The following is a 54,867-nucleotide window of genomic DNA, read 5'->3' as shown; positions in this document are numbered from 1 at the left end:
AGGGCCTGCTCGAACTGCCCAGCATGCAGCATGAAAGCACTCAACCACACCACCGGGTCCGCCCCGTGAGCACGGAGCGGACCCGGTGGGTGACGCGGGGTTCGGCTCAGAAGGAGGGGAGCACGGACCCGGAGTAGTTGTCCTCGATGAACTTCTTGACCTCGGGCGAGGTGAGGAGCTTGGCGAGCTTCTTCACCCGCGGGTCGTCCTCCTGGCCCTCCTTGACGACGAGGAGGTTGACGTTCGGGTTGTTCTCGGCGGACTCCAGGACGAGGGCGTCCTTGGCCGGCTTGAGGTCGGCCTCCAGGGCGTAGTTGCCGTTGATGACCGCCGCGTCGACGTCGTTCAGGGCGCGGGGGGTCTGCGCCGCCTCCAGCTCCTTGAACTCGAGGTTCTTCGGGTTCTTGGTGATGTCGGCGGTCGTGGCCGAGTTGCCGGCGCCGTCCTTGAGGGTGAGCAGGCCCTCCGAGGCGAGGAGCTGCAGGGCGCGGGCCTCGGTGACGGTGTCGTTGGGCAGGGCGACGGTCGCGCCGTTCTTCAGGTCACCGACATTGTCGGCCTTCTTGGAGTAGAGGCCGAGCGGTTCCAGGTGCACCGAGGCGACGGACTTCAGGTGGGTGCCGTTCTTCTTGTTGAAGTCCGCGAGGTAGGGCTCGGTCTGGAAGTAGTTGGCGCCCACCGAGCCGTCCTCGGTCGCCGTGTTCGGCGTGACGTAGTCGGTGAACTCCTTGACCTCCAGGTCGAGGCCCTCCTTCTTCGCCAGGTTGTCCTTGACGTAGTTGAGGATCTCGGCGTGCGGGACGGGCGTCGCGGCGACGACCAGCGGGCCGGAGGTGTCGGAGGCGGAGTCCTTGTCCGAGCCGCAGGCGGTGAGCCCGAGGGTGAGGGCTCCGGCAGCGAGGACGGCGGTGGTGATCTTGGCGGTGTTACGCACGAAAAGTGCCTTTCCTGAGGTGGTGCGGCCCCGTCTTGGGTGGGTACGGGGAGTCTTGGAAGAGCGGGTCACGCGACCTTGCCGACGTCGGCCGCCGCGGGCTCCTTGGCCTTGAGCAGCCGGAGCCTGGGCGCCGCTGGGCCGCGTCCGCCGCGGCGGTGCAGGGTGCGGGCCGCGTAGTCCCCGGCGAACTGGATGAGCGAGATCGCGACGGCGAGGAGCGCGACGGTGATCCACATGAAGCCGGGTTCGAAGCGCTGGTAGCCGTAGCGGACGGCGAGGTCGCCGAGGCCGCCGCCGCCGACGGTGCCGGCCATGGCCGAGTAGCCGATGAGGGCGATGACCGTGGTGGTGGTGCTGGCGATCAGGGAGGGCAGCGCCTCGGGGACCAGGACCTTGCGGACGATGGTCCAGGTGTTGCCGCCCATGGACTGGACGGCCTCGACGAGCCCTCCGTCGACCTCGCGCACGGCGGTCTCGACGAGCCGGGCGAAGAAGGGGATGCCGCCGATGGCGAGCGGCACGATCGCGGCCTCGCTGCCGATGGTGGTGCCGGTGACCCAGCGGGTGAAGCTCATCAGCGCGACCATGAGGATGATGAACGGCATCGAGCGGCCGATGTTCACGATCTGCCCGATGACCTTGTTGACCAGGACGTTCTGCAGCAGGCCGCCGCGGTCGGTGAGGACGAGGAGCACGCCGAGCGGGAGCCCGAGGACGACGGCGATCAGGGTGGACCAGCCGACCATGATCAGGGTCTCCCAGGAGGCCTGCTCCAGCAGGGGCTGCATCTGCGACCAGGTCACTTGGCACCTTCCTTGACCAGCGAAGCCGGCGTGGCCGGCGAAGCCGACGCGACCGACGCGGTCGGCGCGGTCGCCGCGTCCGGCGTCTCGTTCACCACGTCGATCTGCAGTCCCTGTTCGCGCAGGAAGCCGACGGGGACGACGTTGTCCTCGTAGCGGCCGGGCAGTTCGATGCGCATCCGGCCGACCTGGAGGCCGCCGACGGTGTCGATGGCGGCGCCGAGGATCGATATGTCGATGTTGTAGGTGCGCGAGAGCTGGGAGATGACGGGCTGGGTGGCGGCCTCGCCGTGGAAGGTCACGTCGAGGACGGTGCGGTCGTCGCCGGAGGCGTCGCCGCCGACCGGGAAGAGCGCGGCGGCCAGTTCGGAGCCCGGGGTGGCGAGGAGTTCACCGACCGTGCCGGACTCGACGATGCGGCCCCGGTCCATGAGGGCGGCCGAGTCGCAGATGCTCTTGACGACGTCCATCTCGTGGGTGATGAGCAGGACGGTCAGCCCGAGCTGCCGGTTCAGGTCGCGCAGCAGCTGGAGGATGGAGCGGGTGGTCTCCGGGTCGAGGGCGCTGGTGGCCTCGTCGGAGAGCAGGACCTTGGGGTCGCCGGCCAGGGCGCGGGCGATGCCGACGCGCTGCTTCTGACCACCGGAGAGCTGGGCGGGGTAGGCCTTCGCCTTGTCGGCGAGACCGACGAGGTCGAGCAGCTCCAGCGCCTTGCGGGAACGTTCCTTCCCGGACCTGCCGAGGATCTCCAGCGGCAGTTCGACGTTGTCCTGCACGGTCCGGGAGGAGACCAGGTTGAAGTGCTGGAAGACCATGCCGATACGGCTGCGCGCCTGGCGCAGTTCCCGGCCCGCGCGGGGGCCGCGTCCGGCCAGCGCGGTGAGCTCCTGGCCGGCGACGGTGACCGTGCCGGCGGTGGGGCGCTCCAGGAGGTTGACGCAGCGGATGAGCGAGGACTTGCCGGCGCCGGACTGGCCGATGACGCCGTACACCTCGCCCTCGCGGACGTGCAGGTCGACGCCGTCCAGGGCGGTGACCTCACGGCCGCGTGAACGATAGACCTTGGTGAGGCCCGATGTGGTGATCACGTGGGTTTCCGTCACTGTCGAGTGCACGGCGCGGTGGTGTGCGCCGGGCACGGGGCGTTGTTCTTCGGGTTCCTCGGGGCCCTTCGGAACGCGGCACGGTTCTCGCGGTGGCGGTGCGCCATGGCGGTGGGACCGGGGAGAAACGTGTGCGCGGGGCGTGGCTCTGCCGCGTGCGCGTCGGGCGCGGGCGGACATGAGCGGGCGCTCGCTTCGGGGCGCGAGGCTCAGGCGGTGCGGGGGCCCTCTAGAAGGCGCACATTCGGCGGCACATACAACGAGCACCGGGCGTGGTCGTCGCCTCGGTCGCAGGGGTGCGGTCGCTCGTGGTGCTCATGCGGATCAGTAAAGCAGATGTACGCCCCTGGCCGGAGACCGCTGTCCGGATACTGGACAGCGGTGGACGGTGGGCGGTCGCGGGCGCGGGGCTCAGCCCCGGACGGTGATGTCGATTCCGCCCTCGGTGACCAGTGCCGACAAGGCCGACAGGTCGGCGACCACCAGGTCGGCGTCGAGTTCGTCGGCCCGGTGGGTTGTGGCCAACGCCACGGTCCGCATTCCGGCGGCGCGGCCGGCCTGGAGCCCGGCGGGGGCGTCCTCGAAGACGACGCAGGCGGCCGGGTCGACGCCCAGGGCGCGGGCGCCGAGCAGGTAGGGCTCGGGGTCGGGCTTGCCGCGGGTGACGTCGTCGGCGACGACGAGGGTCTTGGGGAGGATGCCGACGGCGTCGAGCCGGGCCTCGGCGAGGCGCCGGGTGGCGGAGGTGACGACGGCCCATCGATCGGCGGGCAGTGCGTCGAGGAAGTCGCGGGTGCCGGGCAGCAGGTGCACGCCCCCGCCCGGCACGTCCTCGACCTCCAGGTGCTCGATGCGTGCGACGGCCTCGGCGACCACGTCCGCGGGCAGCAGGTCGGCGGCTACCTCGGCGGCCGTCCGTCCGTGCAGTTCCACCCGTCCGAACTGCTCGGCGGTGATCCCGTACTCGACGGCCCAGCGCGTCCAGCAGCGGCGCACGGATTCGAGGGAGGAGACGAGGGTGCCGTCGTTGTCGAACAGGAGGGCTTGTGCGTGGAGCTTCATGTCCCCGACCCTACGGGGCCGGGGACCGCGGCCCTTTTCGGCCGTAATAGGCTCGCTGCCATGCTTGACGTCCTGACGCTGGTGACCGGCGTCGCCGCGCTGCTGCTCGCCGCCTGGTGCGGCTGGGCCGCCTACCGTGACCAGCCGACGAAGGACTGGCACTTCATCGGCATGGCCGTGGTCTCGGCGCTGGCGCTGATCCAGCTGGTGGTCGGGATCGTGCAGCTGGCGCGGGGCGAGGAACCGGAGCAGGGCACGACGATCTTCGTCGCGTATCTGCTGGGCGCCTTCGCCTGCGTTCCGGCGGCGGGGTTCATGTCGCTGGCCGAGCGCACCCGCTGGGGCTCGGTGACGGTCGCCGCCGGCGGTGTCGTCCTCGCCGTCCTCGAGGTCCGGCTGTATGACATCTGGGGAGGCTGACATGGTGGCCACGGAGGAGAAGCAGACCCGGCAGCGCCTGATCAGCGGGCCCGGCATCCTGCTGGTGTGGCTGTACGGCGTGATGGTCGTCGGCGCCGTGTCGCGGTCCGTGTACCAGATCGCGACCGAGCTGGACCGGGCGCCGCTCGCCTACTCGCTGTCGGCCGTCGCGGGCGTCGTCTACGGGTTCATCACGTACACCCTGGTGCGCGGCGGCGAGACGGCCCGCAGGGCGGCGCTGGTGTGCTGCGCCGCCGAGCTGGTGGGCGTCCTGACGGTCGGCACCTGGACGCTGGTGGAGCCGTCCGCCTTCCCCGACGCGACCGTCTGGTCGGACTACGGGATGGGGTACCTCTTCATTCCGGTGCTGCTGCCGCTGTCGGCCCTGTACTGGCTGCGCCGGGCCCGCACCGCGTAGGACGGGTCCCAACGGCGCCCGGTCCGGCGGCCGTCGGGCTCCGGCCCTCAGGCCGTGGTCGCGTACGTACCGGCCGGCTTCTCCAGGACGATCATGGGTACGCCGTCGGCGCCCTCGGCGGTCCCCACCGTCTCGTAGCCGACCCGGCGGTACAGCCGCAGGTTGTTCTCGCTGCGGTGCCCGGTGTGCAGCCGGAAGCGCTTGGCGCCCCGCTCCTCGACCAGGCTGGCCTCGGCGGCCCGCAGCAGCCGGGCCCCGATGCCGTGCCCCTGGAGGCGGGGGTGGACGCAGAGCTTGCCGATGGACGCCGCCCCGTCCTCGGTCACCCGCCCCCGTACCGAGCCGACGACCTCGTCGCCGAGCCGCGCCACGAAGACGCAGTCGGCGGCGACCTCCTCGCGCACGGAGTCCAGGGTCTGGACGAGCGGGTCGATGCGGTAGTTGGCGTACAGCGCCGCCTCGCTCTGGAAGCAGAGGTACTGCAGCCGGAAGATCTGCTCGGCATCCTGTGCGGTCGCCGCCGAGATGGTCACGCTCATGCCCATGTGCGCATGCCTCCCGCTCACCTGATCACCTGTGGTCCCCCACTCCTATCCCCGTCCTCAGCCGGCCGCAACCTCCGGCGTCAGCAATCGACGCAGACATCCCAGACATCGGGAGCGTTCCGGACCAAGACTGCCCTGTGAGATACCCAACTCCCCCGCGATTTCCCGGTATGTGAGGTCCTTGGGCGACAACAGCGCCTCCAGCAGCCGGGGACAGCGGCCCGGCAGCCGGCGCACGGCGTCGCGCAGGGCACGGTGCCGGGCCGCGTCGAGCGCGAGCCGCTCGGGCTCGTACGCGTACGCGGCGACACCGGCGGGTTCGGTCCCGTACGGCCGCTCGTGACGGGCCCTGCGGCGGGTGCGGCGGGCCTCGGTGCGCACGGCGCCGCGCAGCCAGCGGTGCGGGTCGGGGGGCGGGCCCTCGGCCTCCAGGCGTTCCAGCAGGCGCAGCCAGACCGCCTGTTCCAGGTCGCCGGGCTCGGCTCCGGAGGCATATGCCTCGGCCGAGGCCTCGGCGGTGAGGAGGGGGCGCAGGGAGGTGACCAGGTCGTGCGTCATATGCACGTCGACGCGGCCGCCCGGGCGGCGGGTTGCCCGGACGGCCGAAGCTCACCCCAACCGGGGGTGTTCGCTCAGCTGTTGACGAAGTCCTCGCGGGCCAGCACGCCCGTGTCCGGGTTGTCGGTGAAAACGCCGTCGATGCCGGTGGCGAAGTAGGCCCGGAACGCGCCGAAGGCGTCGCCGTAGGCGTCGGGGTCGCCGCCCTTGCGGAACTCCGCGGGCAGGAAGGGGTTCTCGTTTCGCATGGTGTACGGGTGCAGGATCAGACCCGCACGGTGCGCGTCGCGGACGAGCGTCGTCGGCTCGGTGAGGCGGCCGGCGGAGTCCTTCGGGACGACCAGGTCCAGGGTCGGGCCGATGCCCTGCGCGTAGGAGGCGATCTCCTTCAGCCCCTTCGGCGTGACCAGGTCGGCCGTGGTGCGCGGGTCACCGGTCTCGACGAAGTCCCAGGGGCGGCTGCCGGCGCCGGACAGCAGGACGGCGAGGGGGTTGCCGACCAGCTTGTTCATCCGCTGGATGCTGGTGGGCTCGAAGGACTGGATGATGACGGGCGAGTTCTTCCGGTCCTTGCCGTACTTGCGCAGCAGCCGTGCCAGGCGCTCCTCCGTACCCAGGCCCAGTTTGCGGAAGTAGGTGGGGTGCTTGAGCTCGGGGTAGATCCACACCTGCTTGCCGCGCTTGCGGGTCTGCTCGTTCTGCCAGCGGAGCACCTCCTCGAAGGTGGGGATCTCCCAGCGGCCGTCGTAGAGGGTGTTGTGCGGCCGGTTGGCCGGGATGCGCTCGGTGGCGCGGAGCGTCTTGAGCTCGGCGAGCGTGAAGTCCTCGGTGAACCAGCCGGTGGTGGAGACCCCGTCGAGCAGCTTGGTGCGCTTGCGGTCGGCGAACTCGGGGTGGTCGGCGACGTCCGTGGTGCCGCCGATCTCCGGCTCGTGCCGGCAGACGAGGTGACCGTCCTTCGTGGGGACCAGGTCACCGGCCTCCACGATGTCGGCGCCCATGTCGAGGGCCAGCTCGTAGGAGCCGAAGGTGTGCTCGGGGCGGTAGCCGCTGGCGCCGCGGTGACCGATGACGGTGGGGACGGGCAGGCTCTTCACCCCGCCGCCGTGGCCGCCGCCGTGCCGGGTGTCGGCCGCTCTCGCCGTGCCGGGCAGGCCCAGTACGGCCCCGCCCGCGCCGAGCACCGCCGCGCCGAGGAGCGCCCGCCGTCCGGTGCCGCCGCCCGCCCGCTCGTCCGACTCCTGCGTTCCCATGGGACCCTCCTGCCGTTGACCGTCCGGTGCGGGCCGATCGTAGGGGCGCGTACATGACGAGCGGGAGACCGCCGCCGGAACACGCGGGTGCGCGGGGATGTCGTATCGCGGGTGCGCGGGATGCCGTAGGGACGGACGGCGTGCCGTCGGCTTGGGGGCGGCGTGGCGGGGTAGCCGACAGGCACAGGCCCGGCGGTGTCACCCGGGCGGCGCGCCTCACGCGGTCCGCGTGTCGTGTGTGCTTCGATCCGGGCCGTGTCCGCACCATGGGACCGTTGCTCCGGTCCCCGCGGGCGCGACCTGCCTCACATCCGTGTGGGGGCGCAGCCGCCGCGCGGCATCCCGGTTCCGCAGGTGAACGCGCGTCAACACCGTGTAAGACCCGGGTGACCCGAGGTGCGTGACCCCCCGGGCCGCGAGTAATGTCCTCACCTGCACAGACTCATACCGCATCCCCGACACCGGAGGACCCGTTGTCCCGCTTCGTGTTCATCAAGGCAGTGCTCGGTCCGATCATGCGCCTGATGTTCCGCACACGGGTGGAGGGTGTGGAGAACATCCCGGGCGACGGTCCGGTGATCCTGGCCGGCAACCACCTCACCTTCATCGACTCGGTGATCATGCCCCTGACCTGCGACCGGCAGGTCTTCTTCATCGGCAAGGACGAGTACGTCACCGGCAAGGGCCTCAAGGGCCGGCTGATGGCCTGGTTCTTCACCGGCGTCGGCATGGTCCCGGTCGACCGGGACGGCGGCCGGGGCGGGGTCGCGGCGCTGATGACCGGCCGCCGCATCCTGGAGCAGGGCAACGTCTTCGGCATCTATCCGGAGGGCACCCGCTCCCCCGACGGCCGCCTCTACCGCGGCCGGACGGGCATCGCGCGGCTCACGCTGATGACCGGCGCCCCCGTTGTCCCGTTCGCGGTGATCGGCACCGACAAGCTCCAGCCGGGCGGCGCGGGCCTGCCGCGGCCGGGCAAGGTCACGGTCCGCTTCGGCGAGGCCATGGAGTTCTCCCGCTACGAGGGCATGGACCGCGACCGCTACGTCCTGCGCGCGGTGACCGACTCCGTGATGACCGAGGTCATGCGGCTGTCCGGCCAGGAGTACGTGGACATGTACGCGAGCAAGGCGAAGGCGGCGTAGTTCCGCACACCGCACGAGAACGGCGGGCCGCTCGGTGAGCGTCCCGCCGTTCCGCGTTCCCGCGCCGTACGGCTACGGGTGTTCCGCCCCGTCCTCCAGGCGCCGGCCCCGCAGCAGGAACCAGGATGCCGCGGCGGCGGCCAGGAGTACGGCGGCGCCGACGCCCGCCGCGAGGGTCAGGCCGTCGACGAACGCCTGACGGGCGGAGTCCAGCAGTTCCTCGGCGGTGGGGGCGGGGAGCCCGGCGGCGGCCTCCACCGCGCCGCCCAGTGACTCGTGGGCCGCGGCAGGGGTGCCCGCGGGGCCGGTGAAGTCGCGGTAGACGCCGGTCACGATGGAACCGAGCACCGCGATACCGAGGGCGGCGCCGAGTTCGTACGCCGTCTCGGAGACCGCGGAGGCGGCACCCGCCTGTTCCCCGGGCACACTGGAGAGGATCACGTCGGCGGTGACGGTGAACGCGAAGCCCGCGCCGAGGCCGACGACCAGCAGGGCCGCGCCGAGCAGCGGATAGCCGGTGTGCTGTCCGATGACGGTCAGCGCGGCGAGCGCGATGCCCACGGCGGCGAGTCCGCCGGAGACCACGGCACGGACCGTAAAGCGCCGGGCCGCGCGGCCGGCGATCAGACCGGCCACCACCGCGCCGACGGCGGCGGGCAGTTCGGCCAGGCCCGCCTCGAAGGGCCGCCTGCCCTGGACGAGTTGCAGGTACTGGGAGAGGAAGAACACCAGTCCCGACAGGCCCAGGATGGTCAGCAGGTCGGCCAGGACCGCGCCGCTGAAGCCGCGGTTGCGGAACAGCCGCATGTCGAGCAGCGGGACCGGCATGGTCAGCTGGCGGCGGACGAACCCGTAGAGCGCGGCGGCTCCCAGCAGACCCGCGGCGAGCGTGGCCCACGCGAACCCGTGGGCGGCGGTCTCCTTGACGGCGTACACGACGCCGACCATGCCGACCAGGGAGAGCGTGACGCTGAGCAGGTCCCAGGGGCCCGGGTTCGGGTTGCGGGACTCGGGCAGGAGCTTGACGCCGACGACGACCAGGACGGCCATCACGGGCAGGTTGATGAGGAAGACCGAGCCCCACCAGAAGTGCTCCAGCAGGAACCCGCCCACGATCGGGCCGACCGCTGTGCCGGCGGAGGCGGTGGCGCCCCAGATGCCGACGGCGAGGCTGCGTTCGCGCGGGTCGTGGAAGAGGTTGCGGATCAGGGCGAGGGTGGCGGGCATCAGGGTGGCGCCCGCGACGCCGAGCAGGGCCCGGGCGAGGATCATCACCTCGGGCGTGTGCGCGTAGGCGTTGAGGACGGAGACCGCGCCGAACGCCGTGGCGCCGACGAGCAGGATCCGCTTGCGGCCGATGCGGTCGCCGAGGCTGCCCATGGAGACCAGCAGGCCGGCGATGACGAAGGAGTAGACGTCGCCGATCCAGAGCAGCTGGGTGCCGGAGGGCGCGAGGTCCTCGCTGATGTAGGGGGTCGCGAGACCGAGGACGGTCGCGTCGACGGCCACCAGCAGCACGGCCAGTACCAGGACGGACAGCGCCAGCCAGCGGCCGGGGCGCTTCACCGCCTCGGCCGGGTGGGCCGGCTGCAGGGTGCGGTTCATGGTTCCTCTCTCCGGAGCGCGCCGCCGAGCAGCAGCTCGACGATCATGTGGGTGAAGTCGTTGCGGGCCACGCGGCCCTCGGTCACGGCCCAGGCGCCGGAGGCGAGCAGGCCGTACAGCGCCTCCGTGAGCCAGGCGGGCGTGAGGTCGATGCGGAACTCGCCGCTCTCCTGGCCTCTGCGGAAGAGCTCGGTGAGCCCGGCGTCGATGCGGGCCCAGCCCTCGTTCTGCTCCTCGCCCTCGAAGAGCTGGTTCTCGGTGTAGAGGAAGGCGAGCAGCGCGGCGGAGGGTTCGATCGCGCGGACCAGCCGGCGCACCGCGTCGGCCGCCGGTCCCTCCTCGGTGCGGGCCGCCTCCAGGGCGGCCTCGCACTCGGCGATGCCCAGCGACTCCAGCGCCCGGACGAGGGCGTCGCGCCCGGCGAAGTGCCGGTGCAGTGTGGCCCGGCTGATCCCGGCGGCCCTGGCGACCTCGTCCATGGTCGCGGTGGATTTCCGGGTCAGCAGGGCCGCGGCGCTGCGCAGTACCTGTTCACGATCGAGGGCCATGAGACAACGATAACCCACATGAGACATTCATGTCTCACGCAGGGCGTGCGTGACTCACCTCGCGGGTCAGTCACGGATTCAGGAGTTCAGTGCCAGGGCAGCTGACTGCGCCGCTCCCAGTAGGCGTTCGGGGTCTCGACGAGGGTGCCGAGGCGGGCCACCTGGTCGCCGTCGAGGTCGATGACGGCCGCGTGCAGATTGGAGCCGAGCTGGGTCACGGTCGCGGCGCCGGACAGCACGACACCGGCCCACGGCTGGCGCAGGATCAGCGCGAGGGCGACCGCGTCGCAGCCCAGCGCCGTCTCCTCCGCGACGGCCTTGAGGACGTCGGGCGCGTGCCGGTCCGCGAGGCGGCCGTTGGCCATGCCCTCCTTGACGATCACGGTGAGCCCGGCCTCGTGCGCCTCGGTGAGCGCGGGTCCGGCGGAGGTCTCCAGCGCGTTGTACGTCGACTGGACGGTACGGAAGAGGGGCTCGCCGTCGACCGTCACGGCGAGCGCGGCGCGGATGGCGTCGGCCTGGGAGGGACCGCTGGTGGAGAAGCCGATGGTGCTGCCCTGCGCGGCGGCCTCGGCCAGCCTGGCGTGCAGGTCCTTGTCGGTGAGGGCCGGGCTGTCCGGGGTGAGCGAGTGGATCTGGTACAGGTCGAGCCGGTCGCCGAGCAGGGCGTCGGTCTCGGCGCGCTGGCGGTCGTACGTGGCGACGCCGTGGTCCTTGACCTCGTGCCGTTCGGCGTCGGCCGACCAGTCGGCGGTGTAGGTGTAGCCCCACTTGCTGCCGACGACCACGTCGTCGACGTCGGGCCGCTCCCTGAGCCAGTCGGCGAGGAACTCCTCGGAGCGTCCGTAGGAACGGGCCGCGTCGAAGTAGCGCACGCCCTGCGCGTAGGCGGCGTCGAGGAGGTCGTGCGTGCGTTCGCGCAGCGCCTCGACGGTGCGGTCCTCTCCGAGGTCACGGTCGCGGTCGAGGTTGATGTAGCCGGGGCGGCCGACGGCGGCGAGACCCAGTCCGATGTGACAGGTGGGGGTGGTCGCCGCGGCCAGGCGGGCGAAGGGCATCGCGGGCTCCGTTCGGTCGACTGCTGAGGCTCTGAAGCTGTTGAGGCTCTTGAACTGCTGAAGCTGTTGACCAACGTAACCGCGATGCCCCTCGGGCACACCGGCTGCTGCTTCCCGCTGCTTCCTGCGGCTACTTCTTGGCGTCCGCCCAGGCGTGCTGGGCCGCCACGTCCGCCTTGACCTCGGCGAGCTGGACGGCGACCGCGCTGGGCGCCGTACCGCCGCGGCCGCTGCGCGAGGCGAGGGCGCCGGGGACGTTGAGGACGGTGCGCACCTCGGGGGTGAGGTGCTCGGAGATCTTGGCGAACTGCTCGTCGGTCAGCTCGTCCAGCTCCTTGCCGTCGGCCTCGGCGACCTTCACGCACTCGCCGGCCACCTCGTGCGCGACGCGGAACGGCACGCCCTGCTTGACCAGCCACTCGGCGATGTCGGTGGCGAGGGAGAACCCGGCCGGGGCCAGCTCCTCCATCCGCTCGCGGTGCACGGTGAGGGTGGCCATCATGCCGGTGAAGGCGGGGAGCAGGATCTCCAGCTGGTCGATGGAGTCGAAGACCGGCTCCTTGTCCTCCTGGAGGTCGCGGTTGTACGCGAGCGGGAGGGCCTTGAGGGTGGCCATCAGGCCGGTCAGGTTGCCGATCAGCCGCCCGGACTTGCCGCGGGCCAGCTCGGCGATGTCGGGGTTCTTCTTCTGCGGCATGATCGAGGAGCCGGTGGAGAAGGCGTCGTGGAGGGTGACGAAGGAGAACTCCTTCGTGTTCCAGATGATGATCTCCTCGGCGATCCGGGAGACGTTGACGCCGATCATCGCGGTGATGAAGGCGAACTCGGCGACGAAGTCGCGCGAGGCCGTCCCGTCGATGGAGTTGCCCACGCTGCCGTGCTCGAAGCCGAGGTCGCGGGCGACGGCCTCCGGGTCCAGGCCGAGGCTGCTGCCCGCGAGCGCGCCCGAGCCGTAGGGGGAGACGGCCGTGCGCTCGTCCCACTGGCGCAGCCGCTCCGCGTCCCGGCCCAGCGCCTGGGCGTGGGCGAGCACGTGGTGGGCGAAGAGCACCGGCTGGGCGTGCTGGAGGTGGGTGCGGCCGGGCATGGCCACGTCCGGGTGGGCCTCGGCGAGGCCGACCAGCGCGTCCTGGAGGTCGGCGATCAGAGAGCCGACGGTCCGGGCGTGGTCGCGCAGGTACATCCGGAAGAGCGTGGCCACCTGGTCGTTGCGGGACCGGCCGGCGCGCAGCTTGCCGCCGAGGTCGGGACCGAGGCGTTCCAGCAGTCCGCGCTCCAGGGCGGTGTGGACGTCCTCGTCGGCGATGGTGCCGGTGAAGGAACCGTCGGCGACGTCCGCCTCCAGCCGGTCGAGCCCGGCGATCATCCGGGTCAGCTCGTCCTCGGTGAGCAGCCCCGCCGCGTGCAGCACGCGCGCGTGGGCACGCGAACCGGCGATGTCGTAGGGCGCGAGCCGCCAGTCGAAGTGGACGGACGCGGACAGCTTCGCCAGGGCCTCGGCGGGACCGTCGGCGAAACGGCCGCCCCAGAGCCGGACGTCACCGCTGTTGCTGCTCACTTGGGTCGCTCCTCAGCCGTACGATCGCTGTCATGCATGAGTATGCAGAACCCTGCATGATTCGTCAATCTTGCAGGTTGGCGGCGCGCGCCGTGTCCCGCACCCTCATAATCGTTAGACATGGGAAAGACTTATGAGCGCATAGACGGCAGACTCCGCACCTTCATCGAGGCGCAGCCCCTCTTCTTCACCGCCACCGCTCCCCTGGCCGGCGACGGCACGGTCAACCTGTCCCCCAAGGGCCTCACGGGCTGCTTCGCGGTCCTCGACGAACTCACCGTGGCCTACCTCGACTTCGCGGGTTCCAACGCGGAGACCATCGCCCACCTGCGGGAGAACGGTCGCATCACCCTGATGTGGTGCGCCTTCCAGGGCCCGCCGAACATCGTGCGGGTGCACGGCCGCGGCGAGCCGGTCTTCCGCGACGACCCCCGTTTCCCGGAGTTGCTCACCCACTTCCCGGACATCGACCCCACCGTGCACGGACTGCGCGCGGTCATCGTCGTGAGCGCCGAACTCATCCGCGACACCTGCGGCTACGCCGTCCCCTTCATGGCGTACGAGAGCGACCGGGATCTGCACGGCAAGCGGTTCGCGCGGGAGGACGACGCCTCGCTCAGCGCGTACTTCACCAAGAAGGAGCACATCGCATCGAGCATCGACGGCCTTCCCGGGCTGCCGCTCCCCCTGCCCCCCTCTACCGTCTGAGCCATGCGCCCCGGTCTCCTCGTCGCCGTCCTCGTCTCCGCCTCCCTCCTCACGCTCGGCGCCGCCCCCGCCGACGGGTCCGCTTCCCGGCCGCTTCCGGCCCGGATGGCGGACACCGGCGGCGGCGCCCAGCTGATCACCGCCGTCGCGCCGGACACCGGCTCGACCACGGGCACCGTCACCTGGTGGGACCGCAGGGGCGGAAGCGACGGGCGCTGGGTGGCGGCCGGTTCCGCGCCCGCCCGCTTCGGGTCCGGCGGGCTCACCGAAGGGGCGACGCGCGTCCAGGGCACGAACACCACGCCGACCGGGCTGTACGACCTGCCGTACGCCTTCGGCACCGAGGCGGCGCCGCGCGGGACGGCGTACCGCTACCGTCCGGTGCGCGAGGACTCCTGGTGGTGCCAGGACAACGCCTCCCGTGCCTACAACCGCTGGACCGAACCCCGCCCCGCCGACTGCCGGGCCACCGAGGCCGAGCACCTGATCACCTACCCGGCCCAGTACGCGCACGCCCTGGTCGTCGGCTTCAACTACGACCGCCCGGTGCACGGCCGCGGCGCGGGCATCTTCCTGCACGTCGACGGGCGCGGGGCGACGGCCGGATGCGTGTCGGTGCCGGCCGGGGCGATGCGGCGGATCCTGCGGTGGGCCGAGCCGGCGGAACGGCCGCACATCGCGATCGGCACCTCGGGCGGGTCGACGGCGATCACCCGGTACTGAACCCGGACGGCATTACCGGCGCGGGCTGAACGCTCGCCCGACGCGGCGCGTATCTGTGGGCCAAGGGTCAAGTCCCCACGGAGGAACCGTGACCACCACGCTCGCCGGCGGCCGTGCCGCCCGCCGTCAGACGATGCGGCGCATCCGTCCGCGCCGCTCCCCCGCCGTCCCCCTGCTGCTCGCCGTGTGGGCGGGCGCGGCGGGCGTGTTGTGGCTGTGGTGGCGCAACACGCCCGCCATCTCCGACGACACCGGCAAAATCCTGGGCGCGGGCCGGATCACCGGTCTGCTCGCCGGATACCTGATGGCGCTGGTGGTGCTGCAGATGGCCCGGGTTCCGGCGCTGGAGCGGCGCGTCGGGTCCGACCGGGTCGCCCGCTGGCACGCCATGACCGGCCGCTACACCCTCTGCCTGGTCCTCGCCCACGTCTTCCTGATCATGTGGGGCTACGCGGCGCAGGCCGGCAGGGGCCTCGGCGACATCGTCGCGCAGACGGTCGACTCCGTGACCCAGCTGCCGGACATGGGCAAGGCGGCCATCGGCACCGGTCTGCTGGTGGTCATCGGGCTGCTGTCCGCCGGCCCGGTGCGCCGCCGCATCCCGTACGACGCCTGGTACCACGTGCACCTGCTCACCTACGCGGCGGTGTTCCTGACCTTCTGGCACCAGTTGACCACCGGCAACGACTTCGCCGTCGAGCCGCTCGCCAAGACCGTCTGGTACGCCCTGTACGGCTCGGTGACCGCGCTGGTGCTCTGGTACCGGGTGCTGACGCCCCTCCGCCTCAACCTGCGGCACCGGATGCGGGTCGAGGCGGTGATCGAGGAGACGCCCGGCATCGTCTCGGTGCTGATCGGCGGGCGCCGGCTGCACCGGATGGGCGCGGAGGCCGGGCAGTTCTTCCGCTGGCGGTTCCTTGCCCCGGGGATGCGCTTCAGCTCGCACCCGTACTCGCTGTCGGCGGCGCCGCGCCCGGACATGCTGCGGATCACCGTGAAGGCGATCGGCGACCACAGCACCCGGCTGCGCGAGCTGACGCCCGGCACCCGGGTGTGGGCGGAGGGCCCGTACGGCGCCCTGACCGCCCAGCGCCGCAGCCGCGGCAAGGTGCTGCTGGTGGCGGGCGGGGTGGGGATCACGCCGATGCGGGCGCTGTTCGAGACGCTGCCCGGCGCGTCCGGCGACATCACGCTGCTCTACCGGGCCAACAGCACCCATGACCTGGCGCTGTGGGACGAGCTGGCCGGAATCGCCGACGAGCGCGGGGCCCGGCTGATGTACGCGGTCAACAGCCCCGACGGGGAGCGCCCGGACATCTCGGCCGAGACCCTGGCCCGGAAGATCCCGGACGTCGAGCGCCACGACGTGTTCCTGTGCGGGCCGCCCGGCTTCGCCCAGTCGGTGTACGAGGCACTGCGCGGCGCGGGGGTCCCCGCTCGCCGCATCCACCACGAGTCGTTCGAGATGTGAGCGACGGACATCAGGAGTCCAGGACAGATGAGGAAAAGCCACCCCGTTCGGCGTGCCGTGCTCGCCGGGGCCGCCACCGTGTCCGGGATCGTGCTGCTGCTGTCGCTGAAACCGGCGTCCGACCCGGGCTCCGCATCGGCGGCGGGCGGCGCGGCCCCGCCCGTGGCCGCACAGTCGCCGCAGGGCGGCCGGGGCGCCGGGGACGGCACGGTCACGGGTGACGCGGCCAGTACCCAGTACGGCCCCGTGCAGGTCCGGCTCACGGTGAGCGACGGCAAGATCACCAAGGCCGAGGCCGTGCAGGCGCCCAAGGGCGGGCAGAGCGACCGGGTCACCGCCGACGCCGTACCCAAGCTCAACCAGGCCGCCGTCGCCGCCGGAACCGCCGACATCGACGCGGTCTCCGGCGCCACCTACACCAGCGCCGGATACCGGAAGTCCCTCCAGTCGGCCCTCGACAAGGCTGCCGCGGCGGCCGGATCGGCCGGGCAGGAGTCGAGCGGGACGGGGGAAGGCCCGGGCGGCGGCGGGCAGGGCGCGGGCGGCGCTGTGCAGGGCACGCAGGTGCTCACCGGTGACGCCGCGCAGACCCAGTACGGAACCGTGCAGGTCCGGGTCACCGTCAGCGACGGGAAGATCACCGACGCCGAGGCCCTCCAGGCGCCCAGGGGCGGGCGCAGCGACCAGGTCACCGCGGACGCCGTACCCAAGCTCAACCGGGCCGCCGTCGCCGCGGGCACCGCCGACATCGACGCCGTCTCCGGCGCCACCTACACCAGCGCCGGATACAAACAGTCCCTCCAGTCGGCTCTGGACCGGGCCGGTGGCTGACACCGTGGCCGGGTCCGCCGATGCTCCCGCCGCGGTGCGTCATGTGGAGGAGGCGATGGGGACCGTCTTCTCCTTCGACGTCCGCGGCGGGGAACCCACGGCTGTACGGGCGGCGCTGGACGAGGCGGTCGCCGGGCTGCACCGGGCCGACGAGGTGTTCAGCACGTACCGGGACGGCAGCGAGGTCTCCCGGCTGGCCCGCGGGGAGCTGACCGTCGACGCGTGCGCGCCGGAGGTCGCCGAGGTGCTGGAGCTGGCGGCCGAGGCGGAGCGGGTGAGCGACGGCTGGTTCAGCACGCGGTACCGGGGCCGGCTCGATCCGACGGGGATCGTCAAGGGCTGGGCCGTGGAGCGCGCCGCGCGGCGGATCGCGGTGGCGGCGGGTGCGCGGGGCGTCAGCGTCAACGGCGGCGGGGACGTGCAGCTGCTCGGAACGCCGGGTGCGGAGCGGCCGTGGCGGGTCGGCGTGTCGGACCCGCTGCGTCCGGGCGGTCTTGCGGCGGTCGTCTCGGCGGCGGGGGCGGCGGAGCTGGCCGTGGCGACGTCCGGCAGCGCGGAGCGGGGCGCGCATGTCGTCGATCCGCGCACCGGGCGCTCGGCGGTGACCGACCTGTTGTCCGTGACGGTGGTGGCGCCTCGGCTGACGTGGGCGGACTGCTGGGCGACGGCGGCGTTCGCGATGGGGGCGCGGGAGGGGTTGCGGTGGCTGGAGTCGCTGGAGGGGGTGGAGGCGTTGCTGATCACTGCGGGGGACGAGGTGCGGTGCACGGGGGGTCTGGCGGGGTGGCTGGGGTGAGCGGCGTTCTTTTGGGTGGCCGGCGCTGCTGCTGAGGTACCGGCCTTGTCACTGGCCGCGTTCGCGGGGTGCCTCCCCCACTCTCGGCTCCGCTCGAGCGGGAGGTGCCCCCACCGCCCACCCGTGCCGCCCCAGCGGCACGACTGCCCGCAGCTACGGGGGGCGGCGCCCTGTGGCCGGCCTCGCTGAACCCCCCAGGGGCGCGGGGAACTGCGCGACCGGCCACGACGCACCCGCAGTCGGCGGCCCGCCGCACCGCCCCCTTCAGTTGCCGTTCTGAGTCAACCGCAGCAGATGGTCCGCCAGGGCCTGCCCGCCCGTGGGATCCCGGCTGATCAGCATCAGCGTGTCGTCGCCCGCGATCGTCCCCAGGATGTCGTGCAGTTCCGCCTGGTCGATCGCCGAGGCGAGGAACTGCGCCGCCCCCGGAGGGGTCCGCAGGACCACGAGGTTCGCCGACGCCTCCGCGGAGATCAGCAACTCCGCGGAGAGCCGCCGCATCCGCTCCTCCTTGGCCGACTCACCCAGCGGCGCCCGCGGGGTGCGGAAACCGCCCTCGCTGGGCACCGCGTAGATGAGGTCGCCGTCGGTGTTGCGGATCTTGACCGCGTTCAGCTCGTCCAGGTCCCGGGAGAGCGTCGCCTGGGTGACGGTGAGCCCGTCGTCGGCGAGCAGCTTCGCCAACTGGCTCTGCGAGCGCACCGCCTGCCGGTTGAGGATGTCCACGATCCGGCGGTGGCGTGCGGTGCGGGTCTGCGGCAGGGCGGGCCCCGCCGTCTGCTCGTGCTCCTGCGCGTGGCTCATCGTCGTCTCATTCTCCGGATCGTCCGTCCCCGTGGGCCGCGTCGGCGGCCTGGTCAAGGATGCCGGGCAGCGCCCCGAGGAACGCCTCCACCACGTCGTCGCCGACGTTCAGCGCGGGCATCAGCCGTACGACATCGGGCGCGGGCGCGTTCACCAGGATTCCGGCGTCCTGAGCCGCCTGCTGCACCTGGGCGGCGAGCGGCTCGGTGAGCACGATACCCAGGAGCAGTCCGGCGCCCCGGACGTGGGCGACCAGCGGGTGCCCGAGGCCCTCGACCCCGCCGCGCAGCGTCTCGCTCTGCCGCTTGACGTGGTCCAGCAGTCCCTCGTCCGCGATGGTGTCGAGGACGGCGAGTCCGGCGGCGCAGGCGACCGGGTTGCCGCCGAAGGTCGTACCGTGCTGGCCGGGCTGGAGGAGGTCGGCGGCGCGTCCGAAGGCGACCGTCGCGCCCAGGGGCAGCCCGCCGCCGAGGCCCTTGGCGAGGGTGACGACGTCCGGCAGGACGCCCTCGTGGGCCTGGTACTCGAACCAGTGCCCGGTCCGGCCGACGCCGGTCTGCACCTCGTCCAGGACGAGCAGCGCGCCGGTGGCGGCGGTGATGGCGCGGGCGGCCTTCAGATAGCCGGGGGGCGGCACGACGACGCCGTTCTCGCCCTGGATCGGCTCGATGACCACCAGCGCCGTCTCCTCGGTGACCGCCGCGGCCAGCGCCTGCGGGTCGCCGTACGGCACGTGCGTGACGTCGCCGGGCAGCGGCAGGAACGGCTCCTGCTTGCCGGGCTGGCCGGTCAGCGCGAGGGCGCCCATGGTGCGGCCGTGGAAGCCGCCCCGGGTGGCGACCATGTGCGGCCGGCCGGTCAGCCGGCCGATCTTGAAGGCGCCCTCGTTGGCCTCGGCGCCGGAGTTGCAGAAGTAGACCTTGCCGTCGCGGCCGAAGTGCTGGAGCAGCCGTTCGGCGAGGGCGACGGGCGGCTCGGCGATGAAGAGGTTGGAGACGTGGCCGAGGGAGGCGACCTGCCGGCTCACCGCCTCGACCACCGCCGGGTGGGCGTGGCCGAGCGCGTTGACCGCGATGCCGCCGACGAAGTCGAGGTACTCCTTGCCGTCGGCGTCCCAGAGCCGGGAGCCCTCGCCGCGCACCAGGGGCAGGCGCGGCGTGCCGTAGTTGTTCATGAGCGTGCCCTGCCACCGCTCGGTCAGCTCCGCGTTGCTCACGACTCCCCCTCTTCGTCCGGCACGACCATCGTGCCGATCCCCTCGTCGGTGAAGATCTCCAGCAGGATCGAGTGCTGGACCCGGCCGTCGATGACGCGGGCGGTGGTGACACCGCCCCGTACGGCGTGCAGGCAGCCCTCCATCTTCGGCACCATGCCGGACGACAGCTCGGGCAGCAGTTTCTCCAGCTGGGTGGCGGTGAGGCGGCTGATCACCTCGTCGGAGTTCGGCCAGTCCTCGTAGAGGCCCTCGACGTCGGTGAGGACCATGAGAGTCTCGGCGCCGAGCGCCGCAGCGAGTGCCGCAGCCGCCGTATCAGCATTGACGTTGTAGACATGTCCGTCGTCCTGGGAACGGGCGATCGACGACACGACCGGGATGCGGCCGTCGGCCAGCAGAGCCTCGATGGCGCCGGTGTCGATCTCGGTGATCTCGCCGACCCGCCCGATGTCGACGAGCTCGCCGTCGATCTCGGGCTGGTGCTTGGTGGCGGTGAGGGTGTGCGCGTCCTCGCCGGTGAGGCCGACGGCGAGCGGTCCGTGCTGGTTGAGCAGCCCGACCAGCTCGCGCTGCACCTGTCCGGCCAGCACCATCCGTACGACGTCCATGGCGTCCTCGGTGGTGACGCGCAGACCGGCCTTGAACTCGCTGACGATGCCGTGCTTGTCGAGCGCGGCGCTGATCTGCGGTCCGCCGCCGTGCACGACGACGGGCTTGAGGCCGGCGTGGCGCAGGAAGACGACGTCCTGGGCGAAGGCGGCCTTGAGGTCCTCGTCGATCATGGCGTTGCCGCCGAACTTGATGACGACGGTCTTGCCGTGGTGCCGGGTCAGCCAGGGCAGCGCCTCGATGAGGATCTGGGCCTTGGGGAGCGCGGTGTGCTTCCGCGTGGGTCCGGTGCTCATGAGGAGTACGCGCTGTTCTCGTGGACGTAGTCGGCGGTGAGGTCGTTGGTCCAGATGGTGGCCGTGGCGTCGCCGGCGGCGAGGTCGGCGACGATGTGGACCTCGCGGTAGCGCATGTCGACCAGCTCGCGGTCCTCGCCGACGCCGCCGTTCTTGCAGACCCGGACGCCGTTGATGGCGACGTTGAGGCGGTCGGGCTCGAAGGCGGCGGAGGTGGTGCCGATGGCGGAGAGCACGCGGCCCCAGTTGGGGTCCTCGCCGTGGATGGCGCACTTGAGCAGGTTGTTGCGGGCGATGGTGCGGCCCACCTGGACGGCGTCGTCCTCGGTCGCGGCGTTCACGACCTCGACCTTGATGTCCTTGCTGGCGCCCTCGGCGTCCCGGATGAGCTGCTGCCCGAGGTCGTCGCAGACGGTGCGGACGGCCTCGGCGAAGGCTTCGTACTCCGGGGTGACGCCGGAGGCGCCCGAGGCGAGCAGCAGCACGGTGTCGTTGGTGGACATGCAGCCGTCGGAGTCGACCCGGTCGAAGGTGACCCGGGTGGCGGCGCGCAGGGCGCGGTCCAGGGCCTCGGTCTCCAGGTCGGCGTCGGTGGTGATCACGACGAGCATGGTGGCGAGGCCGGGGGCGAGCATGCCCGCGCCCTTGGCCATGCCGCCGACGGTCCAGCCGTCCCTGCTGACGACGGACGTCTTGTGCACGGTGTCGGTGGTCTTGATGGCGATGGCGGCCTTCTCGCCGCCGTGCTCGGAGAGCTGGCCGGCGGCCGCCTCCACCCCCGGGAGCAGCTTGTCCATGGGCAGCAGTACGCCGATGAGCCCGGTGGAGCACACGGCGATCTCGCCGGCCCCCGTCCCGAGCACCTCCGCGACCTTCTCCGCCGTGGCGTGCGTGTCCTGGAAGCCCTTGGGCCCGGTGCAGGCGTTGGCACCGCCGGAGTTGAGCACGACGGCGGTCAGCTCACCGCTCTTCAGCACCTGCTCGGACCACAGGACCGGCGCGGCCTTGACGCGGTTGGAGGTGAAGACTCCCGCGGCGGAGCGTCGGGGGCCGGTGTTGACCACGAGGGCCAGGTCGGGGTTGCCGCTCTCCTTGATCCCGGCGGCGATGCCCGCAGCCGTGAATCCCTTTGCTGCCGTCACACTCACGGCGCAACTCCGATCGTCGTCAGTCCGGTGGTCTCGTCGAGACCGAGGGCGAGGTTCATGCTCTGGACGGCACCGCCCGCGGTGCCCTTGGCCAGGTTGTCGATGGCGCTGATGGCGATGATCCGGCCCGCGGCGGCGTCGTAGGCGACCTGCACCTGGACGGCGTTGGAGCCGTACACGGAGGCGGTCGCGGGCCACTGTCCCTCGGGCAGCAGGTGCACGAACGGTTCGTCGGCGAATGCCTTCTCGTAGGCGGCCCGGACCGTCTCCGCGGTGATCCCGGGCTTCGCCTTCGCGGTGCACGTGGCGAGGATGCCGCGCGGCATCGGCGCGAGGGTCGGCGTGAAGGAGACGGTGACCGGCTCTCCGGCGACCGCGCCGAGGTTCTGGATCATCTCGGGGGTGTGCCGGTGGCCGCCGCCGACGCCGTACGGCGCCATGGAGCCCATGACCTCGCTGCCCAGCAGGTGCGGCTTGGCCGCCTTGCCCGCGCCGGAGGTGCCGGAGGCGGCGACGATCACGGCCTCGGGCTCGGCCAGCGACGCGGCGTACGCCGGGAAGAGGGCCAGGGAGACGGCGGTGGGGTAGCAACCGGGCACCGCGATGCGCTTGGACCCCTCCAGCGCGGCGCGGGCACCCGGAAGTTCAGGGAGGCCGTAGGGCCAGGTGCCGGCGTGCGGGGAGCCGTAGAACGCCTCCCAGTCACCGGCGTCCTTCAGCCGGAAGTCGGCGCCCATGTCGACGACGAGGACGTCCGGCCCGAGCTGCTCGGCGACGGCGGCGGACTGCCCGTGCGGCAGCGCGAGGAAGACGACGTCGTGACCGCCGAGCACCTCGGGCGTCGTCGCCTCCAGCACCCGGTCGGCCAGCGGCAGCAGGTGCGGCTGAAGCGCGCCGAGCCGCTGCCCCGCGTTGGAGTTGCCGGTCAGGGCGCCGATCTCGACCTCGGGGTGGGTCAGGAGCAGACGCAGCAGCTCACCGCCCGCATACCCGCTCGCTCCGGCCACCGCCGCACGTACCGCCATGGAAAACCCTCCTCCTGGATGGCATGACTATACGTTTCGTTGCACGTTTATGCAATCCAGTGAATACTCACCCACCGCCGGGCCGTCGAAACCTCAGCCCTTGACGGCCTCCGCGATCCGCAGCGCGGCCTCGGCCGGCGTGAGGTGCGTGGTGTCGACGACCTCCGCTTCGGCGTGCAGCCAGGTGCGGGCCGCCTCGGCATAGGGCTCGAGGTACCGGAGCCGGAACGACGAGTTCGGCCCCACCACGGTGTCCCCCGCGATGCGCGCGCGGAGCGTGTCCTGATCGGCGTGGAGGACGAAGTGCCGCACGGGAATGCCGTACCCGGCGAGGCCGTCGCCGATCTCCCTCCAGTACTCCTCGACCAGCACCGTCATCGGCATCACCAGGATGCCGCCGGTGTAGTCGAGCACCCGACGGGCGGTCTCGACGACGAGCGGCCGCCACGGGGGCCAGTGCTGGAAGTTGTCCGTCCCGGGCAGTCCCGGCGTGATGTCCATGAGCGTCTCGCCGACCTTCTCGGCGTCGAACACCCGGGAGTCCGGGAGCAGCCGCTGCACGAGCGCACTGGTCGTCGTCTTGCCCGCACCGTGGGTGCCGTTGAGCCATACGATCATGCGCCCCGACGTTAGCCGGACCGGCGACGCCGTGCGGGCTCCGTCGCCGGTCCGGGAGGCGGGTTACCGCTGTCTGATCCGCAGGAAGGTCACCGAGTTCGCCGGGAAGGTGTACGTGAACTCGCTCGCCGCCCCCGAGAAGGCCGACGTCACCGGGGTGACGGGTGTGTCCGTCTCGGTGTTGACCGCGTTCTGGTCCGCGGCCAGCGTGGTGACGCGGGCACGGGACGCGACCTCGGCGCCGCCGAGGTCGACGGCGGTACGGGCGGCCGTGTCCTGGGCGTTGACGACCTTGACGATCAGCTCGCCGGTGCGGTCGTCGCGCGTGACGATCTGGCGGAACGGCTCGGCAGGCTTGTCGTCGGTGAAGCTGCCCCACTCCTCGCCGTCGAGGTAGAGGGTGACCTGCCGGCCCCTGACCTTGACGTCGATGTCGTAGGCGCGGCCCGTCTCGATCGACCCGGCCTTGGACAGGAGCGTCGACTTGCCGCCGTCGGAGGCCTGCTCGACGGCGGACTGGGTGTTGTTCCAGCCGCCCAGGTTCCACCAGTAGTAGTTGCCGGTGTCCTTGACGCCGAAGGCGACGAGGAAGCCTTCCTTGCCGGACTTCTTGGTGGCCTTCACGTGCAGGTCGTAGTCCTGCCAGGCCGGGTCGCCCGCCGTGACCAGGGTGTTCTCGGCGGCCGGGTCCGTCTGGACGTACTGGCCGTCCTGGACGGTCCAGCTGCCGGCGCCCGAGTGGGTCCACTGCGAGGCGTCACCGGAGAAGTCGTCGGACAGGAGCGTCCTGCCGTCGGCCGAGGTCACCTTCACGTCGTCGTACGCCGCACTGGTCGCCCAGGTCGACAGGCCGACGGCGCCGGTGACGGGGCCGCTGACGGCGGGGGTGCCGGTGGCCTTCGAGGGGACGACGCGGTCGCCGGCGTTGTTCATGAACAGCTTCTGGACCTCGTAGTTGGCCGAGCCCCAGGACGCGTGGTTGTTGAACCAGATCATGTCCGGGCTCCACTGCACGTAGTCCTCGTTGGCGAGCAGCGGGGCGTAGGAGGCCAGTTTGACGATGTCGGCGTTGCGCTCCAGACCGGTCATGAACGCGGCCTCGGCGAGGGCGTTCTTCCAGGCGTTGCCCTGGGAGGCGTACTCACCGAGGAAGACCTCGGGGCCGTTCCTGTCGTACGAGTCGTAGCGCTCGTTGTTCTGGAGGAACCACTGCGGGCTGTTGTAGTAGTGCTCGTCGACCATCGCGACACCGGCTTCGCGATTGAGCTGCCAGGCGGTGTCGAAGGTGGCGCCGGAGTCGTCGGGGCCGGAGTTGGAGACGACGGTGATGTCCGGGTACTCCGCCTCGATGGCGGCGCGGAACTGCTCGAAGCGTGCGAAGAACTCCTTCGGGAGGTTCTCCTCGTTGCCGACTTCGAGGTGGGTGAGGTGGAAGGGCTCGGGGTGGCCCATCTCGGCGCGCTTGTTGCCCCACTCGCTGGTGCGGGGGCCGTTGGCGAACTCGATGAGGTCCAGGGTGTCCTGGATGTGCCGCTTCAGCAGCGCGTCGTCGTCGACGGCCTGGTTCTGGCCGCAGCCGGTGACCAGGGCGGGGACGACGGGCAGCGGCATGGCGCCGATGTCCTCGGCGAAGCGGAAATACTCGTAGTAGCCGAGGCCGTAGCTCTGGTTGTAGCCCCAGAAGTTGGCGTTGGTGGCGCGTTCCTCGACCGGGCCGACGGTGTCCTTCCACTGGTAGGAGCGCTTGCGCTGCCAGTCGGAGTCCGCGCTGTAGTCCGCCATGGAGCCGGTGTTGACCAGGCAGCCGCCGGGGAAGCGCAGGAAGCCGGGGTGCAGGGCCTCGATCTTCTCGGCGAGGTCCTTGCGCAGGCCGTTCGGCTGGTGCTTGTAGGTGTCGCGGGGGAAGAGGGACACCATGTCGAGGGCCGCGGGGGCGGTGGTGGCGACGGCGAGGCGGCCGCGGTTGCTGGTGCGGGTCGCGGTGAAGGTGGTGGTGTACTTGCGCCACTTGCCCTTGGCAGCCACCTGGCGCGCCTTCGCGAGCGTACCCGCGGCATCCCGGAGGGTGACGGTGAGGGTGGTGCCGCTCTCCGCGCGGGCCCACACCCAGAAGTCGTACTTCTCGCCCTTCTCGACGCGGATGCCGGTGTTGTAGCCCGCGTTGGTGACGGTGGAACCGGCGGCCAGGGAGAGGTAGTTGCGGTTGCGGTCGTTCAGCCGCCCGTCGTCGTCGACGACCTCGGCCGTGCCGTCGGCCGTCCACGCGGTGAGCGGCGTGTACGAGGCGTTGTCGGCGGTGGAGTACTCGAAGGACCGGTTCTGCACGAGCTCGGCGTACAGGCCACCGTCGGCGGCGCGGTTGATGTCCTCGTAGAAGACGCCGTACATCGAGTCGTCGATCGCGGGGCCGTGGGCGGACGGGTCGACGGTGATCGTGTAGTCGGCGACGGCCTCCGCGTGTGCCGGGGACGGCAGCAGGGCCGAGGCCGTCAGGAGGGCGGTGACGCTGAGACCGAGTCTCCAGCGGGTGCGTGACATGGATACTCCGCGGCTCTCACTAGGTAGCGGTTCTAGCTGTTCGAGATGTCGGACATTGGTCAGCACTTCGAACGGCAAGATAGGGAGGGTGTCTGGGCGCGTCAATGGGTCGCGCGGCAACGAGTGGGCCGGAGCGGGAAAGCGAGTGGAAATGGGCGAGTTGTGGCCGGTGCCCGACGTACTGGCGTACCTCGCCGGGCGGTGGCGCACCGAACGGTCGGTGCGGGATCTGGCGAGCGGCCTGGAGGGCCGGTTCGAGGGGGTCACGTCCTTCGACCCGCTCGACGGCGGCGGGCTGGTCGGCCGGGAGTCGGGCGCCTTCACCTGGCAGGGCGTGGCCCGGCCCGCCGAGCGGACGCTGCGCTACGAACCGGGGGGTGAGCCGGGCCGCGCGGACGTGCGCTTCGCGGACGGCCGCCCCTTCCACGGCCTGGACCTGACCTCAGGGCACCATGTGGCCGACCACCCGTGCGCCGCCGACCTCTACCGCGGCGAGTTCACCGTGCGGGGCCCGGACCGCTGGCGGACGGTGTGGCGGGTGGCCGGCCCGGCCAAGGACCTGCTGCTCACAACGGATTACATCCGCGAAACGCCGGGTGTGTAGCGCCCTGGTCCGGCGCGCCCTCGAAGCGGAGGCTCCAGCGGCCCGCGCGGCCCGTCACGGTGGTCGCCGACAGCGGGCGGACGTCCAGGTTCCAGTACGTTCCGGGCGGCGCCTTCAGCGCGTAGACCAGCGCGGCCCGGATCACGGAGGGTTCGGCCACGGCGACGATGCGGTCGCCGTCCTCGCCGGGACGGGTGTCGAGCCAGCCGCCCACGCGGGTGATGAAACCCAGCAGCGACTCCCCACCGTGCGGGGCCGACCGCGGATCGGCGAGCCAGGCGTCCACGGCCGCCGGCTCGCGGGCCATGGCCTCACCGAGCGTCAGGCCGCGCCACCGGCCCATGTCGCAGTCGCGCAGGGCCAGCTGGGACAGCGGCGCGCAGCCGAGGGCGTCACCGGTGGCGCGGCTGCGGGGCGTGGGCGAGCAGTAGCGCAACTCGGCCGCCGCGAGCGGCAGGAGGTCGCCCGCGACGCGCAGCACCTCGTCCCATCCGGCCTGGTCCAGCGGCCGGTCGTCGTCGAAGCGCTCCGCGAGCAGCGGCGAGCTGCGCGCAGCCGCGACGAACGTGACCCGAAGCGCCATGCGGTGATGGTGGAGCGCAAACTTACCCAGGTCAAGGGGTGTTACCTGTGGGTCACCCAGGGTGTGCCCCGGCTCACCGAGTGCTCGCCCGGCTCCGCGCCGCCCTGATGTGCGCCTCCGTCAGCCACCCTGATGTGCGCCTGCGTCAGCCGCCCCACGCCTCCAGGCAGGCGGTGCGCAGCCGGCGTACCCCTTCCGTGATCTCCCCGACGTTCGCGACCGCCGCGAAGCTCAGCCGGAAGTGGGCGGCCGGGGGTTCGGCGCTGAAGTACGGGCGGCCCGGGGTGATCGCGACGCCCGCGCGCAGGGCGGCCGAGGTCAGCGCGGTCTCGTCCATGCCCTCGGGCAGCCGCGGCCACAGGTGGTAGCCGCCGGAGGGGACGTGGGCCAGGGAGATCTCGGGGAGTTGCAGCCTCAGCGCGGAGGTCATCGCGTCCCGGCGGGCCTTCAGCTCGGCCGAGACCGCGCGCAGGTGGCGGGGCCAGGCGGGCGAGCCGACGAGTTCCAGCGCCGCTTCCTGGAGCGGCCGGGGCACGAAGAAGGTGTCGACGACCTGAATGGCCCGCAGGCGTTCCAGCACCGGCCCGCGCGCGGCCAGGGCGCTCACCCGGAAGCTGGGCGAGGTCGCCTTGGTCAGCGAGCAGACGTGGACGACGACGCCGTCCGGGTCGTCGGCGGCGAGCGGGGCGGGCAGCGGGCCGGCGTCCTCGTGCACGAGCCTGCGCACGAAGTCGTCCTCCACGACGAAGGCACCGGCCGCCCGCGCGATGCTCAGCACCTCGCCGCGCCGCTCGGGGGCGAGCACGGCGCCGGTCGGGTTCTGGAACAGGGGCTGGCAGACGAAGACGCGGGCGCCGGTGGCGCGGAAGGCGTCGGCGAGCAGGGCGGGCCGTACGCCGTCGGCGTCCACCGGGACGGGCACCGGGCGCAGTCCGGCCGCCCGCGCGATGGCCAGCATGCCGGGGTAGGTCGGGGACTCGACGAGGACGGGGGTGCCGGGCGGGGCGAGGGCACGCAGGGTGGTGGCCAGCGCGGACTGGCCGCCCGCGGTGATCAGCACCTCGGCCGCCGTGATGGCCCCGCCGATGCCCCGCGCGAACCACTCCCGCAGCTCCGGCAGCCCCTCCATCGGCGGCCGGCCCCAGGCTCCGGGCCGCCGCCCGGCCCGGGCCAGGGCCGCGGCCATGGCCCGCTCCGGCTGCAACGACGGGTGCAGATAGCCGCCGTTGAACTCCACGACACCGGGCGGCGGGGCGGCCAGCGAGACGAGTACGCCGGAGGCGTCCACCGAGCGCGGTACGAGTTCGGCGGCGCCGTCGGCGCTGAGCGCGACCTCCTGCCAGGAGGTGTCCCCGGTGGGTGCGGCCGAAGGGCGCGGCCGGGCACGGAAGGCACCCGCGCCGGGCCGGGTGACGACCAGCCCCTCGGCGGCCAGCTGGGCCAGGGCCCGGGAGACCGTCACCGGGCTCACCCGGAACCGGTCGACGAGGGCCCGGCTGGACGGGAGCTTTCCGCCGGGTGAGTAGCGGTCCAGCTCTCGCCGCAACACGGTCGCCAGGTCAGCGACACTGCTACGCTCTTGCATGAGAGCACAGAGTAGCGCTACCGCGCCGTCCGGGATAGCAGTCGGCGCCTCGAGCGCGGACACCGGCGGCAGGTCCTTCGGCACCGTCGAGGCCGCCCTCGGTGTCGTCGCCTTCTCCCTCACCTTCCCCGCCACCGCCTGGGGCCTGGAGGGCTTCGGCCCCTGGTCCCTGATCGCCGTGCGGAGCATCCTCGCCGCCGTGGTCGCCGGCGCCTGCCTGCTGGCGGTGGGGGTCCCCCCGCGCGAGCGAAGCCGAGCGCGGGGGAGGACGGCGCCGCCCGAGCGGCGGCACTGGCTCGGCCTCGCGGTGGTCGGCGCCGGGGTGGTGCTGGGCTTCCCCCTGCTGACCACGCTCGCGTTGCAGACCTCGACCACCGCGCACGCCGCCGTCGTGGTGGGCCTGCTCCCGCTGACCACCGCGCTGCTGTCGGCCCTGCGCATGGGCACCCGGCCCTCGCGCACTTTCTGGATCGCGGCCCTGGTGGGTGCGGCGGCCGTGATCGCCTTCACGGTGCAGCAGAGCGGCGGCGCGTTGACCTCGGCCGACGCCTATCTCTTCGCGGCCCTGCTGGTGTGCGCGGCCGGCTACACGGAGGGCGGCCGGCTGGCCCGGGTGATGCCGGGCTGGCAGGTCATCGGCTGGGCGCTGGTGCTGTGCCTGCCGCTGACGGTGCCGATGGCGGCGGTGGCGCTGTCGTTCGAGCCGGTGCATCTGACGGCGCACAGTGTGACCGGGCTGCTGTGGGTGGCGATCGGTTCGCAGTTCCTCGGTCTGGTCGTCTGGTACCGGGGCATGGCGGCGATCGGCATCCCGAAGGCCAGCCAGTTGCAGCTGGCCCAGCCGCTGCTCACACTGGTGTGGTCGGTACTTCTCCTGGGCGAGCACCTGACGGTGGCCGCTCCGCTGACGGCCGCGGCCGTACTGGTGTGCATCGCGGTCACCCAGCGGGCCAGGGGTTAGACCTTTCCGGCCCTGCCCTCGGGCCGCACACGGGTGAGGAGGCCTCACGGATGCACGCAACCAAGGGCGACCAGCTGGTCCAGCACGGCCGGGTGGTCGGTGAGCACGACAAGGTCGCGGAGATCGTCGAAGTCATGGGCGAGGAGGGCACTCCCCCGTACCGGGTCCGGTTCGAGGACGGGCACGAAGCCGTGTGCTCGCCCGGCCCCGACTCGGAGATCCGGCACAGGGAGATTCAGCTGTAGTCCGGTGCCCGTGACGCGTACGAGAGCCGTTCAGCGCGGGACGGCGGCCGGCTGCGTGTAGTGGTCGGCGGCCACCCGCGCCATCGCGCCGCCGGAATCCTCGGCGACGTCCTTCGCGGAGAAGTAGACGTGCCCGCGGACCTCGGGGTAGCGCGCGGCCAGCGTGAGGTGGCGGGAGAGTTCGGCCGGGTCCTGCCAGGCGGCGGGCTGGGCCGGGTCCCCGGACTTGTACAGCGCCTCGCCCACGTACAGCTGGGTGCGGCTGCCCTTGGCCACCCCGGCCCACCAGGGCAGCAGCTTGGCGTAGTCGGCGCCGTCCAGGCCGATGTTCCAGTACAGCTGCGGCACGACGTAGTCGATCCAGCCCTCGCGCACCCACTTGCGGGTGTCCGCGTACAGGTCGTCGTACGTCTGCACGCCCGCCCGGGTGTCCGAGCCGCGCTCGTCGGTGCCGGCGTTGCGCCACACGCCGAAGGGGCTGACCCCGAAGCGGGCGGCCGGCCGGACCTTCTTGACCCGCTGTGCGGTCTCGCGCACCAGCCGGTCGATGTTGTCCCGCCGCCAGTCGGCCTTCGTGGCGAAGCCGGTGCCGAAGGTGCTGAAGGTCCCGCCGTCGGCGAAGCTCTGGCCCGCCACCGGATAGGGGTAGAAGTAGTCGTCGAAGTGGACCCCGTCCACCGGGTACTTCGCCACCGCGTCCATCATCGCGTCCTGCACGAAAGCGCGGACCTCGGGCAGCCCGGGGTTGTAGTAGAGCTGCCCGCCGTACGGCACCACCCAGCCGGGGTTCTTGCGTGCGGGGTGGGAGGAGACGAGGCGGGCCGGGTCCTCGTGGGTGGCGACGCGGTACGGGTTGAACCAGGCGTGCAGTTGCAGGCCGCGGGCGTGGGCCTCCTTCACGGCCGTGCCCAGCGGGTCCCAGCCCGGGTCGCGGCCCTGGCTGCCGGACAGGTACTGCGACCACGGCTCGTACGGCGAGGGCCACAGCGCGTCGGCCGCCGGCCGCACCTGGAACATCACCGTGTTGAGGCGGTGCCGTACCGCGTTGTCGAGGTGCTCGATCAGCTCCGCGCGCTGCTCGGCGGCGCGCAGCCCCGCGCGGGTGGGCCAGTCGCGGTTGGCCACGGTGGCCAGCCACATCCCCCGCATCCCGGCGACGGCGCCGCGCGAGGGCGCCGGCTCCGCGAAGGCCGGGGCCGCGGACGCCCCGGGCGCCACCGCGAACGCCGACAACGCCGCCACCGTGAAGGCACGGCGCGAGACACCGCCCATGGGAAGACCTCCTGAACGCTGTGGATCCGCGTGGTCACGGATCGTGTACGGGGCCTCAGCATGCCCGACCCGGGAGACGGATCCGTGACCATTCGGGGGTAACGTGCTCGATCGGAGCAGGCGACGGGGACCCCGGCATGCCTGCTGCCAGCCGTGGAGTCAGCGAAAGGGACGATGTGACCGGCATCTCGGGAGATATCGCACGCGTCGGCGTGGTGGGCTGCGGTCAGATGGGGGCGGGCATCGCCGAGGTGTGCGCCCGCTCGGGTCTGGAGGTGATGGTCGCCGAGACCACCGGCGAGGCCCTGGAGATCGGCCGCACCCGGCTGTACAACTCGCTGGCCAAGGCCGCCGAGCGCGGAAAGATCACCGAGGAGGAGCGGGACGCGACGCAGGCGCGCCTCAGCTTCACCACCGACCTCGGCGAGTTCGCCGACCGTGATCTGGTGATCGAGGCCGTCGTCGAGAACGAGCAGGTCAAGACCGAGATCTTCCAGGTGCTCGATCAGGTCGTGACCCGGCCGGACGCGATCCTGGCCTCCAACACCTCCTCGATCCCGCTGGTGAAGCTGGCGGTCGCCACCTCGCGGCCCGACCACGTCATCGGCATCCACTTCTTCAACCCGGCCCCGGTGCAGCAGCTCGTCGAGCTGATCCCGGCGCTCACCACCTCCGAGGGCACGCTCAGCCGGGCCCAGCTGTTCACCGAGAAGGTGCTGGGCAAGCACGCGATCCGCGCCCAGGACCGCTCCGGCTTCGTGGTCAACGCGCTGCTGATCCCCTACCTGCTCTCCGCGATCCGGATGTTCGAGTCGGGCATCGCCAGCCGCGAGGACATCGACAACGGCATGGAGATGGGCTGCGCCCACCCGATGGGCCCGCTGAAGCTGGCCGACCTGATCGGCCTGGACACGGTCGCCTCGGTGGCGTACTCGATGTACGAGGAGTACAAGGAGCCGCTGTACGCCGCTCCCCCGCTGCTCCAGCGCATGGTCGACGCGGGCCGTCTCGGGCGCAAGAGCGGCTCGGGCTTCTACGCCTACGGCTGATCAGGCGCGACGAGGCCGGGCGGGGTGTCCTGCCCGAGCCTGAGGTGGTGCAGCAGGAGCAGCGCGGCCGCCATGTTGGCGGCCGGGACCTCCCCGCGGGCGACCATGTCCGGTACGAGCTTGAGGGGCACCCACTCCCGGCGGTCCGACTCGAAGTCGTCCACGGGGTGTCCCACGTACGTGCCCTCGTCGGCCCAGTAGATGTGGTGCCGGGCGTCGGTGAGTCCGTTGGACGGCTCCACGCTCATCAGGTGGTGCAGCGGTCCGGGCCGCCAGCCGGTCTCCTCCTCCAGTTCTCTGGCCGCCGCCACCGCGACGTCCTCGCCGTCCTCGACGACGCCGGCCGCGAGTTCCCAGCCCCAGCTGTCGGTGATGAAACGGTGCCGCCACAGCAGCAGGACCTCGCCCGCCTCGTTCACGACCGTGGCCACGGCGACGGGCCGCATCCGTATCAGGAAGTGGTCGAGATGCCGCCCGTCCGGTAGCGCGACATCGGCGAGATTGACGCTGAACCAGCGATTTGAGTACACATTCTGTTCGCTCTGTTTCGTCCACTGCACGGTTCTGCCACCTTTCTTCGAGTAGGTGGCAATATCGCAGCAGCGGTGTCCGGGCAGCAGGCGTACAGGGGCCGCTCATGGTGCAGTGGCGGGCGCAGGGCCCCGGGCGGACGGATCGCCTACAGCGGTACGCGCAGGGCCCCGTCGATGAGTTCGGCGGCCTCGGCCGTGCCCGCGCAACCGCTGCTCACCAGGTGCTCGCGCACCGCGCGCAGTCTGTCGCGCAGCCGTTGGGACTCCATTCCCCGGGCCTGTTCGGCCATTTGCACGGCGGTGGCCACCGCCTTGTCGGCATGCCCCTGGCGCAGCTCGATCGTGCTGAGCATGGCGAGCCGGTGCACGCGCCCCCGGTCGTGCGCCGGGGTGTCGACGGCGGCGGCCGCGTGCTCCCCGGCCGCCGCGAGTTCGCCGAGGCTCAGCAGCGCCTCCGCCACCTGGACGTTGACCAGGCCGGGCTGGACGTAGCCGGTCTCGTCGGGCTCGTACCCGCGCCGGATGCGCTCGGCGGCCTGTTCGGCCCGGCGGATGCAGGACAGCGCGCTGCTGCCGTCGCCCAGGTGCGCGTACGCCTTGGCCTGCATCGCGTACAGGTCGGAGGCGAGCGCCGGGGTGATGTGCCGGCCGGCGGCGCGCAGCGCGGCCTCGGCGAAGGCGACGGCCTGCCGGTACTCCCGCATGAACAGCGCCTGGTTGACCAGCAGCGCGATGACGTAGGCGCCGAGCCCCCGGTCGCCGCTGGCCTTGGCGAGCCGGAGTGCCTGGTGGAAGTAGCGCTGGGCGAGGCCGTGCGCGTCGGAGTCGTAGGCGCAGATCCCGGCGACGGCCACCAGGCCTCCGGTGGCCCGGTGCAACTGCCGTCCGGTGGCGTCGGTGTAGCTGCCGCGCAGCAGCGGCGCGGCCTCGGAGTTGAGGAAGCCGACGATGCGGGCGCGGGTCGCGATGCCGCCGGCCTTGCGGTACATCTGCTCGTAGTGCGTGCGGGCGCAGCGCACCGTCTCCAGGTCGGCGGCGGTCACCCGGTGCCGTCCGCCGCGGGAGACGTCCGTGTCCTCGGGCGGGTTCTCCCACTCCCACACCGGCATCACGGCGGGCGTGCCGGTGAGGGCCGGGGCGCCGAGGACGTGCGGGCGCTGCTGCTGGTCGGAGCGCCACAGGGCGGTGGCGCGCTCCACGAACCCGGACAGCGAGCCGGTGTGCGGGGCGGCGGGTTCGCCGGGCACGCCGAGGCCGATGTCGTCGAGGGTGACGGGCCGGTGCAGCCGGGCCGCGAGGACCTCGCAGATCAGGTCGGGCACCTGACCGCGCGGCCGCTGCCCCTTCAGCCACCGGGCGACGGCGGTGTGCTCGTACCTCAGTGCGAGCCCGCGCGCCCGTCCCGCCTGGTTGACGTGCGCGGCCAGTCCCGCGTGCGAGATCCCGGCCTCGTCGAGGATCGCGTCGAGCAGGGTGTTGGGCTGCATGGTGCCCCCCGGTGAATCGGTGCCGACAGCGTAGTGCGTCGGGCTTCACACGGGGTGTGAACGGAGTGCGCGCATCCGCAGCGTGTGCGCGCTGTCGCGGAGAGTTCCGGGCCGGTTGACTGAAGGGCCTCGAAAGAGGCCGGCCGGGCCGCCGGCTCCCCCTCGTACAGTGCGGCGGCCCGCATCCACGCCGTCCGCCCGGCTGCCTGCCCGACACTCCGTGGCGGGGCGGACGGCTCCGCCGGCTTCGCGGTGCGACCGATCCGCCGTTCAGCCCCTTCAGGGACGTTGCGCTGACGCCGTTAAGGGGCGCGGGGAACTGCGCGTCCAGCCGCCGACCGGCACAGACCCCACGCCCCTTGGGCGAACCGAACCGCTAACTACGCAGCACCGCTCCCACCCGCTCGCCCGCGAGGGCAACCGCGGCATCGCGGGCAGCGGACGCCTCGTCGACCGTCAGCGTCCGGTCCCCCGCACGGAAGCGCAGCGCGTACGCCAGGGACTTGCGCCCCTCACCGAGCTGCTCGGCGTTGTCGTAGACGTCGAACAGCCGGATGGACTCGAGGAGTTCACCCGCGCCCTCGCGCAGCGCCGCCTCGACGTCCGCAGCCGGGACGAACGCGTCGACCACCAGGGCGACATCCTGCGTGGCGACCGGGAACGTGGAGATGCCCGGCGCCTGCGGAGTGTCGTCGCCGACCCGCTCCACGGCGTCGAGGTCCAGCTCCATCGCGCAGGTGCGCGCGGGCAGACCCAGCGTCTTCAGGACCCGCGGGTGCAGTTCACCCGCGTGCCCGATCACGCGCTCCTCGCCGTCCACGGTGACCGTCAGCTCGGCGCAGCGGCCCGGGTGCCAGGGACCGTACTGGCCCTTGCGGACGCCCAGTTCGGCGCCGGCCTCGCGGGCGACGGTCCGGGCGGACTCGACCGCGTCGGCCCAGTCGGCCGGGCGTCCCTTGCCCCACCAGCCGGCCTGCTCGCGGGCGCCGGTCAGGACCACGGCGACGTGCCGGGGCTGGTCGGGCAGCGCGGCGTCCAGCGCGGCGAGGTCGTCCTCGCTGGGGCGCCGGTCGACGGGCAGGTCGGCGGCGACGCGCTGCTCGTCGCGCGGGTGGAAGACCAGGCCGGTCTCGAAGAGCGCCAGGTCGTGCGCGCCCCGGCCGTCGTTGCGGCGCAGTGCCCCGAGCAGGCCCGGCAGCAGCGAGGTCCGCAGCGCGGGCTCCTCGTCGCTGAGCGGGTTGACCAGCTTGACGACGCGGCGGGCCGGGTCGTCGGCGTCGAGACCGAGCTGGTCGAAGACCTGCTCGCCGACGAACGGGTAGTTGAGCGCCTCGACGTAACCGGCACCGGCCAGGGCCCGGCCGACGCGGCGGTGCAGCCGCTGACGGGAGGTGAGGCCGCGGCCCGCCGGGGGCCTGGGCAGCGTGGAGGGCAGGTTCTCGTAGCCCTCCAGGCGGATGACCTCTTCGGCCAGGTCGTTCGGGTCGGTGAGGTCGGGCCGCCAGGACGGGACGGTGACGATCAGCTCGTCCTGCCCGTACACGTCGCAGCCGACCTCCTGCAGGCGGCGTACGACGGTCTCGCGGCCGTACTCCACACCCGCGACCTTGTCCGGGTGGTCGGCCGCCACGGTGATCGTGTGCGGCACCGGCGGGGCGCTGATCTCGGTGACCCCGGCCTCGGCGGTGCCGCCCGCGAGCAGCACCAGCAGGTCGACGGTGCGCTGCGCGGCGGCGGCCGCGGCCTGCGGGTCGACGCCGCGCTCGAAGCGGCGGGACGCCTCGGAGGAGAGCTTGTGCCGGCGGGCGGTGCGCGCGATGGCGACCTGGTCGAAGTGGGCGGCCTCGATGACCACGTCACTCGTCGCGTTCCCACCGTTCTCGGCGGCGTCGTGGTCCGCGATCTCCGTGTTGGCGCCGCCCATGACGCCCGCGAGGCCGATGGGGCCGCGCTCGTCGGTGATGACCAGATCCTCGGCGTGCAGCTTCCGCTCGGTGCCGTCGAGGGTGACGATCTTCTCGCCCTCCCCGGCCCGGCGCACGCCGATGGTGCCCTGGACCAGTCCGCGGTCGTAGGCGTGCAGGGGCTGGCCCAGCTCCATCATCACGTAGTTGGTGACGTCGACGGCGAGCGAGATCGGGCGCATGCCGACCTTCTGGAGCCGCCGCTGGAGCCAGATCGGGGAGCGCGCCTCGGCGCTGAGGCCGGTCACCGTGCGGGCGGTGAAGCGGTCGCAGCCGGTGGGGTCGGCGATCTTCACCGGGTAGCCGTAGGCGTTCGGCGCGGGCACGTCGAGCAGGGCCGGGTCGCGCAGCGGCAGGCCGTAGGCGATGGCGGCCTCGCGGGCGACGCCGCGGATGGACAGGCAGTCGCCGCGGTTGGCGGTGACGGCGATGTCCAGCACCTCGTCGACCAGTTCGAGCAGCTCGATGGCGTCCTTGCCGACCTCGGTCTCCGGCGGCAGCACGATGATGCCGTGGGTGCCGTCGTCGCCCATGCCCAGCTCGTCGCTGGAGCAGATCATGCCGTGGGACGTCTTGCCGTAGGTCTTGCGGGCGCTGATCGAGAAGCCGCCGGGCAGGGTGGCGCCGGGGAGGACCACGACGACCTTGTCGCCGACCGCGAAGTTCCGGGCGCCGCAGACGATCTCCTGGGGCTCGCCGGTGCCGTTGGCCCGGCCGACGTCGACGGTGCAGAAGCGGATCGGCTTCTTGAAGCCCTCCAGCTCCTCGATGGTCAGCACCTGGCCGACGACGAGGGGGCCCTTGAGGTCGGCGCCCAGGTGCTCGACGGTCTCGACCTCCAGGCCGGCCGAAATCAGCTTGGCCTGCACGTCGCGGCCGGTCTCGGTGGCCGGCAGGTCGACGTACTCCCGCAGCCAAGAAAGCGGGACCCGCATCAGATCTCCATCCCGAACGGCCGGGTGAACCGGACGTCACCCTCGACCATGTCTCGCATGTCCTCGACGTTGTGGCGGAACATCAGCATCCGCTCGATGCCGAACCCGAAGGCGAAGCCGCTGTACTTCTCGGGGTCGACGCCGCAGGCGGTGAGCACCCGCGGATTGACCATGCCGCAGCCGCCCAGCTCGATCCAGCCCTCGCTGGAGCAGGTGCGGCAGGGCCGGTCGGGGTTGCCGACGGACGCGCCCTTGCAGACGTAGCAGAGCATGTCCATCTCGGCGGACGGCTCGGTGAAGGGGAAGAAGTTGGGCCGCAGCCGGGTCTTCATCTCCGCGCCGAACAGCGACTGGACCATGTGGTCCAGGGTGCCCTTGAGGTCCGCCATGGTCAGGCCCTCGTCGATGGCGAGCAGCTCGACCTGGTGGAAGACGGGGGTGTGCGTGGCGTCCAGCTCGTCGGTGCGGTACACCCGGCCGGGGCAGATCACGTAGACCGGCAGCTCGCGCTCAAGCGCGGAGCGGATCTGCACGGGCGAGGTGTGGGTGCGCAGCACGACGCCGGACTCGGTGCCGCCGTCCGGGCCCTGGACGAAGAAGGTGTCCGCCTCGCCGCGGGCCGGGTGGTCCGGGCCGATGTTGAGGGCGTCGAAGTTGAACCACTCGGCCTCGGCCTCGGGGCCCTCGGCGACCTCGTAGCCCATGGCGACGAAGATGTCCTCGATGCGCTCGGACAGTGTGGTGAGCGGGTGGCGGGCGCCGGCCGGCACGCGGTCGTAGGGCAGCGTGACGTCCACGGCCTCCTCGACCAGGACGCGCGCGTCGCGCTCGGCCTCCAGCTCCTCCTGGCGGGCGGCCAGCGCCTTGTTCACGGCGCCGCGGGCCATGCCGACGCGCTTGCCGGCCTCGGCCTTGGCCTGTGGGGGCAGGGCGCCGATCTCGCGGTTGGCCAGCGCCAGCGGGGAGGTGCCGCCGGTGTGGGCGACCTTGGCCTCCTGGAGCGCGTCGAGGGAGTCCGCGGCGGCGAAGGCGGCGAGCGCCTCGTCCCGCATGCGCTCGATCTCTTCCGGTTTCAACGCCTCGACCTCGACAGGGTCGTACGACTTATTCGGTGCCGACATCTCTTCCCGTGCTTCCGATTGGCTGGCTGGGACGCCCCGTCTACGGTCCGGAGACGGGGCTGGGACGCTTCGTCTGCGGATCTGGACGCAAAGGTGCCAAAGACCGAGTCTAACGGGGCTGTGGAACGCTGATTACGCCCGTGGGGGTCGTCGGCCGCCTCGGTTGGTTCTCAGGTGAGGTACGCCGGTGCCGCCACGGGCAACGTAAATCGGAACTCGGCGCCGCCGCCGGGGGCGCGGCCGACCGTGATGGTGCCGCCGTGGGCCTCGACGATGCCCTTGACGATGTACAGCCCGAGGCCGGTGCCACCGCGCTTGCTGCCCCGCCAGAAGCGGGTGAAGACGCGGTTCATGGACTCCTCCGGGATGCCTGCCCCCTCGTCGCTCACCGTGACCGACGTGCCGGTGTCCTCCCCTTCGCGGGGGGACGCCGTGGGCGTGACGTCAATGGTGACGGTTCCCTCGCCGTGCCGCACGGCATTTTCCAGCAGGTTGCTGAGCACCTGGTCGACCTTGTCGGGGTCGGCCCACAGGTCGGGCAGCGGCTGGGCGAGCCGGAGCAGGAACCGGTCGGCCTCCTGACCCGCGGCGACGTACGCCTGGATGTGCCGGCCGACGGCGGCGCCGATGTCGACGGGCTGGCGGCGCACCTCGAGGCGGCCCGAGTCGATCCGGGAGATGTCGAGCAGCTCGGCGATGAGCCGGGTGACGCGGTCGGCGTCGGCGTCGACGGTCTCCAGCATCAGCCGCTTCTGGTCGTCGGTGAACCTCTCCCACTTGGCCAGCAGCGTGGCCGTGAAGCCCTTGACGGAGGTGAGGGGGGAGCGCAGTTCGTGGGCGACGGTGGCGATCAGCTCGGCGTGGCTGCGCTCGGTGCGGCGGCGGGCCTCGGTGTCGCGCAGGGTGACGACGACGCGGTGGACGGGGCCGAGGCGCCGGGTGCGGACGTAGCGGGCGGCGACGAGGACCTCACGGCCGCCGGGGAGCAGCAGGTTGCGCTCGGGCTGGCTGACGCGGATGGCGAGGCCGCCGTAGGGGTCGGTGAGCTGCCACCAGCGCCGGCCCTCCAGGTCCTCCAGGGGCAGCGCGCTCTCCAGGCGCTGTCCGAGGGCTTCGGCGGCGGGGGTCGCGGTGATGCGGACGGCGGCCGCGTTGAAGCAGATGACGCGGCCGTGCTCGTCCGCGACGACCAGCCCGTCGGGCAGCTGGTCCGGGTCGACGCCGAGGTCGGCGAGATCGCCGGGCGTGCGGGGCGCGGGCGGGCGCGGCGCTCCCCGTGCTCCCGGTGCGCTGCTCGTGCCGACGCTCATCCCCGTACCCCACCTCTCAACCGCGCAGGGGCCCTGAGCTGGTCACCCTACTAGCTCGCGGTGACGGAGCGGCACCCTCCGGCGGCACGCTGTGCACGCGCCGACGCGTAGAGACATACGGCGGCGGCGGTCGCGAGGTTCAGACTCTCCGCCTTCCCGTGGATCGGGACGCGCAGGACGGCGTCGGTGAGGGCACGGGTCTCCTCCGGGAGCCCCCAGGCCTCGTTGCCGAACACCCAGGCCGTGGGCCCGCCCATGGTGCCGGCGTCCAGCTCGGCGTCGAGGTCGTGCTCGCCCGCGCCGTCGGCGGCCAGCACCCGCACCCCGGCGTCCCGCAGCCCGTCGACGGCCCGCTCGACGGGTACGCCGACGGCGACCGGCAGGTGGAACAGGGAGCCGACGGAGGCGCGTACGGCCTTGGGGTTGTACAGGTCGACGGAGGCGTCGGTGAGCACGACCGCCTCGGCACCGGCGGCGTCGGCGCAGCGCAGCACGGTCCCGGCGTTGCCGGGGTCCCGGACGTGCGCGAGGACGGCGACGAGCTTGGGGCGGGCGGCGAGGATCTCGTCGAACGGCGTGTCCAGGAACCGGCAGACCCCGACCAGCCCCTGCGGGGTGACGGTGGTGGAGATGTCCTCGATCACCGAGTCGGCGGCCAGGTGAACGCGGGCACCCACCTCACGAGCGGCACCGACGATGTCGGCGTACCGCTCGGCGGCCTCGACGGTGGCGAACAGCTCGACCAGCGTGTCCCCGTACGCGGCGGCTTCCCGCACGGCCTGCGGCCCCTCGGCCAGAAACAGCCGCTCCTTCCCCCGGAAGTTCCGCTTACCGAGCCGCCGAGCGGCGAGGACACGGGGGGACCGGGGAGAGATCAGCTCAGGAGCGGCAACCATGCAACGTACCTTCGGGGAAGTGACCTAGGGGCGCGGGGAACTGCGCGACCAGCCACGACGGGCCCGCACGCGCGATACGACAGAAGACGGCAGACGCAAGCGGACCCGCAGAGATCCTGCGGGTCCGCACAGTCGCGTCGGCCTAGAGCCAGCGCAGCGTCACGCCGCCTTCGGCGCGTTGACGTCGCTCGGCAGCGCCTTCTGGGCGACCTCGACGAGCGCGGCGAACGCGTTCGGGTCGTTGACGGCCAGCTCGGCGAGGATCTTGCGGTCGACCTCGACGTTGGCGGCCTTCAGGCCCTGGATGAAGCGGTTGTACGTGATGCCGTTGGCGCGGGCAGCGGCGTTGATGCGCTGGATCCACAGCTGGCGGAAGTCACCCTTGCGCTTCTTGCGGTCGTTGTAGTTGTAGACCAGCGAGTGGGTGACCTGCTCCTTGGCCTTGCGGTACAGGCGCGAACGCTGACCGCGGTAGCCGGAGGCCTGCTCGAGGATCGCCCGGCGCTTCTTGTGGGCGTTGACTGCCCGCTTGACGCGTGCCACTTTTAACTCCTTGTAGCGGGGCCGCGGTGATCCTCACGCGGCCCGGTATCGATTGGGTCCCGGTCCTGCCGTACGGCGCTCAGTGGCGCCCGTACGTCACTTGCCGAGAAGCTTCTTGATCTTCGCGGCGTCGCCCGGGGCCATCTCGGCGTTGCCGGTGAGGCGACGCGTCACGCGGGACGACTTGTGCTCGAGCAGGTGGCGCTTGCCGGCGCGCTCACGGAGCACCTTGCCGGAGCCGGTGATCTTGAAGCGCTTGCTGGCACCGCTGTGCGACTTGTTCTTCGGCATAGCGCCGTTCTCTCCTCGTCGGTGGCGCTCCGGTGCCCGGTCGTGAAACCGGGCACGGTGGGAGCGTCGCTCTTGTATCGGTTTGTGTCCTGGGGACTGGCGGTCCCCCGGGGTCACGCTTCGGCGGGTGCCTCGGTCCGGGCCTCGGCTTCCGCGCCCTCGGTCTCCTCGGCGTCGGCCTCCGCGGCGTTCTGCGACTTGCCGGGGTTCGCCTTCGCGTCCGCCTTGCGCGCTTCCTGCGCCTGGCGGGCCTCGGCCATCGCCTCGGTCTTCTTCTTGTGCGGACCGAGGACCATGATCATGTTCCGGCCGTCCTGCTTCGGGTTCGACTCCACGAAGCCGAGGTCCTGGACGTCCTCCGCGAGACGCTGCAGCAGTCGGTAGCCGAGCTCCGGCCGGGACTGCTCGCGACCACGGAACATGATCGTGATCTTGACCTTGTCGCCCTGCTTGAGGAACCGGACGACGTGACCCTTCTTGGTGTCATAGTCGTGCGGGTCGATCTTCGGCCGGAGCTTCATCTCCTTGATGACCGTGTGCGCCTGGTTCTTGCGCGCCTCACGGGCCTTCATGGCCGACTCGTACTTGAACTTCCCGTAGTCCATGAGCTTGCACACGGGCGGACGGGCGTTCGCCGCGACCTCTACGAGGTCGAGGTCGTACTCCTGCGCAAGCTCCAGGGCCTTGGCAAGCGGGACAATCCCGACCTGCTCGCCGCTGGGACCGACAAGTCGCACCTCGGGAACGCGAATCCGGTCGTTGATGCGGGGCTCGGCGCTGATGGATCCTCCTCGGTAGCACCACGCGGCGGTCTGGCGGACAGCCGCGTTACGTCTGTGTTCGATAGACCTAACCGCGCCGGCGCACAAAAAATGCCCCGGACGATCACAGGCGGGGCTCCTCGAACTGCTACCGGAGCACCGCCGCGATGACCGCGGGGCGCGATTTCGGGCTGGTCACCGCCGCTGGGACGGGACCGCCTGACCGGTGACCCGCCGTCCGGAGGACGGCCAGGTGGGAGTTCGAAGCCTCCACTTGTGGGCCGGATCCGCTGCCGTGGGCGTGCGTGTCCGACCGGTCGTTACACAAGGTTAGCAGCTCGGCAGGGGAAGGGCTAACCGAGTCCGAGTGGGGCCCGCTCCCCCGCTGCGCCTATCGTGTGCGGCATGAGTGAGACCCCTCCTGAGACGCCCGACTTCGACGCCATGACCCGCGACATCGCCGAGGTCCCCGCGGTCGAGGTGATCGTGACGGTCGCCGTCAACCTGATGAGCGCCGCCGCCGTGAAGCTGGGCCTGACCGAGGAGGGGGACGAGCACAAGGACCTGGACGAGGCGCGCAAGCTGGTGCACGCGCTGGCCGGTCTGCTGGACGCGACCGCGACCGAGATCAGCTCGTTCCACGCGGCACCACTGCGCGACGGCCTGAAGTCGCTCCAGCTGGCCTTCCGTGAGGCCTCGCTCGTCCCGGACGAGCCGGGCCAGGGCCCGGGCGAGAAGTACACGGGCGCGGTCTACGGCTGATCGCCGCCCACCCACCCGGAGCTATCCCCGCACGTACAAGGGCTCGCCCGGAGGCGTCGCCCCGGCCGGCAGCAGTGCCAGGTCGAGGCCGCGCACCAGGCGGGCCCTCAGTGTGTCGTCGGCGGCCAGCCGTTCGGCGACCGCGCGGGCGGCCTTCGCCGCGTCGGCGTCCGGGTCCAGGACCAGGGCCAGCGTGCCGTCGGCCCGTCCCGGTCCGAGGTGGGCCCGGAGCACGGCGGGCTCGTCGGTCAGGGCCGCGCGCACGGCCTCGGCCACGGCCGGGTCCGCGAGCGGGTCGGTCGTCGTACGCCCCTCGGCCAGCGCCAGCAGCACCGCTCCGGTCAGCTCGAACGGCACCGGCCCGGCCAGGTCCAGTACGACGGTGTCCGCCTTCTCGTGCGCGGCGGCCTGCAGCGCCTGGTGCACCGGTACGGCGACGGGGCGGGCCGCGGGGTCCCAGCGGGCGAGCGACTCGGTGGACGTGAACGCGGGGAGCGCGGTACGACCCCCGGCCTTCAGGGTCGGTACGGCCATGTCGCTGGTCTTCTCACGGCGCAGCCCGTTCTCGTCCTCCTCCACCTCACCGAGCACGGCGACGACGGGCACCAGCAGCCGGGCGCCCTTGAGCGCCTCGAGGACCGGCGTCACGGCGGTGCGGTCCTCGGCCCAGGCGGCGAGCGCGGTGCTCAGCCGGGGGTCGGCGGAGCCGTCGTCGTCGGAGAAGGCGGAGTCGGGGATGTTCTTGTTCGCCACGGTCCCCGACCCTATCGGGGTGCGCGCAAGGCGCTCCTCACCGGCCTCTCAGAGATCTCTGACCCGGTTTTAACCTCCGCCCCACGGCCCGCACAGCAACCGCCTGAACCATCGCCGCCATGGCATCCTCCAGAACCCGGCGGGCCCGGCGGGCCCGGCGGCGACCTGCCCGGATACGGCCCGCCCTGATCGCGTTCGCCGTCGTCGGCGCGACGGCCACCGGTGCGGTGTACTGGCAGGGCCACGCACGCCCGGGTGGGGGCGGCGCCGTATCGTCGTCGGCCTCGGCACCCTCGGGCGGGGAGGAATCGGTGGAGACGGTCGAGCCGGCCGAGCCGCAGGTGGACGGTGACGCGCGGCTGGCCGCGGCCATGGCGTCGGTGACGGTGGCGGACGGCGCGGAGGTGTCGGTCGCGGTACTGGACCCGGACTCCGGTACGAGCGCCTCGTACGGCACGGGCGCCTTCGACACGGCGAGCATCGTCAAGGTCGACATCCTGGCGGCGTTGCTGCTCCAGGCGCAGGACGCGGGGCGTTCACTGAGCGCGGCCGAGAAGTCGTACGCCGCCGCGATGATCGAGAACAGCGACAACGACTCGGCGTCCGCTCTGTGGCGGGCGATCGGGACGGCCGGCGGACTCGACGCCGCGAACGAGCGCTTCGGCCTGACGGGGACGGAGGGCGGCGACGGCCCGCTGTGGGGCCTGACGCAGACCACCGCGGCCGACCAGATCACACTGCTGCGGCAGGTGTTCGTGGCGGACGGCTCGGCGCTGAGCGAGGCCTCACGGGCGTATGTGCGGGAGCTGATGGAGCGGATCGCCGACGGTCAGCGGTGGGGCGTGTCGGCCGCGGCCGACAGGACCGGCGGAACGGGCGGGACCGGCGGTTCGGTGTGGGCGCTGAAGAACGGCTGGCTGCGACGCAGCACCACCGGGCTGTGGGTCGTCAACAGCATCGGGCGGGTCGAGTCCGGCGGCCACGGCTACCTGGTGGCGGTGGTGTCGCGGGGCAGCGGCACGCAGGCGGAGGGGATCGCGCTGACCGAGACGGCGGCACGCGCGGCGGTGGCCGTGTTCACGGACGACGAGGATTGACGAGGATCAGGGACTGGACGACGGGGCCCAGGGGCCGCGCCGGTGGTCAGAAGCCGTCGGGGCGTTCGCGGCGGCCCCGCCACAGGACCACGGCCGCGACCACCAGGACGCCGCCCGCGCTGCCGGCCAGCGGGGCGGCCCAGGCCGAGGTGTCGTCGTCGGAGTCGGGGGCGTCGGGCCCCGGACCGAAGTACTCGTCGCCGTACGCGGCCGCCTTCAGGCCCTCGGGCTTCAGTCGGCCGGCCGCCTCGATGGCGGCGGCGGGGTCGACGAAGCCGAAGCCGCGGGAGTCGTCGCGGCCCTCGGCCGGGGCGTTGCGGGCGGTGTCCTCCAGGAGGGCCTTGACCTGGGCCGGGGTGAGGCCCGGGTGGGCGGCCTTCACCAGGGCGGCGGCCCCGGAGACGAAGGCGGAGGCGGCACTGGTGCCCCAGCCCTCGTAGTAGCGGTGGTCGGGGTCGGCGATGATCACGTCGACGCCGGGGGCGCTGACCGTGGCGTACCAGCGGCGGGTGGAGAAGGAGGCGCGGGTGCCGTAGCGGTCGACGGCGGTCGCGGCGATCACGCCGGGGTAGGCGGCCGGGTAGGAGATGTGGTCGCCCTTCTCGCCGCCGTTGCCGGCCGAGGCGACGACGATCACGCCCTTCTTCAGGGCGTACTGGATGGCCTCGTCCTCGGCGGGTTCGGGGTGGGCGGAGGCGGAGTCGTCGCCGAGGGAGAGGTTGATGATGTCGGCGCCGTGGTCGGCGGCCCAGCGGATGCCCTCGGCCAGGGCGTTGCCGCGGGTCTTGCGGGCCTTGGCGCGGGAGGGGTCGCCGTCCTCGAGGATCACGCGCAGCGGGAGGATCTTGGCCTCCGGGGCGATGCCCATGACGCCCTCGGCGTTGCCGGTGCCGTGTCCGTGACCGGCGATGATCCCGGCCATGGCGGTACCGTGCCGGGCCCAGGAGCGGTCGCCCTCGCTCGCACCGAAGCCGACCAGGTCCTTGCCGGTGAGGACGTTGCCGGTCAGGTCCGGGTGGTCGGCCTCGACACCGGTGTCCAGGACGGCGACCGTGACGCCCGCGCCCTTGGTGGTGCGCCACGCCTCCTGGGTGTGCATGGCGTCCAGGGCCCACTGCTGGGCGCGGATGCCGTCGGCGTGCGCGGCGGGCGCCGGGACGAGGACGAGGGCGGCGGTGAGGAAGAGGCTCAGGGCCCCGGTCCTGCGGCGGATGTCTGCGGGGGTCACGACGGGTGCTCCGTGGGCGTGCCGACGTATCTGCGCAGGGCGCGTTCGACGCGGTCGGCGAGGCCCTGCGCCTCGTGGCCGAGGCCGGCCTGGGCGGGTGCCGACGTGGCGCCGGACTCGATGGCCTCCTCGGCGGGTTGGGGTTCGTCGACGGTGCGGCCGTCGGCCCAGCCGGAGACGGCGTAGACGACGACGGGGGCGTCGGTGAGGACGGAAACGGTCCACGAGGCCCGCTGGGATGCCCCGAAGCCCTCGGCGACGGTGTCCTTCGCCGCGTACGGCAGTGGCATGAGGTCGGCCCGGCGGCCGAGGCCCTCCTTCTCGAAGCGGCCCGCCAGCGAGGTCATGGCGGCGGCGTCGGCCTTGGTGAAGAGCAGGCCGACGGTGGTGACGTGGCTCCGGGTGGCGTCGGTGTAGGTGGCGCGCAGCAGGCGCGAGCAGCCGACCGGATCGAGCACCTTGGCGAGCAGCCGGTCGAAGGCGCCGGCGCAGGCGCCGTCCGGGGCGACGGCGACCCGCGTCCAGGTGCGGTCGGCTCCGCCGGGCCCTGCGCCTTTGCCCTGGACGGTGGGCGGGAAGAGCTGGTCGACGGGCACGCTGTGCCACATCTCCCCGGCCTCGGTGTACGCACTGCGCGCGCCGTCGTCCCCGGAGTCCCCGGCGAGCCAGCTGCCCGTGACGGCTCCGGTGAGGAGTCCCGTCCCGAGCACGAGGCAGACGGCCGCGGCGACGGCCTGGGCCCGCGGGCGCCCGCCGAGCGGACGCGGGCGGGCCAGTCCGTCGTATCCCTCGGGCTGGCCGAAGGAGACCAGGGGCCGCCCGTCGATCGGGGGTGCCGGGGTGTTCGGCGTGCTCCAGGAAAAGGCGGGGTCGGGGGCGGCGGGGGCCGGTCGTGGCGTGGGGAGTTCTGTTCGGGCCGCCGGTCCGGGTTTCGGGTCGTCTTCCGTGTCCGCCGGGATCGGGCGCAGGCGTGTGGTCGTCTCCGTCGGGGTCTCCGCGGGCGCACCCGGCCGGTACGGCGGCGCCTGCGGCACCCCACTGCCGCGCGGGGCGTCACGGCCGACGGGCGGCGCGGTGTCGGGGAAACGGGCGGAGGCACGGGGTGGCGCGGTGTCGGGGAAACGGGCGGACGCACGGGGCGGCGCGGGCTCGGGGTCGCCGGACCGGGAGTCGCCGAGCCGGAAGCGCGGGTAGGGGGGCCTGGCACCGGAGCCCTCAAAGTCGCCGGAGGCCCCGTCCCGGGCGTCGTCCGAGGGGACGGGCGTGTCCGCGTCGTCCGTACGCTGCGCCGGGGTGGTGGAGGAGGACGCTCCGGTGTGCCCTCGCGGGTCGGGGTGCGTGACCTCCGGGTCGCCGCCGCGCTCCGCCGGCGCCTGTGCAGGGCGGGGCGGGACTCCCGGGTGGGGCGGGACGCCGAGGCGGGGTGGGGTGCCGATGCGGGGCGGGGTGCCCGGACGCGGCGGTGTCTGCGGGCGGGACGGGGCCGCCGGGCGGGCGGAGGCACCGGCACCCGCCGCGGAGTCCGCACCCGGCCCGGGCTCCGGACGGGGCGGCGTCGTCCCAGGACGGGGCGGCGTTCCGGGACGCGGCGGCGTGTCAGGGCGTGCCGGCGTCTCCGGACGGGGTGGGGCCTCGGGGTGCGAGGGGAGGGAGGCGCGGCGCGCTTCCGTGCTCATGCACCCCCCGTTTCCTCGGGCCCGGCCCGCTTCTCCGACACGGGCCGCAGACCGTGGTCCTGACCGTGGTCTCCTGCCCCGGGCCCGGCGCGGAACGATCCGTCCCGGGCACGCATACCCGCTCCAGAGGACCGCCATCCCGGCGCGGGCTCCGGGGCCCTGCCGCCGGGGTCGGGTCCGCCGTGCGTGCGCGTCACTCTACGGCGTGACCCCGCTCGAGGGGGAACCAGTCCACGTGCCCGTGGCATTGGCCCGGATCGTCCCCCTACCCTGCGGTAATCCTGTCTGGCAGGCTGCCGTCATGACCGCACGCGCCGCCGACCGGGCCCGTTACGACCGGGCCACCGCCCATCTGGACGGCCCCGTGGCGATCGTGGACCTGGAGGCCTTCGACGCCAACGCGGACGACCTGGTCCGCCGCGCCGGCGGCAAGCCGATCCGGGTCGCCAGCAAGTCCGTACGCTGTCGCGCGCTGCTGGAACGGGCCCTGGCCAGGGACGGTTTCGCGGGCGTCATGTCGTTCACGCTGGCCGAGTCCCTGTGGCTGGCGCGCTCCGGTTTCGAGGACGTGCTGCTCGCCTATCCGTCGGCGGACCGCGCCGGGTACGCCGAGCTGACCGCCGACCCCAAGCTCGCCTCGGCCGTGACGGTGATGGTCGACGACGTGGCGCAGCTGGACCTCGTCGACGCGGCGCGCGAGGGCGACGGCGGCCGGGAAGTCGTGCGGGTCTGCCTGGAGTTGGACACCTCGCTGCGGCTGCTCGGGGGACGGGTGCGGGTCGGGGCCCGGCGCTCCCCGCTGCACTCCCCCGCGCAGGTCGCCGACCTGGCCCGCGCGGTGGCCCGGCGGCCCGGGTTCGAGGTCGTCGGCATCATGGCGTACGAGGGGCATGTGGCCGGGGTCGGGGACGCGGTGGCGGGGCATCCGTTCCGGTCGCGTGCCGTGCGGCTGATGCAGGCCGCCGCCCGCCGGGAACTCGCCGAGCGGCGGGCGGCCGTGGTGCGGGCGGTCCGGGCCGTGGTGCCCGGCCTGGAGTTCGTCAACGGCGGCGGTACGGGCAGCGTGCAGCACACCGCCGCCGAGGACGCGGTGACGGAGATCGCGGCCGGTTCCGGGCTGTACGTGCCGCGGTTGTTCGACAACTACACGTCGTTCAGCGGTCGTCCGGCGGCGCTGTTCGCGCAGCCCGTGGTACGGCGGCCGGGGGTCGGGGCCGTGACCGTGCTCGGCGGCGGGTATCCGGCCTCGGGTGCGGCCGGCGCCGACCGGCTGCCGGTGCCGTATCTGCCGGAGGGGCTGCGCTACGACCCCCAGGAGGGCGCCGGCGAGGTGCAGACGCCGCTGCTCGGCTCGCCCGCCGACGACCTGCTCATCGGCGACAAGGTGTGGTTCCGGCACGCCAAGGCCGGGGAGCTGTGTGAACGGTTCGACGCGCTGCACCTGGTGGAGGGGGACACGGTGACGGCGACGGTGCCGACGTACCGGGGCGAGGGACACACCTTCCTGTAGCCGGCCTCCGGGGCGGGTCAGTCCGTCGGGCCGATGCCGCTGCCCACGCCGCCGCCGGTGTCCGCGTCGCCGATGGGCCGGATCCCCTTGGTGATGGTGTCCATGCCGGCCAGCGGGGGTCCGTCCTCGCCGGCGTCGAAGACGTAGCGGACGAGGATCGGGGACTCGGTGCCGACGGTGGAGGGGAACACCATCGACTGCACGTAGCCGCCGGGCCCCTTGGCCGTCTTCACCCGCCAGCGCACGTAGTACCCGGCGCGTCCGGCGACCGCGACGGGACCGGACGCCACCTCCTCGTGGGACTCGATGCCGCCGAAGGGCTTGTTGCCGATCAGGTCACGGTCGTAGGCGTCGTCGGCCGCGTCCTCGATGTCCTGCTGTGCGAGGACCTTCGGGGAGGACTCGGCGTTCGCCGTGACGGTGCGGGAGACGACGAGGCCGTGCCGGCACACGCTGCCGTCGGCGGGGCAGTCGTAGGTGCCGTCGGTGGTCATCATGACGTCGTCCTCGGCGACGTACTTGGGCAGGACCCAGCCGTCCGGCAGTGGGAAGGTGACGCCGTTGAGCTGGTCCTCGACCACGGCCGGGTCGTCGGCGGAGGGTTCGGAGGCGGTCGGCGAGGGGGACGGCGGGTCGCTCACCGGCGAGGGGTCGGTTGCGGTCGCCGTGACCGGCGGGGTCTGCGTGCGCGGGCTGCCGCCGTCGTCCTCGCCCAGCGCGAACACGCCGGTGACGATCGCCGCGACCAGCACGGCCGCGGCGGCGGTGAGGGCGACGGCCTTCCCGCGTCCGCCGCCGCCCGGCCCACCCGGTGCGCCTCGGGTGGACAGCGGCACGGTCGCCGCCTGGCCGGGCTGCATCTGATAGTGCACCGGCGTCGGCTGTTGCCCGGGCGCCGGCCCCGGCACCGGGGTCTGGCCCACGGCCGGCCCGTACCCCGTGGGCTCGGGGGCGCGCCGGTGCTCCGTCCAGGCCGTGCCGTCCCACCACCGTTCCTGGTGCGGGGCCGACGGGTCGCGGTACCAGCCGGGCGGCGGCGTCATGCTCATCCCGGCACTGTAGGACGCCACGCGTGGGGATCTACAGCGGTGTGACGTACGCCCCGGAGATCCCGCCGTCCACCAGGAAGTCGGTGGCGTTGACGAAGGAGGAGTCGTCGCTGGCCAGGAAGGCGACCGCGGCGGCGATCTCTTCGGCCTCGGCGAACCGTCCTACGGGGATGTGGACGAGGCGGCGCGCGGCCCGTTCCGGGTCCTTGGCGAACAGCTCCTGGAGGAGCGGGGTGTTGACCGGGCCGGGGCACAGCGCGTTGACGCGGATGCCCTCCCGGGCGAACTGCACGCCCAGTTCCCGGGACATGGCGAGGACGCCGCCCTTGGAGGCGGTGTACGAGATCTGCGAGGTGGCCGCGCCCATCCGGGCCACGAAGGACGCGGTGTTGATGACGGAGCCCCTGCCCTGGCGCCGCATGTAGGGGATGGCGGCCTTGCAGCACAGGTATACGGAGGTGAGGTTGACCTCCTGGACGCGCTTCCACGCCTCCAGGCCGGTCTCCAGGATGGAGTCGTCGTCGGGCGGCGAGATGCCGGCGTTGTTGAACGCGACGTCGACGCTGCCGTAGGTGTCGTACGCCGCCGCGAACAGCGCCTCGACCTGCTCGGGGTCGGTGACGTCGGCCTTGACGAAGATGCCGCCGGTCTCCTCGGCCGCGGCCTTGCCCCGGGTCTCGTCCACGTCGCCGCAGACGACGTGGGCGCCCTCGGAGGCCAGCCGGCGGGCGGCGGCGAGGCCGATGCCGCTGCCCGCTCCGGTGACGACGGCACTGCGGCCGACGAGCCTGCGGCAGACGATGTCTTCGCTCACTGTGCGGGACCCTCCGTGCTCGATGGGGCGGTGCTGATGAAGACGTTCTTGGTCTCGGTGAACGCGGTCAGCGCGTCCGGGCCCAGCTCGCGGCCGAGGCCGGACTGCTTGAACCCGCCGAACGGCGTCCAGTACCGGACGCTGGCGTGGGAGTTGACGGACAGGTTCCCGGCGCGCACCGCGCTCGACACCCTCAGGGCGCGGCCGACGTCCCGGGTCCACAGCGAGCCGGACAGTCCGTAGTCGGTGGCGTTGGCCAGGCGGATCGCGTCGGCCTCGTCCGCGAAGGGCAGGACGACGGCGACGGGCCCGAAGACCTCCTCGACGGCCACGCGCGCGTGCGCGTCGACCCCGGTGAGGACGGTCGGCGGGAACCAGTAGCCGGGCCCGCCCTCGGGTGCCTTGCCGCGGATGCCTGCGGCGTCGTCGGGGACGTAGGAGCGGACGCGGTCCAGCTGGACGCGGGAGATGAGCGGGCCCATCTCGGTGCTCTCGTCGGCCGGGTCGCCGACGCGGACGGCCTCGATCGCGGGCGTGAGGAGTTCGAGGAAACGGTCGTACACGGACCGCTGGACGAGGATGCGGGTGCGGGCGCAGCAGTCCTGGCCGGAGTTGTCCAGGAAGGACATGGGCGTGGCGGCCGCGGCGGCTTCCAGGTCGGCGTCGGCGAAGACGATGTTGGGGCTCTTGCCGCCGAGTTCGAGGGTGACGGGTTTGAGGAGCGCCGCGCCCTTGGCGGCCACCCGCCGGCCGACGGCTGTGGACCCGGTGAAGACGATCTTGGCGACGCCCGGGTGTTCGACGAGCGCGTCGCCCGCGACCGGGCCGTGCCCGGGCAGCACCTGGAACAGGCCCTGGGGAAGGCCCGCCGCCAGGGCGAGTTCGGCCAGGCGCAGCGCGGTGAGCGGGGTCGTCTCGGCGGGCTTGAGGAGGACCGCGTTGCCCGCCGCGAGCGCCGGTGCCGCGGCCCAGGCCGCGATCGGCATCGGGAAGTTCCAGGGGGCGATGACGCCGACGACGCCGAGCGGTTCGAGGAGCGTGACGTCCAGGCCGCCGGCGACCGGGATCTGGCGTCCGGTGAGCCGCTCCACTCCCCCGGCGGCGTAGTCGAGCAGGTCGCGGACGTTGCCGGCCTCCCAGCGGGCGTTGCCGAGGAGGTGCCCGGCCTGGCGGACCTCCAGGCGGGCCAGCTCCTCCAGGTGCTCGTCGACGACTGCGGCGAAGCGGCGCAGCAGCCGGGCCCGGTCGCCCGGGGCGAGGGCGGCCCAGGCGGTCTGCGCCCGCGCGGCGCGGGCGACGGCGGCGTCCACGTCGGCCGCGGAGGCGGCGGGGACGGTGGCGACGACCTCTTCGGTGGCGGGGTTCAGTACACGTAGCTCGTCGGGGAGTTCGTCGGGCAGTTCCTCGGACAACCGGTGCCTCACATGCGTTCGAAGGAGCGGCGCAGTTCCCAGTCGGTGACGGCGGCGTCGAACGCGTCCAGTTCGACGCGCGCCATGTTGCGGTAGTGGGCGACGACCTCGTCCCCGAAGGCGGCCTTGGCGAGGGTGCTGTTCTCCCACAGCTCGGCGGCCTCGCGCAGGGTGGTGGGGACGTGCTCGAAGTCGGCGCCGTAGGCGTTGCCGGGGCAGGGCTCGGGCAGCTCCAGCCGCTGCTCGATGCCGTGCAGCCCGGCGGCGACCATGCCGGCCACCGCGAGGTACGGGTTGACGTCGCCGCCGGGGAGCCGGTTCTCGAAGCGGAGCGAGCGGCCGTGGCCGACGACGCGCAGGGCGCAGGTGCGGTTGTCGTGGCCCCAGGCGACCGCGGTCGGGGCGAAGGAGCCGGGCTGGAACCGCTTGTAGGAGTTGATGTGCGGGGCGTAGAGGAGGGAGAACTCGCGCAGCGCCATGAGTTGTCCGGCGAGGAAGTGCCGCATCACCTTGGACATGCCGCCCTTGTGCCCGCCGGCCATGGCGCTTTCGCCGTCTGCGCCGGCGAGGGAGAGGTGGATGTGGCAGGAGTTGCCCTCCAGCTCGTTGTACTTGGCCATGAAGGTGAGGGACATGCCCTCCTGGGCGGCGATCTCCTTGGCGCCGGTCTTGTAGACCGCGTGCTGGTCGCAGGTGACCAGGGCCTCGTCGTAGCGGAAGGCGATCTCGTGCTGGCCGGGGTTGCACTCGCCCTTGGCGGACTCGACGGTGAGGCCGGCGCCGGCCATCTCGTTGCGGATGCGGCGCAGCAGGGGTTCGACGCGGCCGGTGCCGAGGACGGAGTAGTCGACGTTGTACTGGTTGGCCGGGGTCAGGCCGCGGTAGTTGGTGTCCCAGGCGTGTTCGTAGGTGTCGCGGAAGACGATGAACTCCAGCTCGGTGCCGACCTGTGCGGTGTACCCGTGTCCGGCGAGCCGCTCCAGCTGGCGGCGCAGGATCTGGCGGGGCGCGGCGAGCACCGGGGAGCCGTCCTCCCAGGCGAGGTCGGCGACGACCATCGCGGTGCCCTCGTTCCAGGGCAGCCGGCGCAGGGTGGCGAGGTCGGCGTGCATGGCGAAGTCGCCGTAGCCGCGGTCCCAGGAGGACATGGCGTAGCCGTCGACGGTGTTCATGTCGGCGTCGACGGCGAGGAGGTAGTTGCAGCCCTCGGTGCCGTGTTCCAGGACCTCGTCGAGGAAGAAGCGCGCGGCGAAGCGTTTGCCCTGGAGGCGGCCCTGCATGTCCGGGAAGGCCAGGACGACGGTGTCTATGTCACCGGCGGCGACAAGGGCGTGCAGTTCCTCGACCCCGAGCGGGGGTGTGCGGTCTGCCACGGGGAGAGCCTCCTTCTGGCCGGGAGCCATAAGGTATTGCCGGGAACCTTTGGTTGGGAAGGGGGCGCGGCCGCGTGCGGGAGGAATCCGTCGGGAGTGCCGGGAGCGTGACGGACCGGCTGGCACCGGTACTGCGGCCGGTGCGGGCCGGCAACGGCTTCGAGGAGGCGCTGGAGCAGATCCTCCAGGTCATGAGGCTGGGCCTGGTGGCGGGGGGCGAGCGGCTGCCGGCCGAGCGGGAGCTGGCGGAGCGGCTGGGGATCAGCCGGGTGACGCTGCGCGAGGTGCTGCGGGTGCTCCAGGACCAGGGGCTGGTGCGGGCGCGGCGCGGCCGGTACGGCGGAACGTTCGTACTGCCCCGCGCGGACGCGGCCGGCGAGGACGAGCTGCGGCGCCGGGTGGCCGGGGTCGACATCGAGGACGTACTGCGCTTCCGGGAGGTGCTGGAGGTGGGCGCGGCCGGTCTGTGCGCGGCGCACGGGCTATCGGACGCGCAGGCGGCGCGGTTGCGGGAGGCGCTGGCCGGTACGCGTGACGCGCCGCTGGCGCAGTACCGGCGGCTGGACACGATGCTGCACCTCACCCTCGCGGAGCTGTGCGGCTCACCGGCGCTGGCGGCCCAGTACGCGGCCGTCCGCGCCACCCTCAACGACCTGCTGGACTGCATCCCGCTGCTGGTGCGCAACCTGGAGCACTCCCAGCGTCAGCACGCCGCGCTGGTGGAGGCGGTGCTCGACGGGGACGCGGACGGGGCGCGGGAGATCACGCGGGAGCACTGCGCGGGGACGGCGGCGCTGCTGCGCGGGTTTCTGACCTGAACGCCTTGCCGTGGCGGCAACCTGCGGCAAAGGTGTGAGAACGGTCCATTGTCTGGTCCGATTTCCTGGAGGGTGGATGGCGGGCAGGCCGCTGATCGGTGTCAGCACGTACCTGGAGTCCGGGGCGCGCTGGGGTGTGTGGGAGCTGGAGGCGGTGCTGCTGCCCGCCGGGTACCCGCGGCTGGTCCAGCGGGCGGGAGGACTGGCCGCGATGCTCCCGCCGGACGAGCCCGAGCACGCCGCCGCGGCCGTGGCCCGCGTCGACGGGCTGGTGATCGCGGGCGGCCCGGACGTGGAGCCGGTCCGTTACGGCGCCGAGCCCGATCCGCGCACCGGCCCACCGGCCCGGGCCCGGGACACCTGGGAGCTGGCGCTCATCGAGGCGGCCCTGGCCGCGCGCGTCCCGCTGCTGGGCGTCTGCCGGGGCATGCAGCTGCTC

The 54,867-nt window shown here is 72.6% G+C and carries 53 protein-coding genes and 1 pseudogene (1 of these 54 only partly in view); 17 read left to right on the top strand and 37 right to left on the bottom strand.

What is annotated here, in order from left to right; genetic code table 11:
* Positions 1 to 106: 106 nt before the first annotated feature.
* The 4 genes from ABS735_RS10385 to ABS735_RS10370 form a co-directional block, all read right to left on the bottom strand.
* A complete protein-coding gene (locus ABS735_RS10385; RefSeq protein ID WP_373906379.1) occupies positions 107 to 934 on the bottom strand; it encodes a MetQ/NlpA family ABC transporter substrate-binding protein in 828 nt (275 codons plus the stop codon).
* A 68-nt stretch (positions 935 to 1,002) separates the two neighbouring features.
* A complete protein-coding gene (locus ABS735_RS10380) occupies positions 1,003 to 1,740 on the bottom strand; it encodes a methionine ABC transporter permease (RefSeq protein WP_373906380.1) in 738 nt (245 codons plus the stop codon).
* The gene (locus ABS735_RS10375; protein WP_373906381.1) at positions 1,737 to 2,828 is read right to left on the bottom strand and encodes a methionine ABC transporter ATP-binding protein; all 1,092 of its coding nucleotides are present in this window, start codon (positions 2,826 to 2,828) and stop codon (positions 1,737 to 1,739) included. Before ABS735_RS10375 ends, ABS735_RS10380 begins: the two co-directional genes overlap by 4 nt.
* Before the next feature lie 426 nt (positions 2,829 to 3,254).
* Complete coding sequence (locus ABS735_RS10370; RefSeq protein ID WP_373906382.1) at positions 3,255 to 3,905, bottom strand: HAD family hydrolase; 651 nt, start codon at positions 3,903 to 3,905, stop codon at positions 3,255 to 3,257.
* A 60-nt stretch (positions 3,906 to 3,965) separates the two neighbouring features.
* Here ABS735_RS10370 and ABS735_RS10365 point away from each other — a divergent pair, with 60 nt between their 5' ends.
* Both ABS735_RS10365 and ABS735_RS10360 read left to right on the top strand, forming a co-directional pair.
* On the top strand, positions 3,966 to 4,325 hold the full coding sequence (locus tag ABS735_RS10365; protein ID WP_373906383.1) for a hypothetical protein: 360 nt from the start codon (positions 3,966 to 3,968) through the stop codon (positions 4,323 to 4,325).
* A gap of 1 nt (position 4,326) precedes the next feature.
* Positions 4,327 to 4,743 (top strand): hypothetical protein, encoded by a 417-nt coding sequence (locus ABS735_RS10360; RefSeq protein ID WP_373906384.1) that lies wholly within the window; start codon positions 4,327 to 4,329, stop codon positions 4,741 to 4,743.
* A gap of 47 nt (positions 4,744 to 4,790) precedes the next feature.
* On the opposite strand, the gene ABS735_RS10355 is transcribed toward ABS735_RS10360, so the two are convergent.
* The 3 genes from ABS735_RS10355 to ABS735_RS10345 all read right to left on the bottom strand — a co-directional run bounded on the left by ABS735_RS10355 (position 4,791) and on the right by ABS735_RS10345 (position 7,099).
* On the bottom strand, positions 4,791 to 5,288 hold the full coding sequence (locus tag ABS735_RS10355) for a GNAT family N-acetyltransferase (RefSeq protein WP_373906573.1): 498 nt from the start codon (positions 5,286 to 5,288) through the stop codon (positions 4,791 to 4,793).
* A 57-nt stretch (positions 5,289 to 5,345) separates the two neighbouring features.
* Entirely contained in the window at positions 5,346 to 5,846 is a 501-nt protein-coding gene (locus tag ABS735_RS10350; protein WP_373906385.1) for a sigma-70 family RNA polymerase sigma factor, read from the bottom strand.
* 74 nt (positions 5,847 to 5,920) lie between these two features.
* Positions 5,921 to 7,099, bottom strand: coding sequence for a glycerophosphodiester phosphodiesterase (locus ABS735_RS10345; protein WP_373906386.1), 1,179 nt, complete (start codon positions 7,097 to 7,099; stop codon positions 5,921 to 5,923).
* A 400-nt stretch (positions 7,100 to 7,499) separates the two neighbouring features.
* Between ABS735_RS10345 and ABS735_RS10340 the strand changes: the two are divergent.
* A pseudogene (locus ABS735_RS10340) lies at positions 7,500 to 8,244 on the top strand (lysophospholipid acyltransferase family protein).
* A gap of 72 nt (positions 8,245 to 8,316) precedes the next feature.
* On the opposite strand, the gene ABS735_RS10335 reads toward ABS735_RS10340, so the two are convergent.
* The 4 genes from ABS735_RS10335 to argH all read right to left on the bottom strand — a co-directional run bounded on the left by ABS735_RS10335 (position 8,317) and on the right by argH (position 13,013).
* Positions 8,317 to 9,849, bottom strand: a complete 1,533-nt coding sequence (locus ABS735_RS10335) for an MFS transporter (protein ID WP_373906387.1) — start codon at positions 9,847 to 9,849, stop codon at positions 8,317 to 8,319.
* Positions 9,846 to 10,397, bottom strand: a complete 552-nt coding sequence (locus ABS735_RS10330) for a TetR/AcrR family transcriptional regulator (protein WP_373906388.1) — start codon at positions 10,395 to 10,397, stop codon at positions 9,846 to 9,848. Before ABS735_RS10330 ends, ABS735_RS10335 begins: the two co-directional genes overlap by 4 nt.
* Before the next feature lie 86 nt (positions 10,398 to 10,483).
* Positions 10,484 to 11,455, bottom strand: coding sequence for an aldo/keto reductase (locus ABS735_RS10325; RefSeq protein ID WP_373906389.1), 972 nt, complete (start codon positions 11,453 to 11,455; stop codon positions 10,484 to 10,486).
* A 130-nt stretch (positions 11,456 to 11,585) separates the two neighbouring features.
* Positions 11,586 to 13,013, bottom strand: a complete 1,428-nt coding sequence (argH, locus tag ABS735_RS10320; protein WP_373906390.1) for an argininosuccinate lyase — start codon at positions 13,011 to 13,013, stop codon at positions 11,586 to 11,588.
* A gap of 120 nt (positions 13,014 to 13,133) precedes the next feature.
* Between argH and ABS735_RS10315 the strand changes: the two genes are divergently transcribed.
* The 5 genes from ABS735_RS10315 (at position 13,134) to ABS735_RS10295 (ending at position 17,542) form a co-directional block, all read left to right on the top strand.
* Positions 13,134 to 13,721 (top strand): pyridoxamine 5'-phosphate oxidase family protein, encoded by a 588-nt coding sequence (locus ABS735_RS10315; protein WP_373906391.1) that lies wholly within the window; start codon positions 13,134 to 13,136, stop codon positions 13,719 to 13,721.
* A gap of 3 nt (positions 13,722 to 13,724) precedes the next feature.
* Positions 13,725 to 14,444, top strand: coding sequence for a L,D-transpeptidase family protein (locus tag ABS735_RS10310; protein WP_373906392.1), 720 nt, complete (start codon positions 13,725 to 13,727; stop codon positions 14,442 to 14,444).
* Positions 14,445 to 14,532: 88 nt separating this feature from the next.
* On the top strand, positions 14,533 to 15,915 hold the full coding sequence (locus ABS735_RS10305; protein ID WP_373906393.1) for a ferredoxin reductase family protein: 1,383 nt from the start codon (positions 14,533 to 14,535) through the stop codon (positions 15,913 to 15,915).
* Between the two features lie 27 nt (positions 15,916 to 15,942).
* A complete protein-coding gene (locus ABS735_RS10300; RefSeq protein WP_373906394.1) occupies positions 15,943 to 16,746 on the top strand; it encodes an FMN-binding protein in 804 nt (267 codons plus the stop codon).
* Between the two features lie 55 nt (positions 16,747 to 16,801).
* A complete protein-coding gene (locus tag ABS735_RS10295) occupies positions 16,802 to 17,542 on the top strand; it encodes an FAD:protein FMN transferase (RefSeq protein ID WP_373906574.1) in 741 nt (246 codons plus the stop codon).
* A gap of 264 nt (positions 17,543 to 17,806) precedes the next feature.
* Here the strand turns inward: ABS735_RS10295 and ABS735_RS10290 are convergent, their stop codons facing one another.
* From ABS735_RS10290 to ABS735_RS10260, 7 genes are all read right to left on the bottom strand, one after another.
* Positions 17,807 to 18,346 (bottom strand): arginine repressor, encoded by a 540-nt coding sequence (locus ABS735_RS10290; RefSeq protein WP_373906395.1) that lies wholly within the window; start codon positions 18,344 to 18,346, stop codon positions 17,807 to 17,809.
* A gap of 7 nt (positions 18,347 to 18,353) precedes the next feature.
* The gene (locus ABS735_RS10285) at positions 18,354 to 19,562 is read right to left on the bottom strand and encodes an acetylornithine transaminase (RefSeq protein WP_373906396.1); all 1,209 of its coding nucleotides are present in this window, start codon (positions 19,560 to 19,562) and stop codon (positions 18,354 to 18,356) included.
* Positions 19,559 to 20,467, bottom strand: coding sequence for an acetylglutamate kinase (gene argB, locus ABS735_RS10280; RefSeq protein WP_373906397.1), 909 nt, complete (start codon positions 20,465 to 20,467; stop codon positions 19,559 to 19,561). The genes ABS735_RS10285 and argB overlap by 4 nt, the downstream gene beginning before the upstream one ends.
* On the bottom strand, positions 20,464 to 21,615 hold the full coding sequence (gene argJ, locus ABS735_RS10275) for a bifunctional glutamate N-acetyltransferase/amino-acid acetyltransferase ArgJ (RefSeq protein ID WP_373906398.1): 1,152 nt from the start codon (positions 21,613 to 21,615) through the stop codon (positions 20,464 to 20,466). The genes argB and argJ overlap by 4 nt, the downstream gene beginning before the upstream one ends.
* Positions 21,612 to 22,640 (bottom strand): N-acetyl-gamma-glutamyl-phosphate reductase, encoded by a 1,029-nt coding sequence (gene argC / locus ABS735_RS10270; protein WP_373906399.1) that lies wholly within the window; start codon positions 22,638 to 22,640, stop codon positions 21,612 to 21,614. Before argC ends, argJ begins: the two co-directional genes overlap by 4 nt.
* Positions 22,641 to 22,733: 93 nt before the next feature.
* A complete protein-coding gene (locus ABS735_RS10265; protein ID WP_373906400.1) occupies positions 22,734 to 23,258 on the bottom strand; it encodes an ATP-binding protein in 525 nt (174 codons plus the stop codon).
* 63 nt (positions 23,259 to 23,321) lie between these two features.
* Positions 23,322 to 25,796: an alpha-L-arabinofuranosidase C-terminal domain-containing protein gene (locus ABS735_RS10260; protein WP_373906401.1), complete on the bottom strand. Its 2,475-nt coding sequence runs from the start codon at positions 25,794 to 25,796 to the stop codon at positions 23,322 to 23,324.
* Positions 25,797 to 25,947: 151 nt separating this feature from the next.
* On the opposite strand from ABS735_RS10260, the gene ABS735_RS10255 reads away from it, so the two are divergent.
* Complete coding sequence (locus ABS735_RS10255; protein WP_373906402.1) at positions 25,948 to 26,400, top strand: DUF6314 family protein; 453 nt, start codon at positions 25,948 to 25,950, stop codon at positions 26,398 to 26,400.
* Here ABS735_RS10255 and ABS735_RS10250 read toward each other — a convergent pair.
* Both ABS735_RS10250 and ABS735_RS10245 read right to left on the bottom strand, forming a co-directional pair.
* Entirely contained in the window at positions 26,363 to 26,983 is a 621-nt protein-coding gene (locus ABS735_RS10250; protein ID WP_373906403.1) for a histidine phosphatase family protein, read from the bottom strand. The genes ABS735_RS10255 and ABS735_RS10250 overlap by 38 nt on opposite strands.
* A 145-nt stretch (positions 26,984 to 27,128) precedes the next feature.
* Entirely contained in the window at positions 27,129 to 28,568 is a 1,440-nt protein-coding gene (locus tag ABS735_RS10245; RefSeq protein WP_373906404.1) for an aminotransferase-like domain-containing protein, read from the bottom strand.
* On the opposite strand from ABS735_RS10245, the gene ABS735_RS10240 reads away from it, so the two are divergent.
* Together ABS735_RS10240 and ABS735_RS10235 are read left to right on the top strand one after the other, a co-directional pair.
* Positions 28,567 to 29,529, top strand: a complete 963-nt coding sequence (locus tag ABS735_RS10240; protein WP_373906405.1) for a DMT family transporter — start codon at positions 28,567 to 28,569, stop codon at positions 29,527 to 29,529. The genes ABS735_RS10245 and ABS735_RS10240 overlap by 2 nt on opposite strands.
* Before the next feature lie 50 nt (positions 29,530 to 29,579).
* The gene (locus tag ABS735_RS10235) at positions 29,580 to 29,774 is read left to right on the top strand and encodes a DUF1918 domain-containing protein (RefSeq protein ID WP_373906406.1); all 195 of its coding nucleotides are present in this window, start codon (positions 29,580 to 29,582) and stop codon (positions 29,772 to 29,774) included.
* Positions 29,775 to 29,804: 30 nt separating this feature from the next.
* On the opposite strand, the gene ABS735_RS10230 is transcribed toward ABS735_RS10235, so the two are convergent.
* Positions 29,805 to 31,046: a glycoside hydrolase family 10-like protein gene (locus ABS735_RS10230; protein ID WP_373906407.1), complete on the bottom strand. Its 1,242-nt coding sequence runs from the start codon at positions 31,044 to 31,046 to the stop codon at positions 29,805 to 29,807.
* Positions 31,047 to 31,183: 137 nt separating this feature from the next.
* Between ABS735_RS10230 and ABS735_RS10225 the strand changes: the two genes are divergently transcribed.
* Positions 31,184 to 32,095 carry a 3-hydroxybutyryl-CoA dehydrogenase gene (locus tag ABS735_RS10225; RefSeq protein ID WP_127896392.1) on the top strand — a complete coding sequence of 304 codons (912 nt, stop codon included), beginning with the start codon at positions 31,184 to 31,186 and terminating at the stop codon, positions 32,093 to 32,095.
* On the opposite strand, the gene ABS735_RS10220 is transcribed toward ABS735_RS10225, so the two are convergent.
* The 9 genes from ABS735_RS10220 to infC all read right to left on the bottom strand — a co-directional run bounded on the left by ABS735_RS10220 (position 32,086) and on the right by infC (position 41,957).
* Entirely contained in the window at positions 32,086 to 32,655 is a 570-nt protein-coding gene (locus ABS735_RS10220; protein ID WP_373906408.1) for an NUDIX hydrolase, read from the bottom strand. The genes ABS735_RS10225 and ABS735_RS10220 overlap by 10 nt on opposite strands.
* A gap of 119 nt (positions 32,656 to 32,774) precedes the next feature.
* Positions 32,775 to 34,115, bottom strand: coding sequence for an NsdA family TPR-like regulatory protein (locus tag ABS735_RS10215; RefSeq protein WP_373906409.1), 1,341 nt, complete (start codon positions 34,113 to 34,115; stop codon positions 32,775 to 32,777).
* Positions 34,116 to 34,491: 376 nt separating this feature from the next.
* A complete protein-coding gene (gene pheT, locus ABS735_RS10210) occupies positions 34,492 to 37,014 on the bottom strand; it encodes a phenylalanine--tRNA ligase subunit beta (RefSeq protein WP_373906410.1) in 2,523 nt (840 codons plus the stop codon).
* Entirely contained in the window at positions 37,014 to 38,135 is a 1,122-nt protein-coding gene (gene pheS, locus ABS735_RS10205) for a phenylalanine--tRNA ligase subunit alpha (RefSeq protein ID WP_373906411.1), read from the bottom strand. Before pheS ends, pheT begins: the two co-directional genes overlap by 1 nt.
* Before the next feature lie 170 nt (positions 38,136 to 38,305).
* On the bottom strand, positions 38,306 to 39,445 hold the full coding sequence (locus tag ABS735_RS10200; protein WP_373906412.1) for a sensor histidine kinase: 1,140 nt from the start codon (positions 39,443 to 39,445) through the stop codon (positions 38,306 to 38,308).
* 50 nt (positions 39,446 to 39,495) lie between these two features.
* Entirely contained in the window at positions 39,496 to 40,341 is an 846-nt protein-coding gene (locus tag ABS735_RS10195) for a TrmH family RNA methyltransferase (protein WP_373906413.1), read from the bottom strand.
* A gap of 159 nt (positions 40,342 to 40,500) precedes the next feature.
* Positions 40,501 to 40,884, bottom strand: a complete 384-nt coding sequence (gene rplT, locus ABS735_RS10190) for a 50S ribosomal protein L20 (protein WP_003977226.1) — start codon at positions 40,882 to 40,884, stop codon at positions 40,501 to 40,503.
* 96 nt (positions 40,885 to 40,980) lie between these two features.
* Positions 40,981 to 41,175, bottom strand: a complete 195-nt coding sequence (rpmI, locus tag ABS735_RS10185) for a 50S ribosomal protein L35 (RefSeq protein ID WP_003977225.1) — start codon at positions 41,173 to 41,175, stop codon at positions 40,981 to 40,983.
* 113 nt (positions 41,176 to 41,288) lie between these two features.
* Positions 41,289 to 41,957, bottom strand: a complete 669-nt coding sequence (infC, locus tag ABS735_RS10180; protein ID WP_373906575.1) for a translation initiation factor IF-3 — start codon at positions 41,955 to 41,957, stop codon at positions 41,289 to 41,291.
* Positions 41,958 to 42,341: 384 nt separating this feature from the next.
* Between infC and ABS735_RS10175 the strand changes: the two genes are divergently transcribed.
* Entirely contained in the window at positions 42,342 to 42,698 is a 357-nt protein-coding gene (locus tag ABS735_RS10175) for a DUF1844 domain-containing protein (protein WP_373906414.1), read from the top strand.
* A gap of 21 nt (positions 42,699 to 42,719) precedes the next feature.
* Here ABS735_RS10175 and ABS735_RS10170 read toward each other — a convergent pair whose 3' ends face one another.
* Positions 42,720 to 43,451: an SseB family protein gene (locus ABS735_RS10170; RefSeq protein ID WP_373906415.1), complete on the bottom strand. Its 732-nt coding sequence runs from the start codon at positions 43,449 to 43,451 to the stop codon at positions 42,720 to 42,722.
* A gap of 119 nt (positions 43,452 to 43,570) precedes the next feature.
* Here ABS735_RS10170 and ABS735_RS10165 point away from each other — a divergent pair, with 119 nt between their 5' ends.
* The gene (locus tag ABS735_RS10165; protein ID WP_373906416.1) at positions 43,571 to 44,548 is read left to right on the top strand and encodes a serine hydrolase; all 978 of its coding nucleotides are present in this window, start codon (positions 43,571 to 43,573) and stop codon (positions 44,546 to 44,548) included.
* A 46-nt stretch (positions 44,549 to 44,594) separates the two neighbouring features.
* Here ABS735_RS10165 and mycP read toward each other — a convergent pair whose 3' ends face one another.
* Complete coding sequence (mycP, locus tag ABS735_RS10160; RefSeq protein ID WP_373906417.1) at positions 44,595 to 45,776, bottom strand: type VII secretion-associated serine protease mycosin; 1,182 nt, start codon at positions 45,774 to 45,776, stop codon at positions 44,595 to 44,597.
* A complete protein-coding gene (locus ABS735_RS10155; protein WP_373906418.1) occupies positions 45,773 to 47,452 on the bottom strand; it encodes a hypothetical protein in 1,680 nt (559 codons plus the stop codon). The genes mycP and ABS735_RS10155 overlap by 4 nt, the downstream gene beginning before the upstream one ends.
* A 301-nt stretch (positions 47,453 to 47,753) precedes the next feature.
* Between ABS735_RS10155 and ABS735_RS10150 the strand changes: the two genes are divergently transcribed.
* Entirely contained in the window at positions 47,754 to 48,962 is a 1,209-nt protein-coding gene (locus ABS735_RS10150) for an amino acid deaminase/aldolase (protein ID WP_373906419.1), read from the top strand.
* Between the two features lie 17 nt (positions 48,963 to 48,979).
* Here the strand turns inward: ABS735_RS10150 and ABS735_RS10145 are convergent, their stop codons facing one another.
* From ABS735_RS10145 to glnA4, 4 genes are read right to left on the bottom strand one after another with little or no spacing between them, the layout of a single operon-like run.
* Positions 48,980 to 50,005 carry a DUF2510 domain-containing protein gene (locus ABS735_RS10145; RefSeq protein WP_373906576.1) on the bottom strand — a complete coding sequence of 342 codons (1,026 nt, stop codon included), beginning with the start codon at positions 50,003 to 50,005 and terminating at the stop codon, positions 48,980 to 48,982.
* A gap of 37 nt (positions 50,006 to 50,042) precedes the next feature.
* Positions 50,043 to 50,825, bottom strand: coding sequence for a 3-oxoacyl-ACP reductase (locus tag ABS735_RS10140; RefSeq protein ID WP_373906420.1), 783 nt, complete (start codon positions 50,823 to 50,825; stop codon positions 50,043 to 50,045).
* Complete coding sequence (locus ABS735_RS10135; RefSeq protein ID WP_373906421.1) at positions 50,822 to 52,237, bottom strand: aldehyde dehydrogenase family protein; 1,416 nt, start codon at positions 52,235 to 52,237, stop codon at positions 50,822 to 50,824. Before ABS735_RS10135 ends, ABS735_RS10140 begins: the two co-directional genes overlap by 4 nt.
* Before the next feature lie 8 nt (positions 52,238 to 52,245).
* A complete protein-coding gene (gene glnA4 / locus ABS735_RS10130; protein ID WP_373906422.1) occupies positions 52,246 to 53,610 on the bottom strand; it encodes a gamma-glutamylethanolamide synthetase GlnA4 in 1,365 nt (454 codons plus the stop codon).
* A 107-nt stretch (positions 53,611 to 53,717) separates the two neighbouring features.
* Here glnA4 and ABS735_RS10125 point away from each other — a divergent pair, with 107 nt between their 5' ends.
* Complete coding sequence (locus ABS735_RS10125) at positions 53,718 to 54,428, top strand: FadR/GntR family transcriptional regulator (RefSeq protein ID WP_373906423.1); 711 nt, start codon at positions 53,718 to 53,720, stop codon at positions 54,426 to 54,428.
* A gap of 76 nt (positions 54,429 to 54,504) precedes the next feature.
* Positions 54,505 to 54,867: the 5' portion of a gamma-glutamyl-gamma-aminobutyrate hydrolase family protein gene (locus tag ABS735_RS10120; RefSeq protein WP_373906424.1), read on the top strand. 330 nt of this gene lie beyond the right edge of the window; the window shows 363 of its 693 coding nt (coding positions 1-363); it begins with the start codon at positions 54,505 to 54,507; the stop codon falls past the right edge of the window.

The sequence above is a fragment of the Streptomyces sp. MMCC 100 genome, assembly GCF_041538145.2.
Taxonomy (GTDB): Bacteria; Actinomycetota; Actinomycetes; order Streptomycetales; family Streptomycetaceae; genus Streptomyces.
The sequence above is the reverse complement of the archived record's forward strand: the minus strand, read 5'-3'. Positions and strand labels throughout refer to the sequence as shown.

What these genes read in the sequence shown, in the direction of transcription:
- ABS735_RS10370 (WP_373906382.1), bottom strand. Translation starts at nt 3,905, where the DNA reads ATGAAGCTCCACGCACAAGCCCTCCTGTTCGACAACGACGGCACCCTC.
- ABS735_RS10365 (WP_373906383.1), top strand. Translation starts at nt 3,966, where the DNA reads ATGCTTGACGTCCTGACGCTGGTGACCGGCGTCGCCGCGCTGCTGCTC.
- ABS735_RS10360 (WP_373906384.1), top strand. Translation starts at nt 4,327, where the DNA reads ATGGTGGCCACGGAGGAGAAGCAGACCCGGCAGCGCCTGATCAGCGGG.
- ABS735_RS10355 (WP_373906573.1), bottom strand. Translation starts at nt 5,288, where the DNA reads ATGGGCATGAGCGTGACCATCTCGGCGGCGACCGCACAGGATGCCGAG.
- ABS735_RS10350 (WP_373906385.1), bottom strand. Translation starts at nt 5,846, where the DNA reads ATGACGCACGACCTGGTCACCTCCCTGCGCCCCCTCCTCACCGCCGAG.
- ABS735_RS10345 (WP_373906386.1), bottom strand. Translation starts at nt 7,099, where the DNA reads ATGGGAACGCAGGAGTCGGACGAGCGGGCGGGCGGCGGCACCGGACGG.
- ABS735_RS10335 (WP_373906387.1), bottom strand. Translation starts at nt 9,849, where the DNA reads ATGAACCGCACCCTGCAGCCGGCCCACCCGGCCGAGGCGGTGAAGCGC.
- ABS735_RS10330 (WP_373906388.1), bottom strand. Translation starts at nt 10,397, where the DNA reads ATGGCCCTCGATCGTGAACAGGTACTGCGCAGCGCCGCGGCCCTGCTG.
- ABS735_RS10325 (WP_373906389.1), bottom strand. Translation starts at nt 11,455, where the DNA reads ATGCCCTTCGCCCGCCTGGCCGCGGCGACCACCCCCACCTGTCACATC.
- ABS735_RS10315 (WP_373906391.1), top strand. Translation starts at nt 13,134, where the DNA reads ATGGGAAAGACTTATGAGCGCATAGACGGCAGACTCCGCACCTTCATC.
- ABS735_RS10310 (WP_373906392.1), top strand. Translation starts at nt 13,725, where the DNA reads ATGCGCCCCGGTCTCCTCGTCGCCGTCCTCGTCTCCGCCTCCCTCCTC.
- ABS735_RS10300 (WP_373906394.1), top strand. Translation starts at nt 15,943, where the DNA reads ATGAGGAAAAGCCACCCCGTTCGGCGTGCCGTGCTCGCCGGGGCCGCC.
- ABS735_RS10295 (WP_373906574.1), top strand. Translation starts at nt 16,802, where the DNA reads ATGGGGACCGTCTTCTCCTTCGACGTCCGCGGCGGGGAACCCACGGCT.
- ABS735_RS10290 (WP_373906395.1), bottom strand. Translation starts at nt 18,346, where the DNA reads ATGAGCCACGCGCAGGAGCACGAGCAGACGGCGGGGCCCGCCCTGCCG.
- argB (WP_373906397.1), bottom strand. Translation starts at nt 20,467, where the DNA reads ATGAGCACCGGACCCACGCGGAAGCACACCGCGCTCCCCAAGGCCCAG.
- argC (WP_373906399.1), bottom strand. Translation starts at nt 22,640, where the DNA reads ATGGCGGTACGTGCGGCGGTGGCCGGAGCGAGCGGGTATGCGGGCGGT.
- ABS735_RS10265 (WP_373906400.1), bottom strand. Translation starts at nt 23,258, where the DNA reads ATGATCGTATGGCTCAACGGCACCCACGGTGCGGGCAAGACGACGACC.
- ABS735_RS10260 (WP_373906401.1), bottom strand. Translation starts at nt 25,796, where the DNA reads ATGTCACGCACCCGCTGGAGACTCGGTCTCAGCGTCACCGCCCTCCTG.
- ABS735_RS10255 (WP_373906402.1), top strand. Translation starts at nt 25,948, where the DNA reads ATGGGCGAGTTGTGGCCGGTGCCCGACGTACTGGCGTACCTCGCCGGG.
- ABS735_RS10250 (WP_373906403.1), bottom strand. Translation starts at nt 26,983, where the DNA reads ATGGCGCTTCGGGTCACGTTCGTCGCGGCTGCGCGCAGCTCGCCGCTG.
- ABS735_RS10240 (WP_373906405.1), top strand. Translation starts at nt 28,567, where the DNA reads ATGAGAGCACAGAGTAGCGCTACCGCGCCGTCCGGGATAGCAGTCGGC.
- ABS735_RS10245 (WP_373906404.1), bottom strand. Translation starts at nt 28,568, where the DNA reads ATGCAAGAGCGTAGCAGTGTCGCTGACCTGGCGACCGTGTTGCGGCGA.
- ABS735_RS10235 (WP_373906406.1), top strand. Translation starts at nt 29,580, where the DNA reads ATGCACGCAACCAAGGGCGACCAGCTGGTCCAGCACGGCCGGGTGGTC.
- ABS735_RS10230 (WP_373906407.1), bottom strand. Translation starts at nt 31,046, where the DNA reads ATGGGCGGTGTCTCGCGCCGTGCCTTCACGGTGGCGGCGTTGTCGGCG.
- ABS735_RS10225 (WP_127896392.1), top strand. Translation starts at nt 31,184, where the DNA reads ATGCCTGCTGCCAGCCGTGGAGTCAGCGAAAGGGACGATGTGACCGGC.
- ABS735_RS10215 (WP_373906409.1), bottom strand. Translation starts at nt 34,115, where the DNA reads ATGCAGCCCAACACCCTGCTCGACGCGATCCTCGACGAGGCCGGGATC.
- pheT (WP_373906410.1), bottom strand. Translation starts at nt 37,014, where the DNA reads ATGCGGGTCCCGCTTTCTTGGCTGCGGGAGTACGTCGACCTGCCGGCC.
- pheS (WP_373906411.1), bottom strand. Translation starts at nt 38,135, where the DNA reads ATGTCGGCACCGAATAAGTCGTACGACCCTGTCGAGGTCGAGGCGTTG.
- ABS735_RS10200 (WP_373906412.1), bottom strand. Translation starts at nt 39,445, where the DNA reads ATGAGCGTCGGCACGAGCAGCGCACCGGGAGCACGGGGAGCGCCGCGC.
- ABS735_RS10195 (WP_373906413.1), bottom strand. Translation starts at nt 40,341, where the DNA reads ATGGTTGCCGCTCCTGAGCTGATCTCTCCCCGGTCCCCCCGTGTCCTC.
- rpmI (WP_003977225.1), bottom strand. Translation starts at nt 41,175, where the DNA reads ATGCCGAAGAACAAGTCGCACAGCGGTGCCAGCAAGCGCTTCAAGATC.
- ABS735_RS10175 (WP_373906414.1), top strand. Translation starts at nt 42,342, where the DNA reads ATGAGTGAGACCCCTCCTGAGACGCCCGACTTCGACGCCATGACCCGC.
- ABS735_RS10165 (WP_373906416.1), top strand. Translation starts at nt 43,571, where the DNA reads ATGGCATCCTCCAGAACCCGGCGGGCCCGGCGGGCCCGGCGGCGACCT.
- ABS735_RS10155 (WP_373906418.1), bottom strand. Translation starts at nt 47,452, where the DNA reads ATGAGCACGGAAGCGCGCCGCGCCTCCCTCCCCTCGCACCCCGAGGCC.
- ABS735_RS10150 (WP_373906419.1), top strand. Translation starts at nt 47,754, where the DNA reads ATGACCGCACGCGCCGCCGACCGGGCCCGTTACGACCGGGCCACCGCC.
- ABS735_RS10145 (WP_373906576.1), bottom strand. Translation starts at nt 50,005, where the DNA reads ATGACGCCGCCGCCCGGCTGGTACCGCGACCCGTCGGCCCCGCACCAG.